53 protein-coding genes and 6 tRNA genes (2 of these 59 only partly in view) are annotated in these 56,184 nt (G+C 55.8%); 31 read left to right on the top strand and 28 right to left on the bottom strand.

All coding sequences use genetic code 11. The features are described from left to right. On the bottom strand, positions 1–475 hold the 5' end (the start) of the coding sequence (gene celB, locus ACQG1Y_RS16415; RefSeq protein WP_017383505.1) for a PTS cellobiose transporter subunit IIC. It extends 845 nt beyond the left edge of the window; 475 of the gene's 1,320 nt are visible here — the first part of the coding sequence; it begins with the start codon at positions 473–475; its stop codon lies beyond the left edge, outside the window. 145 nt (positions 476–620) lie between these two features. Between celB and ACQG1Y_RS16410 the strand changes: the two genes are divergently transcribed. Further along, positions 621–1,445 (top strand): homeodomain-like domain protein, encoded by an 825-nt coding sequence (locus ACQG1Y_RS16410; protein ID WP_017383504.1) that lies wholly within the window; start codon positions 621–623, stop codon positions 1,443–1,445. Here the strand turns inward: ACQG1Y_RS16410 and arsC are convergent. Both arsC and bepA read right to left on the bottom strand, forming a co-directional pair. After that, a complete protein-coding gene (gene arsC / locus ACQG1Y_RS16405) occupies positions 1,442–1,798 on the bottom strand; it encodes an arsenate reductase (glutaredoxin) (protein ID WP_368740550.1) in 357 nt (118 codons plus the stop codon). The two genes, ACQG1Y_RS16410 and arsC, sit on opposite strands and share 4 nt — an antisense overlap. A gap of 13 nt (positions 1,799–1,811) precedes the next feature. Further along, entirely contained in the window at positions 1,812–3,275 is a 1,464-nt protein-coding gene (bepA, locus tag ACQG1Y_RS16400) for a beta-barrel assembly-enhancing protease (RefSeq protein WP_015572197.1), read from the bottom strand. Positions 3,276–3,495: 220 nt separating this feature from the next. Between bepA and ACQG1Y_RS16395 the strand changes: the two genes are divergently transcribed. Continuing rightward, positions 3,496–4,560 (top strand): AI-2E family transporter, encoded by a 1,065-nt coding sequence (locus ACQG1Y_RS16395; RefSeq protein ID WP_003860546.1) that lies wholly within the window; start codon positions 3,496–3,498, stop codon positions 4,558–4,560. Positions 4,561–4,699: 139 nt separating this feature from the next. Here ACQG1Y_RS16395 and bcp read toward each other — a convergent pair whose 3' ends face one another. Further along, a complete protein-coding gene (bcp, locus tag ACQG1Y_RS16390; RefSeq protein WP_015572198.1) occupies positions 4,700–5,170 on the bottom strand; it encodes a thioredoxin-dependent thiol peroxidase in 471 nt (156 codons plus the stop codon). Then, the gene (locus ACQG1Y_RS16385; RefSeq protein WP_000213743.1) at positions 5,170–5,739 is read right to left on the bottom strand and encodes a glycine cleavage system transcriptional repressor; all 570 of its coding nucleotides are present in this window, start codon (positions 5,737–5,739) and stop codon (positions 5,170–5,172) included. Before ACQG1Y_RS16385 ends, bcp begins: the two co-directional genes overlap by 1 nt. A 145-nt stretch (positions 5,740–5,884) precedes the next feature. Here ACQG1Y_RS16385 and dapA point away from each other — a divergent pair, with 145 nt between their 5' ends. The 6 genes from dapA to ypfH all read left to right on the top strand — a co-directional run bounded on the left by dapA (position 5,885) and on the right by ypfH (position 12,342). Beyond that, the gene (gene dapA / locus ACQG1Y_RS16380; RefSeq protein WP_368740551.1) at positions 5,885–6,763 is read left to right on the top strand and encodes a 4-hydroxy-tetrahydrodipicolinate synthase; all 879 of its coding nucleotides are present in this window, start codon (positions 5,885–5,887) and stop codon (positions 6,761–6,763) included. Between the two features lie 16 nt (positions 6,764–6,779). Next, a complete protein-coding gene (bamC, locus tag ACQG1Y_RS16375) occupies positions 6,780–7,814 on the top strand; it encodes an outer membrane protein assembly factor BamC (RefSeq protein ID WP_368740552.1) in 1,035 nt (344 codons plus the stop codon). Positions 7,815–7,923: 109 nt separating this feature from the next. After that, positions 7,924–8,637: a phosphoribosylaminoimidazolesuccinocarboxamide synthase gene (purC, locus tag ACQG1Y_RS16370; protein ID WP_001171626.1), complete on the top strand. Its 714-nt coding sequence runs from the start codon at positions 7,924–7,926 to the stop codon at positions 8,635–8,637. A gap of 120 nt (positions 8,638–8,757) precedes the next feature. Next, positions 8,758–9,627 (top strand): KPN_02809 family neutral zinc metallopeptidase, encoded by an 870-nt coding sequence (ypfJ, locus tag ACQG1Y_RS16365; RefSeq protein WP_001303362.1) that lies wholly within the window; start codon positions 8,758–8,760, stop codon positions 9,625–9,627. Beyond that, positions 9,627–11,573, top strand: a complete 1,947-nt coding sequence (locus tag ACQG1Y_RS16360; protein ID WP_160176818.1) for a tRNA(Met) cytidine acetyltransferase TmcA — start codon at positions 9,627–9,629, stop codon at positions 11,571–11,573. Before ypfJ ends, ACQG1Y_RS16360 begins: the two co-directional genes overlap by 1 nt. Before the next feature lie 73 nt (positions 11,574–11,646). After that, a complete protein-coding gene (gene ypfH, locus ACQG1Y_RS16355; protein WP_045141741.1) occupies positions 11,647–12,342 on the top strand; it encodes an esterase in 696 nt (231 codons plus the stop codon). Between the two features lie 39 nt (positions 12,343–12,381). Here the strand turns inward: ypfH and ACQG1Y_RS16350 are convergent, their stop codons facing one another. Genes ACQG1Y_RS16350 through ACQG1Y_RS16340 form a run of 3 tightly spaced genes read right to left on the bottom strand, consistent with a single transcriptional unit; the run spans position 12,382 to position 14,091 of the window. Continuing rightward, a complete protein-coding gene (locus tag ACQG1Y_RS16350) occupies positions 12,382–12,579 on the bottom strand; it encodes a YpfN family protein (protein WP_334280406.1) in 198 nt (65 codons plus the stop codon). A gap of 24 nt (positions 12,580–12,603) precedes the next feature. Then, positions 12,604–13,731 carry a succinyl-diaminopimelate desuccinylase gene (gene dapE, locus ACQG1Y_RS16345; protein WP_017383496.1) on the bottom strand — a complete coding sequence of 376 codons (1,128 nt, stop codon included), beginning with the start codon at positions 13,729–13,731 and terminating at the stop codon, positions 12,604–12,606. 3 nt (positions 13,732–13,734) lie between these two features. Further along, the gene (locus tag ACQG1Y_RS16340) at positions 13,735–14,091 is read right to left on the bottom strand and encodes an ArsC family reductase (RefSeq protein WP_015572203.1); all 357 of its coding nucleotides are present in this window, start codon (positions 14,089–14,091) and stop codon (positions 13,735–13,737) included. A gap of 387 nt (positions 14,092–14,478) precedes the next feature. Between ACQG1Y_RS16340 and ypfM the strand changes: the two genes are divergently transcribed. Then, the gene (gene ypfM / locus ACQG1Y_RS16335; RefSeq protein ID WP_015572204.1) at positions 14,479–14,538 is read left to right on the top strand and encodes a protein YpfM; all 60 of its coding nucleotides are present in this window, start codon (positions 14,479–14,481) and stop codon (positions 14,536–14,538) included. Positions 14,539–14,647: 109 nt separating this feature from the next. Here ypfM and acrD read toward each other — a convergent pair whose 3' ends face one another. Beyond that, the gene (gene acrD / locus ACQG1Y_RS16330) at positions 14,648–17,761 is read right to left on the bottom strand and encodes a multidrug efflux RND transporter permease AcrD (protein ID WP_039270216.1); all 3,114 of its coding nucleotides are present in this window, start codon (positions 17,759–17,761) and stop codon (positions 14,648–14,650) included. Between the two features lie 141 nt (positions 17,762–17,902). Beyond that, positions 17,903–19,597 carry a nitrate/nitrite two-component system sensor histidine kinase NarQ gene (narQ, locus tag ACQG1Y_RS16325; RefSeq protein WP_058689130.1) on the bottom strand — a complete coding sequence of 565 codons (1,695 nt, stop codon included), beginning with the start codon at positions 19,595–19,597 and terminating at the stop codon, positions 17,903–17,905. 152 nt (positions 19,598–19,749) lie between these two features. Between narQ and aegA the strand changes: the two genes are divergently transcribed. From aegA to ACQG1Y_RS16310, 3 genes are all read left to right on the top strand, one after another. Continuing rightward, a complete protein-coding gene (gene aegA / locus ACQG1Y_RS16320; RefSeq protein ID WP_368740553.1) occupies positions 19,750–21,726 on the top strand; it encodes a formate-dependent uric acid utilization protein AegA in 1,977 nt (658 codons plus the stop codon). 67 nt (positions 21,727–21,793) lie between these two features. Continuing rightward, on the top strand, positions 21,794–22,387 hold the full coding sequence (gene nudK / locus ACQG1Y_RS16315) for a GDP-mannose pyrophosphatase NudK (RefSeq protein ID WP_368740554.1): 594 nt from the start codon (positions 21,794–21,796) through the stop codon (positions 22,385–22,387). A gap of 106 nt (positions 22,388–22,493) precedes the next feature. Further along, a complete protein-coding gene (locus ACQG1Y_RS16310) occupies positions 22,494–23,537 on the top strand; it encodes a DUF1176 domain-containing protein (protein ID WP_368740555.1) in 1,044 nt (347 codons plus the stop codon). 93 nt (positions 23,538–23,630) lie between these two features. Here the strand turns inward: ACQG1Y_RS16310 and tkt are convergent, their stop codons facing one another. After that, positions 23,631–25,619, bottom strand: coding sequence for a transketolase (gene tkt / locus ACQG1Y_RS16305; protein ID WP_023295116.1), 1,989 nt, complete (start codon positions 25,617–25,619; stop codon positions 23,631–23,633). Between the two features lie 19 nt (positions 25,620–25,638). Then, the gene (gene tal / locus ACQG1Y_RS16300) at positions 25,639–26,589 is read right to left on the bottom strand and encodes a transaldolase (RefSeq protein ID WP_126765503.1); all 951 of its coding nucleotides are present in this window, start codon (positions 26,587–26,589) and stop codon (positions 25,639–25,641) included. 286 nt (positions 26,590–26,875) lie between these two features. Between tal and maeB the strand changes: the two genes are divergently transcribed. Further along, a complete protein-coding gene (gene maeB / locus ACQG1Y_RS16295) occupies positions 26,876–29,155 on the top strand; it encodes an NADP-dependent oxaloacetate-decarboxylating malate dehydrogenase (protein ID WP_023295115.1) in 2,280 nt (759 codons plus the stop codon). Between the two features lie 84 nt (positions 29,156–29,239). On the opposite strand, the gene hemF is transcribed toward maeB, so the two are convergent. After that, the gene (gene hemF / locus ACQG1Y_RS16290) at positions 29,240–30,139 is read right to left on the bottom strand and encodes an oxygen-dependent coproporphyrinogen oxidase (protein ID WP_219378496.1); all 900 of its coding nucleotides are present in this window, start codon (positions 30,137–30,139) and stop codon (positions 29,240–29,242) included. After that, the gene (gene amiA, locus ACQG1Y_RS16285) at positions 30,139–31,014 is read right to left on the bottom strand and encodes an N-acetylmuramoyl-L-alanine amidase AmiA (protein WP_015572219.1); all 876 of its coding nucleotides are present in this window, start codon (positions 31,012–31,014) and stop codon (positions 30,139–30,141) included. Before amiA ends, hemF begins: the two co-directional genes overlap by 1 nt. Positions 31,015–31,226: 212 nt before the next feature. Here amiA and ACQG1Y_RS16280 point away from each other — a divergent pair, with 212 nt between their 5' ends. From ACQG1Y_RS16280 to pdxK, 10 genes are all read left to right on the top strand, one after another. Further along, entirely contained in the window at positions 31,227–31,652 is a 426-nt protein-coding gene (locus tag ACQG1Y_RS16280) for a GNAT family acetyltransferase (protein ID WP_003861292.1), read from the top strand. Then, on the top strand, positions 31,639–32,088 hold the full coding sequence (locus tag ACQG1Y_RS16275; protein WP_368740556.1) for a DUF2919 domain-containing protein: 450 nt from the start codon (positions 31,639–31,641) through the stop codon (positions 32,086–32,088). Before ACQG1Y_RS16280 ends, ACQG1Y_RS16275 begins: the two co-directional genes overlap by 14 nt. A 63-nt stretch (positions 32,089–32,151) precedes the next feature. Continuing rightward, positions 32,152–32,727, top strand: coding sequence for an RpoE-regulated lipoprotein (locus ACQG1Y_RS16270; RefSeq protein WP_015572220.1), 576 nt, complete (start codon positions 32,152–32,154; stop codon positions 32,725–32,727). Between the two features lie 92 nt (positions 32,728–32,819). Beyond that, positions 32,820–33,719 carry a Dyp-type peroxidase gene (locus ACQG1Y_RS16265; protein WP_017383480.1) on the top strand — a complete coding sequence of 300 codons (900 nt, stop codon included), beginning with the start codon at positions 32,820–32,822 and terminating at the stop codon, positions 33,717–33,719. Between the two features lie 176 nt (positions 33,720–33,895). Then, entirely contained in the window at positions 33,896–34,909 is a 1,014-nt protein-coding gene (locus ACQG1Y_RS16260; protein WP_032649009.1) for a sulfate ABC transporter substrate-binding protein, read from the top strand. After that, a complete protein-coding gene (cysT, locus tag ACQG1Y_RS16255) occupies positions 34,909–35,742 on the top strand; it encodes a sulfate/thiosulfate ABC transporter permease CysT (protein ID WP_017383478.1) in 834 nt (277 codons plus the stop codon). Before ACQG1Y_RS16260 ends, cysT begins: the two co-directional genes overlap by 1 nt. Further along, positions 35,742–36,617 (top strand): sulfate/thiosulfate ABC transporter permease CysW, encoded by an 876-nt coding sequence (cysW, locus tag ACQG1Y_RS16250; protein ID WP_003861305.1) that lies wholly within the window; start codon positions 35,742–35,744, stop codon positions 36,615–36,617. Before cysT ends, cysW begins: the two co-directional genes overlap by 1 nt. Next, the gene (gene cysA, locus ACQG1Y_RS16245; RefSeq protein WP_017383477.1) at positions 36,607–37,701 is read left to right on the top strand and encodes a sulfate/thiosulfate ABC transporter ATP-binding protein CysA; all 1,095 of its coding nucleotides are present in this window, start codon (positions 36,607–36,609) and stop codon (positions 37,699–37,701) included. Before cysW ends, cysA begins: the two co-directional genes overlap by 11 nt. A 118-nt stretch (positions 37,702–37,819) precedes the next feature. After that, complete coding sequence (gene cysM / locus ACQG1Y_RS16240; RefSeq protein ID WP_368740557.1) at positions 37,820–38,731, top strand: cysteine synthase CysM; 912 nt, start codon at positions 37,820–37,822, stop codon at positions 38,729–38,731. 5 nt (positions 38,732–38,736) lie between these two features. Continuing rightward, a complete protein-coding gene (gene pdxK, locus ACQG1Y_RS16235) occupies positions 38,737–39,573 on the top strand; it encodes a pyridoxine/pyridoxal/pyridoxamine kinase (protein ID WP_015572224.1) in 837 nt (278 codons plus the stop codon). A 44-nt stretch (positions 39,574–39,617) separates the two neighbouring features. Here the strand turns inward: pdxK and crr are convergent, their stop codons facing one another. From crr to cysZ, 5 genes are all read right to left on the bottom strand, one after another. Further along, on the bottom strand, positions 39,618–40,127 hold the full coding sequence (gene crr, locus ACQG1Y_RS16230; protein WP_003861316.1) for a PTS glucose transporter subunit IIA: 510 nt from the start codon (positions 40,125–40,127) through the stop codon (positions 39,618–39,620). Between the two features lie 40 nt (positions 40,128–40,167). Beyond that, the gene (ptsI, locus tag ACQG1Y_RS16225) at positions 40,168–41,895 is read right to left on the bottom strand and encodes a phosphoenolpyruvate-protein phosphotransferase PtsI (RefSeq protein WP_426736817.1); all 1,728 of its coding nucleotides are present in this window, start codon (positions 41,893–41,895) and stop codon (positions 40,168–40,170) included. Between the two features lie 45 nt (positions 41,896–41,940). Continuing rightward, entirely contained in the window at positions 41,941–42,198 is a 258-nt protein-coding gene (gene ptsH, locus ACQG1Y_RS16220; protein ID WP_000487600.1) for a phosphocarrier protein Hpr, read from the bottom strand. Between the two features lie 317 nt (positions 42,199–42,515). Then, positions 42,516–43,487, bottom strand: coding sequence for a cysteine synthase A (gene cysK, locus ACQG1Y_RS16215; RefSeq protein WP_006811453.1), 972 nt, complete (start codon positions 43,485–43,487; stop codon positions 42,516–42,518). Positions 43,488–43,650: 163 nt separating this feature from the next. After that, on the bottom strand, positions 43,651–44,412 hold the full coding sequence (cysZ, locus tag ACQG1Y_RS16210; protein WP_006811452.1) for a sulfate transporter CysZ: 762 nt from the start codon (positions 44,410–44,412) through the stop codon (positions 43,651–43,653). 229 nt (positions 44,413–44,641) lie between these two features. Between cysZ and zipA the strand changes: the two genes are divergently transcribed. From zipA to ACQG1Y_RS16195, 3 genes are all read left to right on the top strand, one after another. Beyond that, positions 44,642–45,631, top strand: a complete 990-nt coding sequence (zipA, locus tag ACQG1Y_RS16205) for a cell division protein ZipA (protein ID WP_193360978.1) — start codon at positions 44,642–44,644, stop codon at positions 45,629–45,631. Positions 45,632–45,699: 68 nt separating this feature from the next. After that, positions 45,700–47,715: an NAD-dependent DNA ligase LigA gene (gene ligA / locus ACQG1Y_RS16200; RefSeq protein ID WP_017383473.1), complete on the top strand. Its 2,016-nt coding sequence runs from the start codon at positions 45,700–45,702 to the stop codon at positions 47,713–47,715. Position 47,716: 1 nt separating this feature from the next. After that, positions 47,717–47,932, top strand: coding sequence for a DUF3820 family protein (locus ACQG1Y_RS16195; protein WP_003861328.1), 216 nt, complete (start codon positions 47,717–47,719; stop codon positions 47,930–47,932). On the opposite strand, the gene ACQG1Y_RS16190 is transcribed toward ACQG1Y_RS16195, so the two are convergent. Then, on the bottom strand, positions 47,929–48,924 hold the full coding sequence (locus tag ACQG1Y_RS16190) for a bile acid:sodium symporter family protein (protein ID WP_015572227.1): 996 nt from the start codon (positions 48,922–48,924) through the stop codon (positions 47,929–47,931). The two genes, ACQG1Y_RS16195 and ACQG1Y_RS16190, sit on opposite strands and share 4 nt — an antisense overlap. A gap of 89 nt (positions 48,925–49,013) precedes the next feature. Here ACQG1Y_RS16190 and ACQG1Y_RS16185 point away from each other — a divergent pair, with 89 nt between their 5' ends. After that, positions 49,014–49,955: a LysR family transcriptional regulator gene (locus tag ACQG1Y_RS16185; RefSeq protein WP_058689120.1), complete on the top strand. Its 942-nt coding sequence runs from the start codon at positions 49,014–49,016 to the stop codon at positions 49,953–49,955. On the opposite strand, the gene ACQG1Y_RS16180 is transcribed toward ACQG1Y_RS16185, so the two are convergent. From ACQG1Y_RS16180 to ACQG1Y_RS16160, 5 genes are all read right to left on the bottom strand, one after another. Further along, positions 49,946–50,287, bottom strand: coding sequence for a FlxA-like family protein (locus tag ACQG1Y_RS16180; protein WP_017383471.1), 342 nt, complete (start codon positions 50,285–50,287; stop codon positions 49,946–49,948). The two genes, ACQG1Y_RS16185 and ACQG1Y_RS16180, sit on opposite strands and share 10 nt — an antisense overlap. A gap of 137 nt (positions 50,288–50,424) precedes the next feature. Next, positions 50,425–50,500: transfer RNA gene (locus ACQG1Y_RS16175), tRNA-Lys, on the bottom strand. Positions 50,501–50,504: 4 nt separating this feature from the next. Next, a tRNA-Val gene (locus ACQG1Y_RS16170) sits at positions 50,505–50,580 on the bottom strand. Between the two features lie 29 nt (positions 50,581–50,609). After that, positions 50,610–50,685 (bottom strand) — tRNA-Val (locus ACQG1Y_RS16165). Positions 50,686–50,726: 41 nt separating this feature from the next. After that, positions 50,727–50,802 (bottom strand) — tRNA-Val (locus ACQG1Y_RS16160). 258 nt (positions 50,803–51,060) lie between these two features. On the opposite strand from ACQG1Y_RS16160, the gene gltX reads away from it, so the two are divergent. Continuing rightward, positions 51,061–52,476 (top strand): glutamate--tRNA ligase, encoded by a 1,416-nt coding sequence (gene gltX, locus ACQG1Y_RS16155; protein WP_058689119.1) that lies wholly within the window; start codon positions 51,061–51,063, stop codon positions 52,474–52,476. Positions 52,477–52,527: 51 nt separating this feature from the next. Here gltX and ACQG1Y_RS16150 read toward each other — a convergent pair whose 3' ends face one another. Both ACQG1Y_RS16150 and ACQG1Y_RS16145 read right to left on the bottom strand, forming a co-directional pair. After that, the gene (locus tag ACQG1Y_RS16150) at positions 52,528–52,914 is read right to left on the bottom strand and encodes a YfeC-like transcriptional regulator (RefSeq protein WP_017383469.1); all 387 of its coding nucleotides are present in this window, start codon (positions 52,912–52,914) and stop codon (positions 52,528–52,530) included. Position 52,915: 1 nt separating this feature from the next. Beyond that, positions 52,916–53,278, bottom strand: coding sequence for a YfeC-like transcriptional regulator (locus ACQG1Y_RS16145; protein ID WP_015572232.1), 363 nt, complete (start codon positions 53,276–53,278; stop codon positions 52,916–52,918). Between the two features lie 217 nt (positions 53,279–53,495). On the opposite strand from ACQG1Y_RS16145, the gene ACQG1Y_RS16140 reads away from it, so the two are divergent. From ACQG1Y_RS16140 to ACQG1Y_RS16130, 3 genes are all read left to right on the top strand, one after another. Then, positions 53,496–53,571, top strand: a tRNA-Ala gene (locus ACQG1Y_RS16140). 41 nt (positions 53,572–53,612) lie between these two features. Further along, positions 53,613–53,688, top strand: a tRNA-Ala gene (locus ACQG1Y_RS16135). 212 nt (positions 53,689–53,900) lie between these two features. Then, positions 53,901–56,090 carry a sensor domain-containing phosphodiesterase gene (locus ACQG1Y_RS16130; RefSeq protein WP_126805062.1) on the top strand — a complete coding sequence of 730 codons (2,190 nt, stop codon included), beginning with the start codon at positions 53,901–53,903 and terminating at the stop codon, positions 56,088–56,090. Between the two features lie 45 nt (positions 56,091–56,135). On the opposite strand, the gene nupC is transcribed toward ACQG1Y_RS16130, so the two are convergent. Further along, positions 56,136–56,184: the 3' end of a nucleoside permease NupC gene (gene nupC / locus ACQG1Y_RS16125; protein ID WP_006811440.1), read on the bottom strand. The gene runs 1,139 nt beyond the window's last position; 49 of the gene's 1,188 nt are visible here — the last part of the coding sequence; its start codon lies off the right edge, out of view — the gene reads right to left on this strand; its stop codon occupies positions 56,136–56,138.

The following is a 56,184-nucleotide window of genomic DNA, read 5'->3' as shown; positions in this document are numbered from 1 at the left end:
GCCAGCAGAACAGTTCCGTCCACAGCAGGGAACCGATCATCGCCACGAACAGCCCTTTGCTGCCAATCCACTCCACCGGCATCACGGTAATGCCGCCGTTTTCCGCCACTTTGATAAAAGGCGTCAGGATCAGAAACGCGACCAGCGCCAGGATGCCGCAGGAGATGCGGTCCTCTCCATAATGCTCAGCCAGGCGGTAGGCCACCAGGAAGCTGATAAACAGCGACATGGTTGAGAACACCGCGTTAAACGGGATCTCTATAATTGCACTCCAGCTCTCACCAAAGGCCTGAGACATAAACTGCTGATAGGCCTGATTCGGGAAGGAGGAGATCACCAGCAGAATGGAGCCGACGATAATAAACGGCATGAATGACACGTAGGCGCCGCGAATGGCCCCAAGATGACGCTGCTGGGCCGTTTTCGCCGCCAGCGGCATCAGTTTTGCTTCAAGAAATCCCAGAACATTGTTCATTGTGAACTCCGTACAAGATTGAGGGGTGTTGTTTATGTTATGTCTGTGGATTATCAGTGAAGCGTGGCGAGCGAAAGGTGAAATCGGTCACAAAGCATTCGCTGCTCTGATATAAATCTCATAAGATTAGTTAAGGAGAGGCGCGATGGAAATCAAACTGCATGCCAACGCCACCACTACGCCGCGTATCCGTCGTTATCTTCAGCAGTCAGATAAAAGCGACAGAGAGCTTGCCGTTGAGCTGGGGATCTCGGTCACCACCGTCAGGCGCTGGCGCAACCGCGACCAGGTTTCGGATAACCACACAACGCCAAAAGTGATACACAAAGCGCTGAGACAAGAGCAGGCGGCACTGATAAATGCCCTGCGGGATATCACAGGGGCACCGCTGGATGAACTGCTGCTGCTGGTGAATGACGGACTCGGGATCGCCGTTTCCCGCGCGACCCTGAACCGCTACCTCAAACCAGCCTCGCTAAAACAAAAGGGGGCGTCGTTGCAGGGCAAAAAGGCGCTGAAGGCCGGGATCATGCCGCAGAAGCTACTCCTGCATCATCAGCCGCTGTCGCTACATATGGACGACGGTGGCGAGCAACACCTGCTCTGGGCGCGTGAACCCGTCAGCGGCTGGTGTTACGCCCGGCTTTATGCTGGCGTATCGCCGCAGTTGCTGACCCGCTGGACGAACGAGGTGCTGGCTGCCTGTCCGGCTGATATTCAATCTGTTGAGACTTTTGGGCTGGAAGTGAACTTGCCGGAGCATAACGTCACCGTAAAAGTGCATTCACAGTATTATCTCGCTCTTCAGGTCACCGTGCCGTTACGCGAAATCATTCCGCGGGTGAACAGTGAACCGATGGGAGAGCTGTTGATCCAATTGTGTGAGTTTTACAACCGGGGAAAAGCGCAGAAAAAGCTGGGAGAGCGTACGCCGCAGGCGTTTCTGGAAGCGCTGCGGCGTAACGATTAGACGATCTCGAGCACGTCTTCCGGCGGACGGCCGATACGCGCCTTGCCGTTCGCCACCACAATCGGGCGCTCAATCAGCTTTGGATTGTCGACCATCGCCTGAATCAGCCGATCTTCAGTGAGACTGGTATCGTTCAGATTGAGCGATTTATACAGTTCTTCTTTCTGACGCATCAGGTCGCGTGCGCTGCCCATGTTCAGCATCTTCAGCAGCTGGCGGATAGTCTGCGCGTCCGGCGGCGTCTCCAGGTACAGCACCACTTCCGGTTCGATGCCGTTAGTCTTCAGCAGGCTGAGGGTGTCTCGGCTCTTGGAGCAGCGAGGGTTATGGTAAATTTTTACCGCGTCTGTCATGACTTCTCCTTTATTACATCTTCTCGTACGGCTTAAAGCGTTGTTGCAGGCCGCGCAGCTGGTCGATTCGCGCATCGTAGCGGGCCTGTTGCAGGCTGCCAAGCTTCACCTGCGAGCTGGCGCTGCTCAGCAGGGAAATGGCCTGATCGAGACGACCCGCCAGCGCCAGACCTTCCGCACGCGCGGCCAGCTCCTGATCGCGGTTACCCAGTTGCCCCTGGGCCTGGGCGAGCAGCTCCCAGCCGTTCTGGTCATCTTTATTGTTAAAGGTGTAGCGGTTCAGAATGGTCACCGCCTCGCCGGGCTGGCCGCCCTGTAGGTAGGCGTTCGCCAGGTTAAGCTGCAATACTGGATTATTACGAAGATCTTTCGCCCCTTTCAGGCGATTAATCGCATCGGTCGCTTTTTTCTGCCCCAGATCGATATCGGTGGCGAGGTCGAGATACCACGGATTGTCAGGCGCCGCCGCCAGCAGCGGCTGTAGCGCTTTTCGCGCTTCATCGTATTTGCTGGCCTCCATCGCCTGGAGCGCCTGACCATACTGCGCCGCGTTTTTCTCGCGCACGTTGCCTTTCGCCAGCGCGTCCAGTAGATCGCTGGTGAGCTGATTACGTCCGGAGTTGTACATGCCAAGCGTTCTCACTTTGGCCATGTAGAAATCCTGCGAAGACTGCACCACGACCGGACGCATCTGGTTGGCTCGGTTACGCGCATCCGAGAGGCGGCTTTCCGGCAGCGGGTGGGTCAACAGAATTTCAGGCGGGCGCGACGAGTAGCGTGCCTGGTCGAGCAGTTTTTCCAGGAAGCTCGGCATGGCCTGCGGGTCAAAGCCGGAACGCTGTAAAACCTGAATGCCGATGCGGTCTGCTTCCTGCTCATTCTGCTGGGTAAAGCTGATCATCCCCTGACGCGTCCCCGCCAGCGTCCCGGTAAGCGCCGCCATCCCGGCCTGCGGGCTGGCCATCGCCAGCAGAATAGAGCCCAGCGCGCCCACCCAGGTTAGCGGGGCGTTACGCTTCTGATCTTCCATCGCACGCGCCAGATGGCGCTGGGTGACGTGCGAAATTTCGTGCGCCATGACGGACGCCAGCTGGCTTTCGTTATCGGAATAACGGAACAACGCCGAATGCAGCACCACGTTCCCGCCAAAGAAAGCGAAGGCGTTGATTTCGTCGTTATTGATTAAATAGAAGTGGAAGGGCGTTTTTACCGAGTCGGCGTGCGCCACCAGACGCATCCCCAGGCCGTTAATGTATTGCACCAGCAAAGGGTCGTTAATCAGCGGAGCACTGCCGCGCAACTGGCGTACGTAATAATCACCCATCTGCATCTCCTGCCCGATGGAGAGCGTGCTTCCTGCCGTGGTGCCCATGTCCGGCAATGAATCGGACGAGTCAGCGAAAGCGGGCAACACCTGACCCACCGTCACGGCGGCAATCAGTGTCGCAACCAGTGTTTTTCTCAACTGCCTGAACATAACCACTGTCCTGTATGTTGGATGTGCTAATTTGACCGATGAACCCGCATAACGTTCATCTCCGCTGCTCTGCGAGTGTAGCCGTGTTAAGAGATGAAGAAAATCCCATTCATCAGGGTTTTGCGAAACCTGACAGTGAAACAAAAAGGAAAGTCTTTTTTGTGACAGTTAGATACAATTCACCCTCTCACTCCCGCCATTCGATTCAGGGAAGGGTTGTATGCTCGAAATGTTAATGCAGTGGTATCGGCGTCGGTTTAGCGACCCGGAAGCCATTGCTTTGCTGGTCATTCTGGTTGCCGGATTCGGTATCCTGTTCTTCTTTAGTGGCCTGCTGGCGCCGCTACTGGTGGCGATTGTGCTGGCGTATCTGCTGGAGTGGCCCACCGCGCGTCTGGAACATATCGGCTGTTCCCGCCGCTGGGCGACCAGCATTGTTCTGGTGCTGTTTGTCGGCATTCTGCTGCTGATGTCCTTCGTGGTGATGCCCATCGCCTGGCAACAGGGGATCTACCTGATCCGCGATATGCCCGGCATGCTGAATAAACTGTCTGATTTTGCCGCCACGCTGCCGCGCCGCTATCCTGCGCTGATGGACGCCGGGATCATCGATGCGATGGCCGAAAACATGCGCGCCCGCATCATGACCATGGGTGACTCGGTGGTGAAATACTCTCTGGCCTCGCTGGTAGGCCTGCTGACGCTGGCGGTTTACCTTGTTCTCGTGCCGCTAATGGTGTTCTTCCTGGTCAAAGATAAAGAGCAGATGCTGAACGCGGTGCGCCGCGTGCTGCCGCGCAATCGCGGTCTCGCCGGTCAGGTCTGGCAGGAGATGAACCAGCAGATCACCAACTACATTCGCGGCAAAGTGCTGGAGATGATTGTGGTGGGCGTGGCGACCTGGATTGGCTTCGTGATCTTCGGACTGAACTACTCGCTGCTGCTGGCGGTGCTGGTCGGATTCTCGGTTCTGATCCCGTATATCGGCGCGTTTGTGGTGACCATTCCGGTAGTCGGTGTGGCGCTGTTCCAGTTTGGTCTGGGTACGGAGTTCTGGAGCTGTTTCGCCGTATACCTGATTATTCAGGGACTGGACGGGAACCTGCTGGTACCGGTGCTGTTCTCCGAAGCAGTTAACCTGCATCCGCTGGTGATTATCCTGTCAGTGGTGATTTTCGGCGGGCTGTGGGGATTCTGGGGGGTATTCTTCGCCATTCCGCTGGCGACGCTGATTAAAGCCGTGGTCCACGCGTGGCCGGATGTGCCAGCGGTGGAAGAGAAGTAGATTTAGTGCGGGCTGATGCCCTCACCCCAACCCTCTCCCGCGGGGAGAGGGGGCAAACACTAAAAACGGTAGCGCATGCTACCGTTTTGCATTTACCTTGTAGGCCGGGTAAGCGCAGCGCCACCCGGCACTAAAATGATCACGCGTTCTCTTTCAGCCACTTCAACACCACGTCGTGGTGGTTGCTGGTTTTGAAATCATCAAACACGTGCTCAACTTTACCGTCAGCGTCAATCAGGAAACTGATGCGGTGAATACCGTCGTACGTTTTGCCCATAAAGGACTTCTCACCCCAGACGCCAAACTGCTCGCAAACCTGGTGGTCTTCATCGGAAAGCAGCGTGAAGTTCAGCAGCTCTTTTTCCGCAAAGCGTGACAGCTTCTCTGGCTTATCGGTGCTGATGCCCAGCACTTCCACACCGACCTTTTTCAACTCATCCATGTTGTCGCGTAGACCGCAGGCCTGTACGGTACAGCCCGGGGTCATGGCTTTCGGGTAGAAATAGACCAGAACACGCTGTCCCTGGAAGTCGGTCAAATTTACTTGCTCGCCGTCTTGATCCGGTAAGCTAAATTTCGGTGCGATATCACCGGCTTTCAGTGGGTTCATTACTCAACTCCATCCTGTTCGTGCTGCGAATAATCGACGACGCTTATACTGCCTTGCGCGTGTAATTCTGTACAGAGGGCTTTGAACGCTTGCTCGATATTTGACGCATCCTGCGAGGCAGGGCTGTGTGCGGTAATTTGAATAAACAGCGTCGGGATTGCGTTTTCATCGCCCGGCTGCGTGCGGGAAACCAGTTCGGCAATGTTCATCTGATGGCTGTCAAACAGAGCCGTAAAACGTTCAATCAGATGAGGTGAATCAGGCACTTCAACCTGTACCCAGACCGTGGCAGGCAGAGCCGGACGCGGGCGCGCGGTGGTGCGCTTCATGACGATCAGCAAATCCAGCTCCGCGCCTTTCAGCGGCAAAGTGGATTCGATAAGGGTAATGGCATTCCATGTTCCGGACAGCAGCATGATAAACGTGAACTCTTCGCCGAGCATCGCCAGGCGGCTGTCTTCGATATTACAGCCGCAGCTGCTCACGTGACGGGTGATGGTGTTCACGATACCCGGTCTGTCGGCACCCAGCGCGGTGATAACCAGGTAATGTTGTGATGAGGTTGTCAAACCTGTTCTTCCTTTGCATGGTTAAGTCTTCCTAAGGAAAGCATAAAAAAAACATGCATACAACCGCCTGAGCGCCTCAGGTCGCTTGCTTTTATTACAGTTCCAAACGTAACATTGAGGCTCTTGTTCGCACAGAGGATGGCTCATGTTCACGGGAAGTATTGTCGCGCTTGTTACACCGATGGATGAAAAAGGTAATGTCTGCCGGTCAAGCATGAAGAAGCTCATTGATTACCATGTCGCCAACGGAACCTCGGCGATCGTTTCGGTAGGGACTACCGGTGAATCTGCAACGCTGAGCCACGAAGAGCACGGCGATGTGGTGATGCTGACCCTGGAACTGGCTGACGGGCGTATCCCGGTTATCGCGGGAACAGGGGCAAACGCAACCGCAGAAGCTATCAGTCTGACCCAACGTTTTAACGACAGCGGCATCGTGGGCTGCCTGACGGTGACCCCTTACTACAACCGTCCTACTCAGGAAGGGTTGTTCCAGCACTTCAAAGCCATCGCTGAACATACTGACTTGCCACAAATTCTGTATAATGTGCCGTCCCGTACCGGCTGCGATATGCTGCCGGAAACCGTTGGTCGTCTCTCGGAAGTAAAAAATATTATCGGTATTAAAGAGGCGACAGGGAACTTAAGCCGCGTTCATCAGATCAAAGAGCTGGTTTCAGACGACTTTATCCTGTTGAGTGGTGATGATGCGACCGCGCTGGACTTTATGCAGCTCGGTGGTCATGGCGTGATCTCCGTAACGGCAAACGTTGCGGCGCGCGATATGGCTGACATGTGCAAACTGGCCGCAGCCGGTCACTTTGATGAAGCGCGTGTCGTTAATCAGCGTTTGATGCCGTTGCACAATAAATTATTTGTCGAACCCAATCCGATCCCAGTGAAATGGGCGTGTAAGGAGTTGGGGCTTGTAGCATCCGATACGCTGCGTTTGCCAATGACACCGATTACCGACCACGGTCGCGACATCGTCAGGGCAGCGCTGAAGCATGCCGGTTTGCTGTAAAGTTTAGGGAGATTTGATGGCTTATTCAGTACAGAAGTCGCGCCTGGCGAAGGTTGCGAGTGTTTCGCTTGTTATGCTGCTCGCTGCCTGTAGTTCAGACTCGCGCTACAAGCGCCAGGTGAGCGGTGATGAATCCTATCTGGATGCGACCCCGCTTGCTGAACTTCATGCACCGGCTGGTATGATCCTGCCGATTCAGAACGGCGATTATAATATCCCCGTGACCAACGGCAGCGGTCTGGTCGGTAAGGCGCTTGATATTCGTCCGCCAGCACAGCCTCTGGCGCTGGTGAGCGGGGCGCGTACCCAGTTCACCGGTGATACGGCGTCTCTGCTGGTGGAAAGCGCACGCGGTGCCACGCTGTGGCCGCAGGTTGTGAGCGTTATTCAGTCGAAAAACTATACGATTGATAAACGCGACGACGCCAGCCAGACCTTAACCACCGACTGGATTGAGTGGAACCGTCTCGATGAAGACCAGCAGTATCGTGGTCGTTATCAAGTCTCCGTTAAGCCGCAGGGTTATCAGCAGGCGGTTACCGTTAAGCTGTTGAATCTTGAGCAGGCAGGTAAACCGGTTGCCGATCCGGCCGCCATGCAGCGCTACAGCACTGAAATGCTGAACGTGATTGCCGCAGGTCTGGATAAAAACGCTACCGATGCCGCAAACGCCGCGCAGAACCGTAACGGTTCAACGTTTGATGTGCAGAGCGGTGCAGACGATACCGGCCTGCCAATGCTGGTGGTGCGTGCGCCGTTTAATCAGACCTGGCAGCGCCTGCCAGCAACGCTTGAAAAAGTGGGCATGAAGGTGACCGACAGCACCCGTTCAACGGGCAGCATCACAGCGACCTATAAGCCGCTGTCTGATAGCGCCTGGCAGGAGCTGGGGGCAAGCGATCCACAGCTGCCTTCCGGTGACTACAAAATCCAGGTTGGCGACCTCGATAACCGCAGCAGCCTGCAATTTATCGATCCGAAAGGACACACGCTGACCCAGGCGCAGAACGATGCGCTGGTCGCTGCCTTCCAGGCCGCATTCAGCAAATAATAGTGAGGGCTGGTTAATCCAGCCCTTTTTATTTTCGTGCTACGCAAACGTGTGCGTGGCATAATATGGCCAGTTTTGAACACAAATCATCACACCAGGAGTAATGAAGATGCAGAAGCAAGCTGAGTTGTATCGTGGCAAAGCGAAAACCGTATACAGCACGGAAAACCCGGATCTGTTGGTGCTCGAATTCCGCAATGATACGTCAGCAGGAGACGGCGCACGCATTGAGCAGTTCGATCGTAAGGGCATGGTGAACAACAAGTTCAACCACTTCATTATGACCAAACTGGCCGAAGCCGGTATCCCGACTCAGATGGAAGCGTTGCTGTCCGATACGGAATGTCTGGTAAAAAAACTGGATATGGTGCCGGTTGAGTGCGTGATCCGTAACCGTGCCGCAGGCTCCCTGGTGAAGCGTCTGGGCATTGAAGAGGGTATCGAACTGAATCCACCGCTGTTCGATCTGTTCCTGAAAAACGACGCCATGCACGACCCGATGGTCAACGAATCCTACTGCGAAACCTTCGGCTGGGTAAGCAAAGAGAACCTGGCGCGCATGCAGGAACTGACCTACAAAGCCAATGACGTGCTGAAAAAGCTGTTTGATGACGCGGGCCTGATCCTGGTCGACTTCAAGCTGGAGTTCGGTCTGTACAAGGGCGAAGTGGTGCTGGGCGACGAATTCTCGCCGGACGGCAGCCGCCTGTGGGACAAAGAGACGCTGGATAAAATGGACAAAGACCGTTTCCGCCAGAGTCTGGGTGGCGTGGTCGAAGCGTACGAAGCGGTTGCTCACCGTTTAGGCGTTAAGCTCGACTAAACTGCGCATTTGCCAAAGGATGTTGGCATCCTTTGGCGTCTTATCCTTGTTTACTATGGTAATCCTTTCATTAACCGCCTACGATCATAGCTATTATAAATGGAATAGTTCGAGGTGTTTATGCGCTGGCAAGGGCGTCGTGAAAGTGACAACGTAGAAGACAGACGCAGCAGTGGTGGCGGTGGTCCGTCTATGGGCGGGCCAGGTTTCCGGTTACCCAGCGGCAAGGGCGGCATTATTCTGCTGGTCGTCGTGCTGGTGGCGGGCTACTACGGCGTCGACCTGACCGGTTTGATGACCGGTGAAACCGGGCAACAGCAGCAGTATTCTCAGCGCTCCATCAGCCCGAATGAAGATGAAGCGGCGAAATTTACTTCCGTTATTCTCGCGACGACCGAAGATACCTGGGGTCAGCAGTTCGAGAAAATGGGGCGGACTTATCAGCCGCCAAAACTGGTGATGTACCGGGGCGCAACCCGCACCGGCTGCGGCACCGGGCAGTCCGTTATGGGGCCGTTCTACTGCCCGGCGGACAGCACCGTCTATATCGATCTCTCCTTCTATGACGACATGAAAAGCAAGCTGGGCGCCGACGGCGATTTTGCCCAGGGCTACGTGATCGCGCATGAAGTTGGCCACCACGTGCAGAAGCTCCTCGGCATTGAGCCTAAAGTGCGTCAGATGCAGCAGAATGCTTCTCAGGCGGAGGTGAATCGTCTGTCCGTACGCATGGAGCTTCAGGCCGACTGCTTCGCTGGCGTCTGGGGACACAGCATGCAGCAGCAGGGCGTGCTGGAAACAGGCGATCTGGAAGAGGCCCTGAATGCCGCACAGGCGATTGGTGACGATCGCTTGCAGCAGCAGAGCCAGGGGCGCGTTGTGCCGGACAGCTTTACCCATGGCACCTCAGAGCAGCGCTACAGCTGGTTTAAGCGTGGCTTCGACAGCGGCAACCCGTCGCAGTGTAATACCTTCGGCAAAGCTATGTGATGTTGGGGTTTGAACAGCTGGTCAACCAGCTTCAGCGTACCGGGCACCGCCGGCTGGTGGTGCTCAGCGGCGATGAAGCGTGGACGTTGAGCCAGGCGACCATTCTGCGCGATACGTTACCAGGAGACTGGCTGTGGCTGGAGGAAAACCCCTCTAAGGCCATCAGCGGCCTGCTGGGACGTGAATACCTTCATGCCGTTTTTGACGCGCGTCGCGGGTTTGACGTCTCGGCCTTCGCCGCCCTCAGCGGGACCCTGCGCGCCGGAAGCCTTCTGATGCTGCTGGTGCCGCCGTTCTCCGTCTGGGCTAACAGGCCCGACGCGGATTCTCTACGCTGGAGCGACAGCGCCGAGCCGATCGCCACCCCGCACTTTGTTCACCACTTTTGCCGGACGCTTGCCGCCGATTCAGATGCCATCGTCTGGCATCAACATCGTCCTCTGTGCCTTCCCGTTACGCCAGATTTACCCGCCTGGCAGCCTGCCAGCGGTGAACCGCAGCGCGAGCAAGCTGAGATCCTCGACGCTCTTCTGACCATGCCTGCGGGCGTGGCCGCCGTGACGGCACCGCGCGGACGCGGAAAGTCCGCCCTGGCGGGCATGTTGCTGAACGGCATTCAGGGGAGTGCAGTCGTGACGGCACCGGCAAAAGGGGCGACGGATGTCATCGTGCGTTTCGCCGGGGAACATTTTCACTTTATGGCCCCGGATGCGCTGCTGGCCTCCACAACAGAAGCTGACTGGCTGATTGTCGATGAGGCGGCCGCCATCCCCGGCCCGCTGCTGGAGAAGCTGGCGTCGCGCTTTCCCCGCGTGTTGCTGACCACCACGGTGCAGGGTTATGAAGGCACGGGCAGGGGATTCCTGCTGAAGTTCTGCGCCCGGTTCAGCGGGCTGCGGCGTTATACCTTATCCACGCCTGTTCGCTGGGCTGCCGGATGTCCCCTTGAGCGGATAGTGGCGAACGCGCTGCTGTTCGACGATGCGCTTATCGATCGCAAACCGGAAGGCGAGGTACGTTTAACGTCGCTGGAGCCCGGGATGTGGGAGAGCGATCCGACGCGCGGGGCAGGCGTGTATGAACTGCTTTGCGCCGCGCACTACCGGACGTCACCCCTCGATTTACGCCGGATGATGGACGCCCCCGGCCAGCACTTTGCTGTTGCTCAGGCGGGCGCGGAGATCGCGGGCGCGCTCTGGCTGGTGGAGGAGGGGGGATTACCCCCTGAACTTAGCCGCGCAGTCTGGGCGGGCTTTCGTCGGCCGCGTGGAAATCTGGTGGCGCAGTCGCTGGCAGCGCACGGCGGCTCGCCGCTCGCGGCGACGCTGAAAGGCCGACGCGTCAGCCGCATTGCGGTTCATCCCCATCGCCAGCGGGAAGGCATCGGCCAGCGGCTGATCCGCAGTGCCAGCGGAGAAGATTATCTCTCGGTCAGCTTTGGCTATACCGACGAGCTGTGGCGTTTCTGGCGGCAGTGCGGGTTTGTGCTGGTGCGAATGGGCAGCCACCGGGAAGCCAGCAGCGGGTGCTATACGGCGATGGCGTTGCTGCCGCTGAGCGAGGCGGGGCATCAGCTCTGCGAACAGGCGCATCAGCGGTTATGTCGTGATATGCGCGTCCTGTCGGCCTGGAATGGCGAAAAGATCCCGGTGACGGATGCATGGGAAGCTACCCTTAATAGTGACGACTGGCTGGAGCTGGCGGGGTTTGCCTTTGCTCACCGGGCGTTTTCAACTTCGGTTGCGGCGCTGACGCGGTTGTTGTTAGCCGTGGACATGCCGCTCCCGGCACTGCGGGGGAAAATGGAAGGGAATACGCACGATTTCGGGCGCAAAGCGTTGCTGGCGAAGCTACGCGAGGAAACCGCTCACGCGCTTGAAAGGCTTGATTACTCCCGTAGCCAGCAGCTGAAAGCCGACATTTTGCAATGGCAATTTTTTCAATGAGTTCTTCAGTAAAGTGGCATGGTCATTACCCCGCAGAGGCGTAAAATCCTGCTTATCAATTAAGGAGATCGCCATGAAACATGACCATTTTGTTGTGCAAAGCCCGGATACCCCTGCTAAACAGCTCCTGCTTCTGTTTCATGGCGTGGGCGACAATGCCGTCAATATGGGACAGATTGGCAGCTGGTTTGCACCCGTTTTCCCACACGCGCTGATCGTCAGCATCGGCGGCGTGGAGCCGTGCGGTCCGGACGGGCGGCAGTGGTTTTCCGTCGAGGGCGTGACGGAGGAGAATCGTCAGGCGCGTATTGATGCCGCTATGCCAGCCTTTATCGATACCGTACGTTACTGGCAGCAGCAGAGCGGCGTAGGCGCCGACGCAACGGCGCTGATTGGCTTCTCTCAGGGCTCAATCATGTCGCTGGAAAGCGTAAAAGCGCAGCCCGGACTGGTGTCCCGCGTGATTGCCTTTAACGGGCGTTTTGCGACGTTACCGCAAAGCGCGACCACGCAGACCACGATCCATCTCATTCATGGGGGGGAAGACCGGGTAATTGAGCTTTCGCATGCGGTGGCTGCCCAGGAGACGCTGATGCGCGAGGGCGGAGATGTGACGCTGGATATCGTAGACGATCTGGGGCATGCCATTGACGATCGCAGCATGCAGTTCGCGCTCGATCATCTGCGTTATACCGTACCGAAACACTACTTTGATGAAGCGCTCAGCGGCGGTAAGCCGAATGACGATGATATCGTCGAGTTTTTGTGAGGTGTCCCCCTCTCTGTAGGGAGAGGGGAAACAGAGCGATCAATTCTTCTGGTCCTTCTTCGGCCAGTCGTCTTCATCGTCCCACTTGTCGTTAAAATCACGGTGCGGCGGAAGATCCGGTTTGTTGGCAAGGAACTTTTTATGGTCAACGCGCTTGAGATCTTTAATCACGTTAAGCAGCACGCCTACCAGAAATACCAACACCAGAATCCACCAGTACTTTGAAAGCCAGTCCATTCGCTAATCCTCTTTAAGCACCCGTCAGGCGACGAGCTGCTCCATAATACGTTGATACATGCGGGCCAGCAGTTGTAAATCGGCAGCGTTCACGCATTCATTGATTTTGTGAATCGTCGCGTTAACCGGACCCAGTTCGACAACCTGTGCGCCCATGCGGGCGATAAAGCGTCCGTCAGACGTGCCGCCCGTTGTCAGCAGCTGTGGCTTAATTTCATTATAGTGCGCAATGGCGTTCACCACCGCATCCACCAGTTTACCGCGCTGCGTCAGGAACGGCTGGCCAGACAGCCACCAGTCGAGGGTATAGCGCAGCTGATATTTCTCGAGCAGCGCAATCACGCGCGCTTTGATCATCTCGTCGGTCAGTTCGGTGCTGAAGCGGAAGTTAAACTGGACGAAGAGATCGCCGGGAATGACGTTGTTGCTGCCGGTGCCGGCCTTGATGTTGGCTATCTGCATGCTGGTTGGCGGGAAAAATTCGTTGCCTTTATCCCATTCAATGCCTACCAGTTCGTTCAGCATCGGCGCGGCGCGGTGTACCGGGTTATCCGCCAGGTGTGGATAGGCAACGTGGCCCTGCACGCCATGAATAGTCAAATTACAGGTCAGGGATCCACGGCGGCCATTTTTCACCACATCGCCCACCACTTCGGTGCTGGACGGTTCGCCCACCAGACAGTAGTCCAGACGTTCATTGCGCGCCATCAGGGCCTCAACGACCTTCACGGTGCCGTTGTGGGCGCTGGCTTCTTCATCGGAGGTAATCAAAAACGCAAGACGGTTTTTATGGTTCGGATGCTGGGCGACGAAACGCTCTGCCGCCACGACCATCGCAGCCAGAGAACCTTTCATGTCCGCAGCGCCGCGTCCGAAAAGCATGCCGTCGCGGATGGTCGGCTCAAAAGGCGGGTTGATCCAGCGGTCTGCGTCGCCTGCGGGAACTACGTCAGTATGTCCGGCAAACGCCAGCGTCTCTCCCTGACCGCGCCATGCCCAGAAGTTCTGCGTATCGCCAAAATCCATGTGCTCCACGGTAAAACCGATGGCACGCAGGCGCTCAATCATTAATGCCTGACAACCTGCGTCGTCCGGGCTAAGGGAAGGACGGCGAATAAGCTGCTGAGTCAGCTCAATGACCGGGCATGACATAGACTACACCTCAACGAATAAATCTGAATAAAGGGTTTCACTGAAACCCAGCAGCATAGGCTGACCTGGCTTGCAGAGCAATGGGCGTTTGATGATTGCCGGCATTTCAAGCATCAGTTTGGCTGCGCTGTCGGCGTCGTTGATCGTGGCCCGGAGAGATTCATCCAGTTTTCGCCAGGTGGTCCCGCGGGTATTCAGTAGCGCTTCCCACCCCAGTTCGTTGATGGCGGAATGGAGAAACGCGGGGTCAAGCCCGTCGGCACGGTAATCGTGGAAGCGATAGTCGATGTTGTGTGCTTCCAGCCAGCGGCGGGCTTTTTTTATCGTGTCGCAATTCTTAATGCCGTACATCACAACCATAGTGAATCCTTTTGTTCTTTTGTGGATTAAATGTTCAATATTTTCGAAGATATATCCTTAAGTGGAATATAACACATTCGGAATTTTTCGGGATTTACAATTCTCCATAATTCAACGAACAGCTGTAAGCTGAATAGTCTTTCATCTTTTAAGCATAGTTGTCCACCCTGTTTAAATTGCCAATAAACTCAGGGGGAAATTAAAAATGCTGTCATTTTTCCGACTATTTCAAAATATTGCTGTAGGTCACATAAAATTTACCCGACAACGCTCATAGTGATCCTAAACCTACCAGTACAGCGGGGCTCAATCACAGCAATCGGTTAAAGTGGCTTCACAATGATGATACGTTTTCGTAGAATGCACATAATAATAAGAGAGGTTGTTATGATTGAACGTGAACTGGGGAACTGGAAAGATTTTATCGAAGGCATGCTTCGTAAATGAATTTCCGGTAAGAAATGCAAGAGCACTTAATTAACTAAAATAACCATAGTGTGAAAGAATCACACAATAAAAAGGCGGCCTGTAAAGCCGCCTTTTTTATTTCAACGTGTTATTCCGGCTTATCCTTCAGCGGGAAACGACGGCGTACCAGCACAAAGAACAGCGGTACGAAATAGATAGCCAGAATCGTCGCCGAAATCATTCCCCCCATAACGCCCGTTCCCACCGCGTGCTGGCTGCTGGAGCCTGCGCCGGAGCTGGTGGCCATCGGCAGGACGCCAAACACAAACGCCAGAGAGGTCATCAGGATCGGACGCAGGCGCTGACGACAGGCGTGCAGCGTGGCGGCCATCAGTTCGTGACCTTTGGCATTCATCTCATTGGCAAATTCGACGATCAGAATGGCGTTTTTCGCCGACAATCCGATTACGGTGAGGAGTCCGACCTGGAAATAGACATCATTTTCCAGGCCGCGCATCCAGGTTGCCAGCAGCGCTCCGATGACCCCGAGAGGCACCACCAGCATCACCGAGAACGGCACTGACCAGCTTTCATACAGCGCCGCCAGACAGAGGAACACCACCAGCAGCGAAAGGGCATACAAGGCAGGCGCCTGAGCGCCGGAAAGCCGTTCCTGGTAGGACATCGCCGTCCACTCCAGGCCAAAGCCGGTCGGTAAATGCTGAACCAGTTTTTCCATTATATCCATTGCGGTACCGGTACTGACGCCCGGCGCGGCTTCACCGACAATCTCCAGCGCCGAATAGCCGTTGTAACGCTCCAGACGCGGTGAACCGGTCTCCCAGCGTGACGTCGCAAACGCCGAGAACGGCACCATGCCGCCGGTGTTATTGCGCACATACCAGCGGTTGATATCGTCCGGCAGCATGCGGTATTTGGCGGCAGACTGAACGTAGACCTTCTTCACGCGGCCGCGATCCATAAAGTCATTCACGTAGCTTGAGCCCCATGCCGTTTGCAGGGTGTCGTTAATGTCGTCGATGGAGACGCCCAGCGCCTGCGCTTTACGCTGGTCAATATCCACCTGTAGCTGAGGGCTGTCATCCAGACCGTTATGACGAACGCGGGTAAGCTGCGGATCTTTCCCGGCCAGCTCCAGCAGCTTGTCGCGAGCAGCCATCAACGCGTCATGCCCGGCACCCGCGTGATCCTGAAGCTCCATATCAAACCCGGCTGAGCTGCCCAGGCCGCTGATGGCGGGCGGGCTGCTGGCGAAAACGCGCGCTTCCTTGATTTTGTTGAACGCTTTGGTTGCACGCTCAATGATGGCAAAGGAGGAGCCGGTATCGCTGTCGCGCTGGTCCCAGTCTTTCAGGCGCACAAACATACGCGCCACGTTCTGCCCGTTACCGCCAGGGCCAGAGCCGACGGTGGAGAAGACGGAGACCACGTTATCTTTCTCCTGAGTATGGAAGTAGTTCTCAACCTTCTGCACCACTTTCAGGGTCTGCTGCTGGGTCGAGCCGCTGGGTAACTGTACGGAGGTGATAAACATGCCGCGATCTTCCAGCGGCAGGAACGAGGTTGGCAGCCGCAGGAACAGGAAGACCATGCCGCCGAGCAGCAGGACATAAACCACCATCCAGCGCACGCTGCGGTGCAGTACTTTACCCACGCCCGCTTCATAGCGCGCCGCATTGCGGTTAAACATGCGGTTAAACCAGCCGAAGAAGCCTTTTTGACCGTGGTGTTCGCCCTTATGCAGCGGTTTCAGCAGCGTCGCGCACAGGGCAGGGGTAAGGATCATCGCCACCAGTACGGAGAGCACCATTGCAGAGACGATGGTGATCGAGAACTGGCGATAAATCGCGCCCGTGGTGCCGCCAAAAAACGCCATCGGGATAAATACCGCCGACAGCACCATGGCGATACCGACCAGCGCGCCCTGAATCTGTCCCATCGATTTGCGCGTGGCCTCGCGGGGCGAAAGCCCTTCCTCGCTCATGATGCGCTCAACGTTTTCCACCACCACGATGGCATCATCCACCAGCAGACCGATGGCCAGCACCATGGCGAACATGGTCAGGGTGTTGATGCTGTAACCGAAGGCATACAGCACCGCAAAGGTACCCAACAGCACCACCGGCACCGCAATCGTGGGGATCAGCGTAGCGCGGAAGTTTTGCAGGAACAGGTACATCACGAGGAACACCAGCGCGATAGCTTCGAGCAGGGTTTTCACCACATCTTCGATGGAGGCTTTTACGAACGAGGTGGTTTCGTAGGCGACTTTGTACTCCAGTCCGTGCGGGAAGAAATGCGACAGCTCATCCAGACGCTCTAGCACCCGCTGCGCGGTCGCCATTTCGTTGGCGCCGGAGGCCAGTTTCACCCCCAGCCCGGACGCGGCATTGCCGTTGAAGCGGCTCAGGTAGTCATATTTTTCCGCCCCCATTTCCACGGTGGCGACATCCCCCAGACGCACTTCCGAACCGTCCTGATTCACGCGTAGCGTGATATTGCGGAACTGTTCAGGTGTCTGGAGCAGCGACTGGGAGTTGATGGTGGCGTTAAGCGCCTGGTTGTCCACGGACGGCGTACCGCCGAGCTGCCCCACGGCAATCTGGGCGTTCTGCGATTCGATAGCGTCGGTGACATCTTTGGCGGTCATCTGCACGCTGTTCAGCTTGTTGGGATCCAGCCAGATACGCATGGAGTACTGCGAGCCGTAGGCGTCGATATCACCCACGCCGTTGATACGGCTGAGCGGGTCCTGAATATTACTGGCGACGTAGTCCGCTATGTCCTGCTTATCCATTGAGCCATCGGTTGAAACAAACGCGATGGTCAAAATATTGGTGTCACCGGTTTTACGCACGGTCACCCCCTGGTTCTGCACCGCCTGAGGCAGTTTACGCAGGGCCGATTGCAGCTGGTTTTGCACCTGCTGCACCGCTTCATCCGGATCCGTGCCCGCCGTAAAGCTCAGGGTTACCGTCGCCTGGCCCGTGGCGCTGCTCTGTGAGGACATGTACATCAGGTTATCGAGACCCGTCATGTTCTGCTCGATAACCTGGGTGACGGTATTTTCCAGCGTCTGTGCCGAGGCGCCAGGGTAGTTCGCCGTGATACGCACGTTGGGGGGCGCGAGGTCAGGGTATTGCTCAACAGGAAGGGACGTAATCGCCAGGACACCCGTCAGACACAACAGGATTGCAAGCACCCAGGCAAAAATGGGGCGATCGATGAAAAAATTCGCCATTAAAGTGTGACCTCGTTTTGCTGCACGTCATTATTGTTTATTGCCCGCCTAACTTTAGCGGTAAGGCCCAGGTCAAACGTGGAGAAATAAAGGAGATAATGTAAATTATCATGCGCTTTTTTCAGCGCGCCTTCTTTCTCGCTATTTTTCAGCCTGGGCCGCAGGCGTCCGGAACGTTACGCTGACCTGTGTGCCGCCCTGTGGCGGCTGAGAAAAGTGTAATGTCCCGCCGAGCCGTCCCGCGCGTTCGCGCATGATATTCAGCCCGTAATGCCCCGGCGGTTCACTGGCGTCGCCGATACCAATGCCGTTGTCGCGGATCGTGACCGTGTGAGTGCCGTCCGCGGTGGTGACGCAGCTGACCACAATCTCGCTCGCGTCGGCATGTTTAATCGCATTCAGCACTGCCTCACGCACAATCTGTAAGAGGTGCACCTGTTTTTGTGCGTCCAGCGCCAGCGATGAGAGACGGCAGTCGAGCACCAGCTTCGCGCGGGTCTGGCTTTGCAACCCGTCGAGAGACTCCTGTAGCGCGGCAGGAAGATTGGCGTGATTGAGCGTCAGGCGGAAGGTGGTGAGCAGCTCGCGTAGCTGATGCCAGGCATTATTCAGCTCGCGGGAAAAGTCCGTAATGATGGTCTGCGCCGGAGCATTGTCGCCCGGCACGGCATGCTTCAGCAGCGTAAGCTGAATACGCAAATAGGAGAGCACCTGCGCCAGCGAATCATGCAGCTCGCGCGCGATGGTGGCGCGCTCCTCCATCAGCAGCAGCTGCTGATAATGTTTCTGCGCCTGATTGAAATAGATCCCCCGGCCCAGCATCGTCGCCACGCTTTCCATGAGCGGCAGCGGAACATCCCCGGTCGCGCTTTGCCAGCGCAGTTCGCCGTACAGGGTGTCCTGCATTAACACCGGTAAATTGTGCATTTTCTCGCCCGGGGACTCCTGTCCTTCGTAAAGCTGCCAGTCGTCACTGGTGCGCAATTGCAGGTAATTCATCTGCGTATAGTCATGCACAATCTGCAAAATATGCCGGAAGCAGTGGCTGTCTATCTGCCCGGTATTCAACGCCTGTGAGCATTTGAACAGCATTTCGAGCTGCTGATGCGCTTCATTCAGGTGGCGGGTTTTTTCAGCAACGGAGCGCTCAAGTGAACGGTACAGGGTGTGTAATTCCGCCGACATATGGTTGAAGGCGCGGGAAAGCTGGCCCAGCTCGTTGGGAAGCGTAGTATCCGGCGCGGGAGTGTCGAATTGCCCCTGTTCGATACGCTCGCTCGCCGCCACCAGATTATTCAGCGGCAGCACAACCTGACGGCGGATGCGCCGCAGGGTCACCACCGCCAGCAGCAGGATGCCCAGGCCACCCGTCAGCGACATGAAAATCACCAGCTGAATTTTATGTTCGGTGTAGTGCTGTAGCGCCAGCACAAAGGCATCTATCCGGCCCACGAAATCCTCTATGTGGTTCTGATACCATCCGGTATCGCCGCTGGCGATGCGCGTGTCCATCTCCTGCCAGCCAAGGTGCAACTGCTGGTAACGCTGTTTGACGTCCTCTGGCACATACCAGCGGTTTAGCTTCTGCAACGCAGGCGCGCTCAGCGTTTTTTGCCAGACCGCGCGGTGCTCTGCCAGCGATGGGCCGGCGCGCTGCATTTCGTAGCCCAGGCGGTAGCTCTGCATACGCAGCGAGCCGGCGATGTTAATCGCCTCGGCGTCGCGCTGGCTGCTGGCGAGTGTGACCAGCGCAATGGCGCTGATCAGAACGGACAAGACAATCATCGAAAAGAAAGCCCGAGCCAGGCTTCCCGATACGGGGCGTTTAACGGTCACTCATCAGCTTCCTGAATTAAATTGATCTGCCACAGGTTCACTGGAAATAGTTCGGCTTCCTGGGCATTTGAACATTGCGTCGCCATGCCGCTGTGGGTAAATACGATAACAATAGAAAGAATAAGGTTATTGAACCAAAAACAGGTGTTGTTATGAATCGTTTTATTATGGCCAATGCTCAGCAGTGTATCGGTTGTCGCGCCTGCGAAGTCGCCTGTGTGATGGCGCACAACGGGGAACAGCACGCGCTGAGCGAGCGCCATTTTCATCCCCGCATTACGGTCCTTACTTCTGGCTTGCGAAAAAGTCCCGTGACCTGCCACCACTGTGAAAATGCGCCCTGCGCGCAAAGCTGCCCGAACGGAGCCATCACGCAACACAACGACAGCGTACAGGTCAATCAACAAAAATGCATTGGCTGTAAAGCCTGCGTGGTGGCCTGTCCGTTTGGCACGATGGACATGCTGATCGCCCCGCTGGAAAACGACAGCGTTAAGGCCTCGGCGCACAAATGCGACCTCTGCCTGGAAAGGCCGCAAGGCCCGGCCTGCGTGGAAAACTGCCCGGCGGAGGTGCTTACGCTCGCCACCCCAGCCGTACTGGATAAGCTGGTTAAGCAGCGCCGACAGCGCAGCGCAAGGCTGGACGCGCTGCCGTGGCACAGCGAGGCGGTTCAGTCAGCCCCTCCGCAAACCAAACGGCAACAGATGCAAAACACCCCGGCGCGCGGTGAGCCGGATAAGCTCAGCCCCGAAGCACGCGCATACCATTTTAACGAGATCTACCTGCCGTTTCGCCCGGAACAGGCGCAGCGTGAGGCATCCCGGTGCCTGAAATGTGGCGAGCATAGCATTTGCGAGTGGACCTGCCCGCTGCATAACCACATTCCCCAGTGGATTGAGCGGATCGGGGCGGGGGATATCGTCGGTGCGGCTGAGCTTTCTCACCAGACTAACTGTTTACCGGAAATTACCGGCCGCGTCTGCCCACAGGATCGATTATGTGAAGGCGCCTGCACCCTGCGGGATGCGTCAGGGGCAGTAACCATCGGTAATATCGAACGGTATATCTCGGATCGGGCGCTGGCGATGGGCTGGACGCCGGACGTCAGCCACGTTAAGCCGGTCGGTAAGCGCGTCGCCATCATCGGCGCCGGTCCGGCAGGGCTGGCCTGCGCCGACGTGCTGGTGCGCAGCGGCGTCGGCGTGACGGTCTACGACCGCCATCCGGAAATCGGCGGATTGCTGACCTTTGGTATTCCGGCCTTCAAGCTGGATAAATCCCTGTTAGCGCGGCGCAGAGAGATATTCAGCGCGATGGGCATCCGCTTCGAGCTGAACTGCGAGGTGGGAAAAGACGTGTCGATGGCCCAACTGCAAAACGACTACGATGCCCTGTTCATCGGCGTAGGGACCTATCGTTCCATGAAAGCGGGTATCCCTCACGAAGACGCGCCGGGTGTGTACGACGCGCTGCCGTTTTTAGTGGCAAACACGCGGAACGTGATGGGCCTTGATCCTGCCGCAGACGAACCGTTTATCGACACACAGGGTTTAAACGTGGTGGTGCTCGGCGGGGGCGATACGGCGATGGACTGCGTGCGCACCGCGCTGCGACATGGCGCGGCGAAAGTCACCTGCGCCTATCGCCGGGACGAGGCCAACATGCCGGGCTCAAAGAAAGAGGTTAAAAACGCGAAAGAAGAGGGCGCGGCGTTTGAATTTAATGTCCAGCCGGTTGAGCTCACGCTGGATACCGACGGGAAGGTGAACGGTATCCGGATGCTGCGCACCCGTCTGGGTGAGCCGGATGCGCAGGGGCGGCGGCTTCCTGTCACGGTGGCGGGCAGTGAGTTTGTTATGCCAGCGGATGCGGTGATCATGGCGTTTGGGTTTAATCCGCACGCCATGCCGTGGCTTCAGGCGCAGGGCGTCGACACCGACGACTGGGGGCGCATCAGGGCCTCCGTGGAGAGCCGTTATCGCTACCAGACCTCGAATCCGCAGATTTTTGCTGGCGGTGATGCGGTACGCGGTGCGGATCTGGTGGTCACCGCGATGGCGGAAGGGCGCCATGCCGCGCAGGGGATCATGGACTGGCTTGGCGTGCCGCCGCGCAACATGCATTAACGCAGACGGGCGACAAAGCGAGCTTCACGGCGTAGTATAAACAGACTCATTTTGCCGTGGAGCCCGTATGTCCCTGAACATTAGCGTTATTAAAGACAAAATCCTTTCTGAAAATTACTTTGTCCTGCGTAACATCACTTACGATCTTACCCGTAAGAACGGGGACGTCATTCGCCATAAACGCGAAGTCTACGACCGGGGCAATGGTGCAACCATTCTGCTGTATAACCGTGAAAAGCAAAGCGTGGTGCTGATCCGCCAGTTTCGCATCGCGACATGGGTCAATGGCAACGCGGACGGACGGCTGATTGAAACCTGTGCAGGTCTGCTGGATGACGATGAGCCGGAAGTGTGTATCCGCAAAGAAGCCATTGAGGAGACGGGCTTTGAAGTGGGGGCGGTGCAGAAAGTCTTTGAGCTGTTTATGTCCCCTGGCGGGGTTACCGAGCTGATCCACTTCTTCATTGCGGAATATACCGATGCCCAGCGCACGCACCGGGGCGGCGGCGTGGACGATGAAGACATTGAAGTGCTGGAAATGCCTTTCGCGCAGGCTGTCGACATGGTGAAACGCGGCGAGATCCGCGACGGTAAAGCGGTGATCCTGTTGCAGTATCTGCAAACCACCGGGCTGATGAATGCGGCGGCGGCAGCGCGATAAGTTGTATTTCAGATAAATCTATCCGATAAATCCGATTGAGCCAGCCCGCCCAGGGCACGAAGATACGCCCCAGATTGACCTATTCGTTTCCGGGGCTGTGCCGTTCATGCGCTACTGCGTTTTTCTTCTCTTCTTCATTTGCGTGCTTCCCGCGCCTCGGGTGTGGGCTGCGCCTGCGCAGCAGTCTTTTTCTGACTGGCAGGTGACCTGCAATAACCAGAACTTCTGCGTAGCGCGCAACACTGGCGAGCATCGCGGTCTGGTCATGACGCTGAGCCGCAGTGCGGGGGCAAAAACGGACGCCAGCCTGCGCATCGATCTCGGCGGGCTTTCAGCGCCTCCGGTGAAAGAGCCTGACATCGCCCCGCGCCTGCTGCTCGACAATGTGCCGCTTAAACTCACGTCGCAACACTGGCAGTTAGCCCCCTGGCATCTTAAAACAGACGATACGGCCACCATCACCATGTTTCTGAAAACCATTCAGGAAGGGCAGGCGCTGACCCTGCGCGGGGGGAAGCAGACAATTTCTCTGGCCGGTCTGAAAGCGGCGCTGCTGTTTATCGATGCCCAGCAAAAACGCGTCGGAAGTGAAACGGCGTGGATTAAAAAAGGGGATAGTCCACCGCTGAGCGTGCCGCCTGCGCCGGCATTAAAAAAGGTGGCGGTGGTGAACCCCACGCCAACGCCGCTGACGCATAACGAACTCAACGATCTGCTGGATTACGGTACCTGGCGCATGAACCACAGCCAGTGCTCTCTCGATCCGAACCGGCGTGAAGTGCGCGTGACCGCGCTGACCGATGACAAAGCGCTGATGATCATCAGCTGTGAGGCGGGGGCGTACAACACCGTCGACCTGGCGTGGCTGGTGTCGCGTAAAAAACCATTTTCGGCCAGGAGCGTGAGATTGCGTCTGCCGTTTACCCCTTCCAGCCAGAGTAGCGACATGGAGCTGATGAATGCCAGCTTCGACGAAAAAACGCGCGAGCTGACCACGCTGGCGCTGGGACGCGGGATTGGCGACTGTGGGATCCAGACCCGCTGGCGTTATAACGGCCAGCGCTTCCGCCTGGTACGCTACGCGGAAGAGCCAAGCTGTGATAACTGGAATGGGCCAGATGCCTGGCCCACGCTGTGGATCACAAGGTAGGGTTTTGCCGGGTGGCGCTGTCGCTTACCCGGCCTACTTTTTAGAACCGTAGACCCGGTAAGGCGTAGCCGCCACCGGGCAACGCAGATCGCACTACAGCACGCTTAGCGCCTTCTCCACCACGTTCTCAACGGTAAAGCCGAAATATGGGAACAGCTTGTCGGCCGGGGCGGATTCACCGTAACCATGCATCCCGACAATTGCCCCTTTCAGGCCCACGTATTTGTACCAGTAGTCGGCAATGCCAGCTTCAACCGCCACGCGCGCCGCGACGTTTGAAGGCAGCACCGATTCGCGGTACGCCTCATCCTGAGCATCAAAGATATCCGTTGAAGGGAGTGAAACCACGCGCACCGCGTGACCCTCGGCGGTCAGTTTCTCCGCCGCTTTTACCGTGATTTCCACCTCGGAACCGGTGGCGATCAGGATCACGTCTGGCTTGCCGCCGCTGTCTTTCAGGATGTACCCGCCGCGGGCGATATTTTTCACCTGCTCCGGCGTGCGCTCGATCTGCGCCAGGTTCTGGCGCGACAGGATCAGCGCCGTGGGTCCGTTATGACGCTCTACGGCCAGCTTCCAGCCCACTGCCGCTTCCACCTGATCGCAAGGACGCCAGGTGCTGAAGTTTGGCGTTAAGCGCAGGCTCGCCAGCTGCTCTACCGCCTGGTGCGTCGGCCCATCTTCACCCAGCCCGATAGAGTCGTGGGTATACACCATGATCTGCCGCGCCTTCATCAGGGCCGCCATACGCGCCGCGTTACGGGCATATTCGACAAACATCAGGAAGGTGGCGGTGTACGGCACGAAGCCGCCATGGTGGGCGATGCCGTTGGCAATGGCGGTCATCCCGAACTCGCGCACGCCGTAGTGGATGTAGTTCCCGGCAATGTCCTCCTTCAGGGATTTAGAGCCGGACCAGATGGTAAGGTTACTTGGCGCCAGATCCGCCGAGCCGCCCAGCAGTTCGGGCAGGATTGGGCCAATCGCGTTCAGGGTGTTTTGTGATGCCTTACGGGTGGCAATTTTCGCCGGGTTGGATTGCAGGTTCTCAATCAGCGCATGAGTTTTCTCTTCCCAGTCTTCCGGCAGGCCGCCGCTCATGCGGCGGGTAAACTCAGCCGCCAGCTCCGGATACGCTTTTTTGTAGGCGGCAAACTTCTCGTTCCAGGCCTGCTGCGCTTTTTCACCTGTTTCGCGAGCATCCCAGGCCTTGTAGATCTCTTTTGGGATCTCAAAGGCCGGGTGTTTCCAGCCCAGTTTCTGGCGGGTCAGCGCCACTTCCTCTTCACCCAGCGCCGCGCCGTGCGCCTCCTCTTTGCCCGCTTTGTTCGGCGAGCCGAAGCCGATGGTGGTGCGGCAGATGATCAGGGACGGTTTGTCCTTCACGCTCTGCGCTTCCTGAATCGCTTTTTTCACCGCCTCAGGATCGTGACCGTCGATCTCGTGCACTACGTGCCAGTGATAGGCTTCAAAGCGTTTCGCCGTATCGTCGGTAAACCAGCCCTCGGTTTCCCCGTCAATGGAGATACCGTTGTGATCGTAGAAGCCAATCAGCTTGCCCAGCCCCAGGGTGCCCGCCAGAGAACAGACCTCGTGAGAGATCCCCTCCATCAGACAGCCGTCGCCCATAAAGACATAGGTATAGTGATCGACAATCTCGTGGTCGGGCTGGTTGAACTGCGCGGCCAGCGTACGTTCGGCAATCGCCAGGCCAACCGCATTCGCCAGCCCCTGGCCCAGCGGGCCGGTAGTGGTTTCAACGCCCGGCGTATAGCCGATCTCCGGGTGGCCCGGCGTTTTGGAGTGCAGCTGGCGGAAGTTTTTTAATTCCTCAAGCGGCAGATCGTAGCCGGAAAGGTGCAGCAGGCTGTAGAGCAGCATCGAGGCGTGCCCGTTGGAAAGAATAAAACGGTCGCGGTCGTACCAGGTCGGATCGGTAGGGTTGTGCTTCAGGAAGTCGTTCCACAGCACTTCGGCGATATCAGCCATACCCATGGGGGCGCCAGGGTGGCCTGAATTGGCTTTTTGTACGGCATCCATGCTGAGGGCGCGAATGGCGTTGGCGAGCTCTTTACGGGACATAGTTCACTCCGTGGCAAGGTTAAAGTTTGGCGGCGAGAAGATCTTCGAGTTTGCGCTGGTCGACGGCGAACTGACGGATGCCGTCCGCCAGTTTTTCCACGGCCATTGGATCCTGATTGTGCTCCCAGCGGAATTCCGCTTCGGTCATGGGTTTTGGTTTTGGCAGAACGGTGGAGGTTGGCACCAGCTTGCGGATCACCGTCTCTTCACTCTCCTGAAGCTTTTTCAGTAGGTCAGGGGAGATGGTCAGCCGGTCGCAGCCCGCGAGCGCGAGGATCTGCTCGGTGCGGCGGAAGCTGGCCCCCATCACGATGGTCTCGTAGCGGTGCTGCTTGTAATAATCGTAGATATTACGCACCGATTTCACGCCGGGATCTTCGTCCACCACATACGGATCCATCGGCTGTTTCGCCTGATACCAGTCGTAGATACGTCCGACAAACGGTGAAATCAGGAACACGCCCGCTTCGGCGCAGGCACGCGCCTGGGCGAAGGAGAACAGCAGCGTCAGGTTACAGTTGATCCCCTCTTTCTCCAGCACTTCCGCCGCGCGGATGCCTTCCCAGGTGGAGGCAAGCTTGATCAGGATGCGTGATTTATCGATCCCCTGCTCCTGGTAGAGTTCCACCAGGCGGCGAGCCTTGCTAATGCTCTTTTCCTGGTCGAATGAGAGGCGGGCATCCACTTCGGTGGAGACGCGTCCCGGTATGCTTTTAAGAATTTCCGCACCGATATTGACCGCCAGCTTGTCACTGGCTTCGGCGACCTGCTGCTCCTGCGTTTTACCGCGCTGTTTGCCGTAGGCAAGGGCGTCATCAATCAGATGACTAAAGTGCGCAAGACTGGCCGCCTTGAGCAGCAGCGAGGGGTTGGTGGTCGCATCTTCCGGCTGGTAGTGACGAATCGATTCGATATCGCCGCTGTCTGCAACCACGGTGGTAAATTGTTTGATGCCGTCTAGCTGGTTCATAATTACTCCTTGGAAATAAAAGAGTTAGTCGAGTGCGTCAGGTCACACTTCTGAGAAAATCATGATGGACTTAACAAAAAAGCATAGCAGACGGGGGAGGCATTGCTGTCTGAGACGGGTAACATGGCTGTTATAAATTGATAACAATTTTTATTCTGCAATGGTGAGAGTTTGGCAGCCTTCAAAGTTTAGGAGCCTGCCTGCGGCGATACTATGCGGCACACCAGGGTGTGCATAGGAACGTCAACATCACCCTTTTTGACCGAAACGTGAAAGGAATAACAAGATGGATGATCAGTTAAAACAAAGCGCTCTCGATTTTCACGAGTTTCCTGTTCCGGGTAAAATCCAGGTATCCCCGACCAAACCGCTGGCGACCCAGCGCGATCTGGCGCTGGCCTACTCGCCAGGCGTAGCTGCCCCGTGCCTTGAAATCGAAAAAGATCCGCTGGCGGCGTACAAATACACCGCCCGTGGCAACCTGGTGGCCGTTATCTCTAACGGTACGGCGGTACTGGGGTTAGGGAACATTGGCGCGCTGGCCGGTAAGCCGGTGATGGAAGGGAAGGGCGTTCTGTTTAAGAAATTTGCCGGTATCGACGTCTTCGATATCGAAGTGGACGAACTGGACCCGGATAAATTCATCAACGTGGTGGCGGCGCTGGAGCCGACCTTCGGCGGCATCAACCTGGAAGACATCAAAGCGCCGGAATGTTTCTATATCGAGCAGAAGCTGCGCGAGCGTATGAACATTCCCGTGTTCCATGACGACCAGCACGGCACGGCGATTATCAGTACCGCCGCCATTCTGAACGGTCTGCGTGTGGTGGAGAAAAACCTCTCCGACGTGCGCATGGTGGTCTCCGGCGCTGGCGCCGCGGCCATCGCCTGTATGAACCTGCTGGTGGCGCTGGGCATGCAGAAACACAACATCGTGGTCTGCGACTCCAAAGGCGTGATTTACAAAGACCGCGAGCCAAACATGGCGGAAACCAAGGCGGCCTATGCGGTGGAAGACGACGGCAAGCGCACGCTAGAAGACGTCATTGAAGGTGCCGACATTTTCCTCGGCTGTTCAGGCCCGAAAGTACTGACCCAGGAGATGGTGCAGAAGATGGCGCGCGCGCCAATGATCCTGGCCCTGGCGAACCCGGAGCCGGAAATTCTGCCGCCGCTGGCGAAGGCAGTGCGTGAAGACGCGATCATCTGTACCGGACGTTCGGACTACCCGAACCAGGTGAACAACGTGCTCTGCTTCCCGTTCATCTTCCGCGGTGCGCTGGACGTCGGCGCTACGGCAATCAACGAAGAGATGAAGCTCGCCGCCGTTCATGCTATCGCAGAGCTGGCGCACGCCGAGCAGAGCGAAGTAGTGGCCTCCGCCTACGGCGATCAGGATCTGAGCTTCGGCCCGGACTACATCATCCCTAAACCATTTGACCCGCGTCTGATCGTGAAGATCGCGCCAGCGGTGGCCAAAGCAGCGATGGACTCTGGCGTGGCGACGCGGCCGATTGAAGATTTCGATGCCTACGTCGATAAACTCACCGAGTTCGTCTACAAAACCAACCTGTTTATGAAGCCGATCTTCTCCCAGGCGCGCGCTGACGCGAAGCGCGTGGTGCTGGCGGAAGGGGAAGAGGCGCGCGTGCTGCATGCCACGCAGGAGCTGATCACCTTAGGGCTGGCGAAACCGATCCTGATTGGTCGTCCGAGCGTGATCGAGATGCGTATCCAGAAGCTGGGCCTGCAAATTAAGCCGGGCGTCGACTTTGAGATCGTCAATAACGAATCCGATCCGCGCTTCAAAGAGTACTGGAACGAATACTATTCGATCATGAAGCGTCGTGGGATCACCCAGGAGCAGGCGCAGCGGGCGGTGATCAGCAACACCACGGTGATCGGCGCGATCATGGTTCACCGCGGTGAGGCGGATGCGCTGATCTGCGGCACCATCGGCGAGTACCATGAGCATTTCAGCGTGGTGCAGGAGATCTTCGGCTATCGCGAGGGTGTCCATACTGCCGGCGCAATGAACGCGCTGCTGCTGCCAAGCGGTAACACCTTTATCGCCGATACCTACGTCAACGACGATCCTTCCCCGGACGAACTGGCGGAAATCACCGTGATGGCGGCGGAAACCGTGCGCCGCTTTGGTATCGAGCCGAAAGTGGCGCTGCTGTCGCATTCTAACTTCGGGTCATCCAAATCCGCGGCGGCGTGCAAAATGCGCCAGACGCTGGACCTGGTGCGCGAGCGTGCGCCGGAACTGATGATCGACGGTGAGATGCACGGCGACGCCGCGCTGGTGGAGAGCATTCGTAATGAACGTATGCCGGACAGCCCGCTGAAAGGCTCCGCGAACGTGCTGATTATGCCGAACGTGGAAGCGGCGCGTATCAGCTATAACCTGCTGCGTGTGTCGAGTTCTGAAGGGGTGACCGTAGGGCCAGTGCTGATGGGGGTGTCAAAACCGGTACATGTATTAACGCCGATTGCCTCCGTGCGTCGTATCGTCAACATGGTGGCGCTGGCGGTGGTTGAGGCACAGACGCAGCCGCTGTAATTTTTACCCTCACCCTAACCCTCTCCCGGAGGGAGAGGGAATTTATACTCCCTCTCCCTTTGGGAGAGGGCAGGGGTGAGGGGGTTACACCCAGTTCCGAACCCGAATAAACTCACGCAAGGCAGCCTCCGGGCTGCCTTCTTTGGGTTCAAAGCTGTATTCCCAGCGCACCAGCGGCGGCATCGACATCAGAATAGACTCCGTGCGCCCACCGGTTTGCAGGCCAAACAGCGTCCCGCGATCCCATACCAGGTTAAACTCCACGTAACGCCCGCGGCGGTACAGCTGGAACTCACGCTCGCGAACGCCGTAGTCGGTGTTTTTGCGGCGTTCGACAATCGGCAGATAGGCATCGGTAAAGCCTTCACCCACTGCGCGCATAAATCTGAACGCGGTATCAAAATCCGGCGTGTTGAGATCGTCAAAGAACAGCCCGCCGATGCCGCGTTGCTCGTCGCGATGCTTCAGATAGAAATAATCATCGCACCACTTTTTGTATTTCGGGTAAACGTCTTCGCCAAACGGCAGGCAGAGGTCGCGCGCGGTGGTGTGCCAGTGCACGGCGTCCTCTTCGAAGCCATAGTAAGGCGTTAAGTCGAAACCGCCGCCAAACCACCAGACCGGATCGGCCCCCGGTTTTTCCGCGATGAAAAAGCGCACGTTGGCGTGGCTGGTTGGCACAAACGGGTTATGCGGATGCACCACCAGCGAGACGCCCATCGCCTCGAAGCTGCGGCCCGCCAGTTCAGGCCGATGCGCCGTGGCGGACGCCGGCATTGCATCACCGTGGACGTGGGAGAAGTTGACCCCGGCCTGTTCAAAAATGCCACCGTTACGCAGCACGCGGCTGCGTCCACCGCCGCCCGCTTCGCGCTGCCAGGCATCTTCCTGGAATTCACCGCCGTCTGCGGCGGCCAGTTTCTGGCAAATCGCGTCCTGTAGCTGCATCAGGAAAGTTTTGACCAGCTGTGCATTCGGTTTCATCAACGTTTCCTGGAGTGCGCTTTTTGATTATCGAACCAGTTGAAATAACTGATGACCCCGGAGGCGATAGCGTTCGCGATCTTCTGACGAAACGCCGTGGTGCCGAGTAAACGCTCCTCTTCCGGGTTGGTAATGAACGAGGTTTCAACCAGCACGGACGGAATGGACGGGGACTTCAGCACCACAAACGCGGCCTGCTCGGTGCTTTTACTGTGCAGACGGTGCACGGGCTTAATCCGTTTAAGGATATGCGAGCCGAGCGTCAGGCTGTTTTTGATGGTATCGGTCTGCACGAGATCAAACAGAACCTGCTGCAACAGATGGTCTTTGTCGGTGGCTTTTTTCCCGGCCACTTCATCCGCCCGGTTTTCGCGATCGGAGAGGTATTTCGCCATGGCGCTACTGGCGCCACGGTTGGAGAGGGCGAACACCGATGCGCCTGCGGCGGAAGGGTTTGTGAAGCCATCCGCGTGAATGGACATAAACAGGTCGGCGCCGTGCTTATGGGCAATTTCCACGCGATCGTACAGCGGGATAAACGTGTCGCCCGTGCGCGTCAGGCGGGCGTCAATGCCGTTGCTGCGTAAAATTGCGCGCACATTTTTTGCAATTGCCAGCACGACGTGTTTTTCTTTCGACCCGTTTCGGCCAATGGCGCCGGTGTCGATCCCGCCGTGGCCCGGATCGAGCATGACCAGACGCTTTGCGCCGGCTTTTTTGGTTTTCGGCTTGCTGTGTCCGTTACTGGTTTTAAGCGAGCTCTCTTCTTTTGCCTGAGCCTGCTTTGCGATGCCTGTTAACGTTAAGGCCGCCAGCCCCGCTTTGAGAACCTGACGACGCGATGTGAGTGCTTTTAATGGTTTGAATGTGCTCATGCGGCCTGAATTGTAAAAATTGGGGTCTTGGTGTTATATCGTATCGCGTTTTGCGTGACGACATTCCTTATTGAGAATTGTTTTACTTTTCATTTCAATACGTGACAAAGTGACATTATGCCAAATTTTGGCGAGTTTTTCCCCGGTTATTGGCTAAATGCCCTGTTCACGCCATAATCACTGTTTTTAAACCCGAAAAGGCGGTTAATACCATGGAGATACGCGTTTTTCGCCAGGAAGATTTCGAAGAGGTGATCACCCTTTGGGAGCGCTGCGATCTGCTGCGTCCGTGGAACGATCCGGAAATGGACATCGAACGGAAGGTGAATCACGACGTCAGTCTGTTTCTGGTCGCTGAGGTCAACGGCGAGGTGGTCGGGACGGTAATGGGCGGGTACGACGGCCACCGCGGGTCGGCCTACTATCTGGGCGTGCACCCGGAATATCGCGCGCGCGGCATCGCCAACGCGCTGCTTAACCGTCTGGAAAAGAAACTGATCGCCCGTGGCTGCCCGAAAATCCAGATTATGGTGCGGGAAGATAACGACGTGGTGCTGGGCATGTATGAACGTCTGGGCTACGAGCACGCGGATGTACTGACGCTGGGTAAGCGCCTGATCGAAGATGAAGAGTACTGAGTTCCACCCTGGCGACTATGATGTTCACGGTCGTCTGCGTCTGCCTTTTTTATTCTGGTGCGTTCTGCTGTTGCAGGCCCGCACCTGGGTGCTGTTCGTGATGGCTGGCGCGTCACGCGGGCAGGGCGATACGCTACTGAATCTCTTTTATCCCGATCACGATGCGTTCTGGCTGGGGTTACTGCTCGGTGTACCGGCGGTGCTGGCGTTCCTGTGCAGCGGTCGGCGGCAGTTCCTCCCGCGCTTCTGGCGCGCACTTCGCTGGCTGTTGATTCTGGCGCAGGTTGTGCTCCTGGTCTGGCAGCCCGTGCTCTGGCTGTACGGCGAGCCGCTTTCCGGTATCGGGATTGCGCTGGTGGTGGCGGATATTGTCGCGCTGCTGTGGCTGGTCACGAACCCCCGTTTACGCGCCTGTTTTACGCAAGAGTCAGATTAAAACGGCACTTTTTGCCGATACTGCACTCCAACAAGCGTTGATTTATTACGTAAGGACGTCTCAATGAAATCGCTGCGTTTACTTTTATGCGCTCTCCCGCTGGCGTTAACCGGCTGTTCCACGCTCTCATCCATCAACTGGTCTGCGGCCTATCCGTGGAACTGGTTTGGCTCCTCAACGGAAGTGACCGAGCAGGGCGTGGGCAAAATCACCGCCTCGACGGCGCTGGATCAGGATGCCATTCAGGAGGCCATCGGCAGTGATTATCGCCTGCGCAGCGGCATGAAAACCGAGAACGGCAACATCGTGCGCTATTTCGAAGCGTTGAAAGACGACAAGGTGGCGATGGTCATCAACGGCGATAAAGGTACGGTCAACCGCATTGCGGTGATGGATGAAGAGATTCCGACCTCAGGTGGCGTGAAGGTAGGTACGCCGTTTGGCGAGCTCTACCAGAAAGCGTTTGGCCACTGCGCCAGCGTGCCGTCGGATGACAGCGTGGCGGTCGAGTGTAAGGCCGACGGCAGCCAGCACATTAGCTATGTATTCAGCGGCACCTGGAACGGTCCGGAAGGGTTAATGCCCTCTGACGACACCCTGAAAAAGTGGAAAGTGAGCAAAATTATCTGGAAGCAGTAATTTGCGCCTGAGCAAGCCGCCTCGCTGAAATCCAGGTATAATAGCCGCCATCAATGCCACGCTGTCGTGGCATCTTTTTTTCAGGAGGAGCGATGTCTCAGGTTCAGAGTGGCATTTTGCCAGAACATTGCCGCGCGGCGATTTGGATTGAAGCCAACGTCAAAGGGGACGTGGATGCCCTGCGCGCGGCCAGCAAAATTTTCGTTGATAAACTGGCCACCTTTCAGGCCAAATTCCCCGAAGCCCATCTGGGTGCGGTGGTTGCCTTTGGCAACACCGTCTGGCGTCAGCTGAGCGGCGGCGAAGGCGCAGAAGAGCTGAAAGACTTTATTCCTTATGGCAAAGGACTTGCGCCCGCCACCCAGTATGACGTCCTGATTCATATCCTCTCCCTGCGCCATGACGTGAATTTCTCCGTCGCTCAGGCAGCGATTGAGGCCTTTGGTGACAGCATCGACGTGCAGGAAGAGATCCACGGTTTCCGCTGGGTGGAAGAGCGCGATTTGAGCGGCTTCGTCGACGGCACCGAAAACCCGGCCGGGGAAGAGACGCGTCGCGAGGTGGCTGTAATCAAGGATGGCGTGGACGCGGGCGGCAGCTACGTGTTCGTCCAGCGCTGGGAGCATAACCTCAGGCAGCTCAACCGCATGAGCGTGCATGACCAGGAGATGATGATTGGCCGCACCAAAGACGCCAATGAAGAGATTGACGGCGATGCGCGTCCGGTCACGTCCCACCTGACCCGCGTTGACCTTAAAGAAGACGGTAAGGGGCTGAAGATTGTTCGCCAGAGCCTGCCGTACGGCACCGCGAGCGGTACGCACGGCCTGTACTTCTGCGCTTACTGTGCACGCCTCTACAACATCGAACAGCAGCTGCTGAGCATGTTTGGCGATACCGACGGCAAGCGTGACGCCATGCTGCGCTTCACCCGTCCGGTGACCGGCGGCTACTACTTTGCGCCGTCCGTTGAGCGCCTGCTGGCGCTGTAAATCGCTCTCCATTCGTAGGCCGGGTAAGCGTTAGCGCCACCCGGCAATTTCTCCCGCACCCCTTATTCCCTTTTCTGCTTCTAAATCACCAAACGGTATATAAAACCGTTACTCCTTTAGACTCCGTTATAAATATTATGACTATAAGATAGTCATCACATTTATAAGGGTGCGCAATGGCCGTTACTGTACTGAAAAAAGGATCGCTGGCACTGGCAGGTTTACTGCTGGTGGCGCAGGCGCAGGCAACCGAGTTGCTGAACAGTTCTTATGATGTTTCGCGCGAGCTGTTTGCCGCCCTTAATCCCGCATTTGAACAGCAGTGGGCGAAAGAGAACAACGGCGACAAGCTGACCATCAAACAGTCGCACGCTGGCTCATCCAAGCAGGCGCTGGCCATTTTGCAGGGGCTGAAAGCGGATGTGGTGACCTACAACCAGGTCACGGATGTGCAGATCCTGCACGACAAAGGCAAGCTGATCCCGGCGGACTGGCAAAGCCGCCTGCCGAACAACAGTTCGCCGTTCTACTCCACCATGGGCTTCCTGGTGCGCAAGGGCAACCCGAAAAACATTCACGACTGGAACGACCTGGTGCGTTCTGACGTCAAGCTGATTTTCCCGAATCCGAAAACCTCCGGCAACGCGCGTTATACCTATCTGGCGGCGTGGGGCGCGGCGGACAAAGCTGACGGTAACGATAAAGCGAAAACCGAACAGTTTATGACCCAGTTCCTGAAAAATGTCGAAGTGTTTGACACCGGCGGCCGGGGCGCAACCACCACTTTCGCCGAGCGCGGGCTGGGCGACGTGCTGATCAGCTTTGAATCCGAAGTGAACAATATTCGTAAACAGTACGAAGCGCAGGGCTTCGAAGTGGTTATCCCGAAAACTAACGTTCTGGCCGAGTTCCCGGTGGCGTGGGTGGATAAAAACGTCAAAGCCAACGGCACTGAGAAAGCGGCAAAAGCCTATCTCAACTATCTGTACAGCCCGCAGGCGCAGACGGTGATTACTGACTATTACTACCGCGTTAATAATCCGGACGTGATGAACAAGCTGAAAGACAAATTCCCGCAGACCGAGCTGTTCCGCGTGGAAGATCATTTCGGCGCCTGGCCTGAGGTGATGAAAACGCATTTTGCCAGCGGCGGTGAGTTAGACAAATTGCTGGCGGCGGGGCGTAAGTAATGTTTGCAGGATCAACAAGACGTGTGCTGCCGGGTTTTACCTTAAGCCTCGGGACCAGCCTGCTGTTCGTCTGTCTGATTTTATTGTTACCGCTCAGCGCTCTGGTGATGCAGCTCGCTGAGATGAGCTGGTCCCAGTACTGGGAAGTGGTCACCAACCCGCAGGTGGTGGCGGCCTACAAGGTCACGCTGCTATCTGCATTCGTGGCCTCGATTTTTAACGGCGTGTTTGGCCTGCTGATGGCATGGATCTTAACCCGCTATCGCTTCCCGGGCCGCACGCTGCTCGACGCCCTGATGGATCTGCCGTTTGCCCTGCCGACGGCGGTGGCCGGTCTGACGCTGGCGTCGCTGTTCTCCGTGAACGGCTTTTACGGCGAATGGCTGGCGAAGTTTGATATTAAAGTGACCTATACCTGGATCGGTATCGCGGTGGCGATGGCCTTCACCAGCATCCCGTTTGTGGTACGTACCGTGCAGCCGGTGCTGGAAGAGTTAGGCCCCGAATACGAAGAGGCTGCGGAGACCCTGGGCGCCACGCGCTGGCAGAGTTTCCGTAAGGTTGTGCTGCCGGAACTTTCTCCGGCCTTGCTGGCGGGGGTGGCGCTTTCCTTTACCCGCAGCCTCGGTGAATTTGGCGCGGTCATTTTTATTGCCGGGAACATCGCGTGGAAAACCGAAGTGACCTCGCTGATGATTTTTGTCCGTTTGCAGGAGTTTGATTATCCGGCCGCGAGCGCGATTGCCTCGGTGATCCTTGCCGCGTCGCTGCTGCTACTGTTTTCGATTAACACTCTGCAAAGTCGCTTTGGTCGACGTGTGGTAGGTCACTGATGGCGGAAGTTACGCAATTGAAGCGCTATGACGCGCCCCGCATCAACTGGGGCAAATGGTTTCTGATTGGTACCGGCGTGCTGGTCTCCGCATTCATTCTCGTCGTGCCGATGGTGTACATCTTCGTGCAGGCCTTCAGCAAAGGGATTATGCCCGCGCTGCAAAACCTGGCCGATCCGGACATGCTCCACGCCATCTGGCTGACGGTGATGATTGCCCTGATCACCGTCCCGGTGAATCTGGTGTTTGGCGTATTGCTGGCCTGGCTGGTAACGCGCTTTAACTTCCCGGGGCGTCAGCTGCTGCTGACCCTGCTGGATATCCCGTTTGCGGTGTCTCCGGTGGTGGCGGGTCTGGTTTATCTGCTCTTCTACGGCTCCAATGGCCCGCTGGGCGGCTGGCTGGATGAGCACGACCTGCAAATCATGTTCGCCTGGCCGGGGATGGTGCTGGTGACCGTCTTTGTCACCTGTCCGTTCGTGGTGCGCGAGCTGGTGCCGGTGATGCTCAGCCAGGGCAGCCATGAAGATGAAGCCGCGGTGCTGCTCGGCGCTTCCGGCTGGCAGATGTTCCGCCGCGTCACGCTGCCGAATATCCGCTGGGCACTGCTTTACGGCGTGGTGCTGACCAACGCCCGTGCGATCGGTGAGTTTGGCGCGGTGTCGGTGGTATCCGGCTCGATTCGCGGCGAAACCCTGTCGCTGCCGTTACAGATTGAATTACTGGAACAGGACTACAACACCGTCGGTTCCTTTACTGCCGCAGCGTTGCTGACGCTGATGGCGATTTTGACCCTGTTTTTGAAGAGTGTGGTGCAGTGGCGTTTAGAGAATCAGGAAAAACGTCAGCATCAGGAGGGAAATCATGAGCATTGAGATTGCCAATATTAAGAAGTCTTTTGGTCGCACCCAGGTGCTGAATGATATCTCGCTGGATATCCCTTCCGGACAAATGGTGGCGCTGCTGGGGCCGTCTGGCTCCGGTAAAACCACGCTGCTGCGTATTATCGCCGGGCTTGAACACCAGACCAGCGGACATATTCGCTTCCACGGTACGGACGTTAGCCGCCTGCACGCCCGCGACCGTAAAGTGGGCTTTGTATTTCAGCATTATGCGCTGTTCCGCCACATGACGGTATTCGACAACATCGCGTTTGGCCTGACCGTGCTGCCGCGTCGTGAACGTCCAGATGCCGCCGCCATCAAAGCGAAAGTGACCAAACTGCTGGAGATGGTGCAGCTTGCGCATCTGGCGGACCGCTTCCCGGCTCAACTTTCCGGCGGGCAGAAGCAGCGCGTGGCGCTGGCGCGTGCGTTAGCCGTTGAACCGCAAATCCTGCTGCTGGACGAACCGTTTGGCGCGCTGGATGCACAGGTGCGAAAAGAGCTGCGCCGCTGGCTGCGTCAGCTGCATGAGGAACTCCAGTTCACCAGCGTTTTCGTGACCCACGATCAGGAAGAGGCGATGGAAGTGGCCGATCGCGTGGTAGTGATGAGTCAGGGCAACATTGAGCAGGTTGACGAGCCAGAGCAGCTCTGGCGTGAACCGGCGACCCGCTTTGTGCTGGAGTTTATGGGGGAAGTAAACCGCCTTCAGGGCACCATTCGCGGCGGTCAGTTCCACGTTGGCGCGCACCGCTGGCCGCTGGGGTATACCTCCGCGCATCAGGGGCCGGTGGATCTGTTCCTGCGTCCGTGGGAAGTGGACGTCAGCCGCCGTACCAGCCTGGATTCACCGCTTCCGGTGCAGGTGCTGGAAGCTAGCCCTAAAGGGCACTACACCCAATTAGTGGTACAACCCCTGGGCTGGTATACCGAGCCGCTGACCGTGGTTATGCGTGACGACGTGCCGCCGCACCGGGGGGAGCGCCTGTTTGTCGGGCTGCAACACGCGCGCATTTATCACGGTAACGAGCGCATTGAAACGCGCGAGGATATTGCTCTGGCGGAGTCAGCCTGATAGGTTATTAGTATGTTTATCGCCCGGTGGCGCTGCGCTGACCGGGCCTACAGTTATCACTGCGTCTTGTAGGCCGGGTAAGCTAAGCGCCACCCGGCTTTTTTATTGAGTAAAAATCGTGAATACACTCGAACACACCATCGGCAACACCCCTCTGGTCAAACTTCGGCGCATGGGGCCTGATAACGGCAGCGAAATCTGGGTCAAACTCGAAGGCAATAACCCGGCGGGGTCGGTGAAAGACCGGGCGGCACTGTCGATGATTGTCCAGGCCGAGAAGCGCGGTGAAATTAAGCCAGGCGACGTGCTCATTGAGGCCACCAGCGGAAATACCGGAATTGCGCTGGCGATGATTGCCGCCCTGAAAGGCTACCGCATGAAGCTGCTGATGCCGGATAACATGAGCCAGGAGCGCCGGGCCGCCATGCGCGCCTATGGAGCCGAGCTGATTCTGGTGAGCAAAGAGCAGGGGATGGAAGGGGCGCGAGATTTAGCGTTAGCGATGTCGGAGCGCGGGGAAGGCAAGCTTCTCGACCAGTTCAACAACCCGGACAACCCGTACGCGCACTACACCACCACCGGCCCGGAAATCTGGCAGCAAACCGACGAGCGCATCACCCACTTTGTCTCCAGCATGGGGACCACGGGCACGATCACCGGTGTGTCACGCTTTCTGCGCGAACAGGAGAAGCCGGTGACGATTGTCGGCCTGCAACCGGAAGAGGGGAGCAGCATTCCGGGCATCCGCCGCTGGCCGGCGGAGTATATGCCGGGCATCTTTAATGCGCAGCTTGTGGACCAGGTGCTGGATATTCATCAGCGCGAGGCGGAAAATACCATGCGTGAGCTGGCCGTGCGTGAAGGTATCTTCTGCGGCGTCAGCTCTGGCGGTGCCGTAGCGGGTGCGATCCGGGTGGCTGAGTCCACGCCGGGGGCGGTGGTCGTAGCGATTATTTGCGATCGCGGCGACCGTTATCTGTCTACCGGCGTCTTTGGTGAAGAGAGTTATTCGCAGGGGGCGGGGATTTAAGCGTCATGGAGATGATTTTATTCCGGGATAACACCCGGGCGCAGCAAACCGATATTGTCGCCGTACAGTCGCAGGTGGTGTACGGCAGCGTGGGAAACAGCATCGCGGTGCCGAATATTCGCACCCACCGGCTGAACGTTACCGCCGTGCCAACGGTGCTGTTCAGCAATACGCCTCACTACGACACCTTCTACGGCGGGGTGATCCCGGACGAGTGGTTCAGCGGCTACCTTAAGGCGCTGGAAGAGCGCGAGATCCTGCGCGAGCTTAAAGCGGTCACCACCGGCTATATGGGCAGCGCCAGCCAGATCGCGCTGCTGGCGCAGTGGCTGAAGGCAATCAAAGTGCAACATCCCGATCTGCTGGTGCTGGTCGACCCGGTAATTGGGGATATCGATAGCGGGATGTACGTGAAGCCGGATATTCCTGAAGCCTACCGTGAGCATCTGCTCCCGCTGGCCCAGGGCATTACGCCCAACGTGTATGAACTTGAAGTGCTGAGCGGCAAACCGTGCCGTACGCCGGAGAGCGCCATTGCCGCCGCGCAGGGGCTGCTGTCCGACTCGCTGAAATGGGTAGCGATCACCAGTGCGCCAGTGTCTGACGATCCGCAGAATATCCACGTTGTGCTGGTGAGCGAAGAAGGTGTTACCGTAAGCGCGCACCCGCGCGTAGAGACGGATCTGAAAGGAACGGGCGATCTGTTCTGTTCGGAGCTGGTCAGCGGCATTGTGGGAGGGAAAACCGTTGCCGATGCCATTCGCATGGCGGGCGATCGGGTGACTGACGTTATGATCTATACGCAGTCGAAAGGCTATGACGAGCTTATCCTGCCGGCATAAACAAAAATGGCGCCCGAAGGCGCCATTTTTCTGTGCGGCAAGAATTACTTCTTGATGCGGATAACCGGGGTTTCACCCACGGTGACGCTGCCAGACAGTTTGATCAGTTCTTTGATTTCGTCCATGTTGGAGATAACAACCGGAGTCAGGGTAGACTTCGCTTTTTCTTCCAGCAGCGGCAGATCGAATTCAATTACCGGGTCGCCAACTTTAACACGCTGGCCTTCTTCTGCGATACGTTTGAAGCCTTCGCCTTTCAGTTCAACGGTGTCGATACCGAAGTGAACGAACAGTTCGATACCGCTATCGGATTCGATAGAGAACGCATGGTTGGTTTCAAAAATTTTACCGATGGTGCCGTCAACTGGAGCAACCATTTTGTTGCCAGTTGGTTTGATAGCAATGCCATCACCAACGATTTTCTCAGCAAAAACTACATCCGGCACGTCTTCGATGTTGACGATCTCGCCGGAGAGCGGAGCAACAATCTCAATAGTTCCGGAGTCTTTCTTGTCATCAGAAACCAGAGATTTTAGTTTATCGAACAAACCCATGATCTTCTCCTAAGCAGTAAATTGGGCCGCATCTCGTGGATTAGCAGATTGTTTTTTCTTCAATGAACTTGTTAACCAGCGTCATTAACTCGTCCGTTGTCGGTTGAGCAAGAGCCTGCTCTGCTAACACCTTCGCATCTTCGAAGTTCGTGTTACGGATAATCTTCTTAATGCGCGGGATGGAAATGGCGCTCATAGAGAATTCGTCCAGACCCATACCCAGCAACAGAAGTGTAGCACGTTCGTCGCCTGCAAGCTCACCACACATGCCAGTCCATTTACCTTCTGCATGAGAAGCATCAATAACTTGCTTGATCAAATTCAGTACGGACGGTGACATTGGCTGGTAGAGATGTGAAATCATATCATTACCACGGTCAACTGCCAGGGTGTACTGCGTTAAATCATTGGTACCGATACTAAAGAAATCAACTTCTTTGGCTAAATGACGCGCAATGGTCGCGGCTGCCGGTGTTTCCACCATCACGCCGATCTCAATGGATTCGTCAAATGCTTTACCTTCGTCGCGCAGTTCCTGTTTGTAGATTTCGATCTCTTTCTTCAGTGCACGCACTTCTTCAACAGAGATGATCATCGGGAACATGATGCGCAGTTTACCGAAAGCGGAGGCACGCAGAATAGCGCGAACCTGGTCACGCAGGATCTCTTTGCGATCCATGGCGATACGCACGGCACGCCAGCCCAGGAACGGGTTCTCTTCTTTCGGGAAGTTCATGTACGGCAGCTCTTTGTCGCCACCGATGTCCATGGTACGGACGATTACAGCCTGCGAGCCGCACGCTTCCGCAACCGCTTTGTACGCTGCAAACTGCTCTTCTTCCGTTGGCAGAGCGTCGCGATCCATGAACAGGAATTCAGTACGATACAGACCTACACCTTCCGCGCCGTTGCGCTCAGCGCCGTCAACGTCACGTACGGTACCGATGTTAGCGCACACTTCAACCTGATGGCCGTCCAGCGTGATAGCTGGCAGATCTTTCAGTTTAGCGAGTTCCGCTTTCTCGGTAGCAACCTGCTCCTGAACGGAACGCAGCTGCTCGATCACATCGTTAGTTGGGTTGACGTAAACCACATTGTTTACGGCATCCAGAATCAGATAGTCGTCGTTTTTAACCTGGGAGGTAACGCTACCGGTACCCACAATGGCTGGCAGCTCCAGAGAACGCGCCATGATTGAGGTGTGGGAGGTACGTCCACCTGCATCAGTAATGAAACCCAGCACCTTGTTCAGGTTCAGCTGTGCGGTTTCAGACGGGGTCAGGTCAGCGGCAACCAGGATGACTTCGTCCTGAATCGCGCTCAGATCGATGATGGCCAGACCCAGGATGTTGCGCAGCAGGCGCTTACCGATGTCACGTACGTCAGCCGCACGTTCTTTCAGGTATTCATTGTCCAGCTCTTCCAGGGCAGATGCCTGACCTTCGATAACTTCATGCGCAGCCGCGTCGGCCGTCATGCCTTTATCTTTAATCAGGGCTATGATTTCCTGCTCCAGCTCCTCATCTTCGAGCAGCATAATGTGCCCTTCGAAGATGGCTTCTTTTTCTTCACCGAAAGTTTCGCCAGCTTTAGTTTTAATCGCTTCCAGTTGCGCAGATGCCTTGGCACGACCGCTCAGAAAACGTTCAACTTCCTGATCAACCTTGTCGGCAGAAATTTTTTTCCGGTCAATGACGATTTCGTCTTCTTTCAGCAGCAATGCTTTGCCGAAAGCGATACCCGGGGATGCTAAAATGCCTGAAATCATAACCCTACCTTACTTGTGACTGATATTGAAAAGAACCCGGTAAACTTACTCGAGTTCAGCCATCAGCTTAACCAGATGCTCAACTGCTTTCTGCTCGTCTTCACCTTCAGCGGAGATGGTAACAACGGTACCCTGAGTCAGGCCCAGAGTTTGCAGCTTGAACAGGCTTTTTGCGCTAGCGCTTTTGCCGTTGGAAGTCACAGTGATTTCAGAAGTGAAGCCTTTCGCTTCTTTAACAAACTGAGCAGCAGGGCGGGTGTGCAGACCGTTCGGAGCGGTAATGGTAACTTCTTGCTGGAACATTGTATTTCCCCAACTTATAGGTTTAGTGTTGTGGAACTAAAGTCTAGCCTGGCGACTTAACTTTAGCCTGTATAGTTAGCGCTGACGTTTCAATCGTCATTAAACATTATGCAGTGAAAGCAAGACTTGAACCAAATCATAAAATCGATTCAGCAACGCTATTTCGTTCACCGATTAATTTCGCGCATCAAAATAATTGCTGGTTTAAATACCAGACCCAACGGGGTGAAGCAATGCCAGGAGGGGTAAAACTTTGAAGCAGGCCACAAAAAAGCACCTGAAAAGGTGCTTTTTTACGCGTTTTTAACATGCTGGCATCACTGTTGCAGTTCTTTCTCTGTGAAGAGATCGGCAAACAGTGCTGTGCTTAAGTAACGCTCACCCGAAGACGGTAGGATAACCACAATGTTCTTATTGGTAAAGGTTTCATCTTCCAGCAGTTTGAGGGCTGCCGCAACCGCCGCACCGGAAGAGATACCCGCCAGAATGCCTTCCTCGTCCATCAGGCGACGCGCCGTGGAGATGGCTTCTTCATTGGTAATGGCGACGACTTTATCGATCAGCTTCAGATCCAGGTTGCCTGGAATAAAGCCAGCGCCGATACCCTGGATTTTGTGTGGGCCAGGTTTGATCTCTTCGCCTGCCAGCGCCTGAGCGATAACCGGTGAGTCGGTTGGCTCAACGGCAACGGTAATCAGATCTTTTTTACCTTTCGTGCCTTTAATATAGCGAGACACACCGGTCAGCGTACCGCCGGTGCCTACGCCGGAGATAAACACATCAACCTGACCGTCGGTATCTTCCCAGATTTCCGGGCCGGTGGTTTTCTCATGAATTTCCGGGTTGGCCGGGTTGCTGAACTGCTGGAGCAGCAGATACTTTGCCGGATCGCTGGCAACAATTTCTTCGGCCTTCTGAATCGCGCCCTTCATGCCTTTTGCGCCTTCGGTCAGGACCAGGTTCGCACCCAGCGCTTTCAGCAGCTTACGACGCTCAATGCTCATGGTTTCAGGCATAGTCAGCGTCAGCTTATAGCCACGCGCCGCCGCAACATAGGCCAGAGCGATACCGGTATTGCCGCTGGTGGGTTCAACCAGCTCAACGCCAGGTTTCAGCACGCCACGCTTTTCAGCATCCCAAATCATATTCGCACCGATACGGCATTTAACGCTGAAGCTTGGGTTACGAGATTCGACCTTCGCCAGAATGCGTCCATTACCGATACGGTTCAGTCGAACCAGGGGCGTATGACCGATAGTCAGCGAGTTGTCTTCATAAATCTTACTCATGGCCTGTCCTTAACTGTATGAAATTGGGATACCGACCCAGCATACCTGTTGAACAGGTATGGGGAAGTAAGGAAATCGCATATCTATATGCTGCAAGGAAATAATGGGGATCAGTATGGAATAAGGGGCGGCATAAGCCACCCCTCTTTTACACATTTTTGCATTACTTCCATAACGCGTGCTTAGCACGGTAGCAGTCCACCCACATCGCCGTCGCGCCGCAAACGGCGACGGGCATGATGAACAAATTCAGGAAAGGGATCATGGTGAACAGGCTGGTCAGCGCGCCAAACTGCATGTTGGCAACCTTCTGAGTGCGCAGGGCAGTGCGCATCTCTTTAAACGGCACTTTGTGGTTATCGAACGGATAATCACAGTACTGGATAGCGAGCATCCAGGCGCTGAACAGGAACCACAGCACGGGCGCGACCGTCTGGCCAATCCCGGGTACAAAATAAAGAATAAGCAGCACAATCGCCCGCGGCAGGTACCAGGCGAACTTCTGCCATTCACGCTTCATGATGCGGGGGAGATCTTTCACGATCCCCAGTACGCCCGTGTCAGGTGGCGTCGCACCGGTCAGGCGCGCTTCCAGCTGTTCGGCCAGCAGACCGTTGAACGGCGCGGCTATCCAGTTTGCTATCGTCGAAAAGAAATAGCCGAAAACCAGCAGCACGGAGATAACCGCAATCGGCCAGAGCAGGTAGTCTAGCCACTGTAACCAGTCCGGCACATAGCTCATCAGGGAAGGGATCCAGCTTTCCAGTCTGGTGAACAGCCACCAGAAGGCCCCGCCCATCAGAATAATGTTGATCAGTAACGGCAAAATAACGAAGCGTCGAATGCCCGGCAGGGAGACCAGTTTCCAGCCCTGAGAAAAGTACCAGACCCCGCTGCGTGGGGCAGAAGAAGATGTTGAAACCATACCAGGCTGTACTCCTTTTTACACAACCAGTGGAATTGCCCGCCTATATTATCCAGTTACGGGCCAATGACCAGTTCGGAAATGTTCGAAAAACCAGCAAAAAGCACGATTTAGTTCATCTTTATGCTGTGAATGCTCTGCATACACTTGCACTTGACGTAAACGGCAAATACTCTTAGTGAGTAAATGTTTGCCGTGGTGGCAAGGTGTTAGAACAACAGAGAATATAATGATGCAGGATTTGCGTCTGATATTAATCATTGTTGGCGCGATCGCCATAATCGCTTTACTGGTACATGGTTTCTGGACCAGCCGTAAAGAGCGTTCCTCTATGTTTCGCGATCGTCCACTGAAGCGCATGAAGTCCAGTCGTGACGACGATGACGTTGAAGACGACATCGACGGTCCTGACGACGACGGCGTGGGTGAAGTTCGTGTTCATCGGGTCAATACTGCGCCCGGCGCAGCGCATGGAGAGCATGAAGCCCCCCGCGCTCCGCAGCACCAGTATCAACCACCGTATGCCTCTGCCCAGCCGCGCCAGCCAGCGCCGCCGCCAGTGGAAGAACCTGTTCGTCATCCGCCGCAGCAGCCTGTGCAACAGCAGCCCGTTGCGCCACAGCCTGTACAGCCGCAACCTGTGCAACAGCCTGCACAGCCAGTGCATCAGCCACAGCCTGTTCAGCAGCCGCAGCCGGTACAACAACCGCAGCCTGAACCGCCTGCGCCACAGCCCGCTCCGCGCGTTGAGCCAGAGCCGGTCGCAGAGCCAGAACCGGTTGTTGAAAAGCCGCAGCGTAAAGAAGCGGTGATCATCATGAACGTGGCTGCTCATCATGGCACCCATCTGAACGGTGACGTGCTGCTTAACAGCATCCAACAGGCAGGCTTCAAGTTCGGCGACATGAATATTTTCCATCGCCACCTGAGTCCTGACGGTAGCGGTCCGGCGCTGTTTAGCCTGGCCAATATGGTCAATCCAGGCACGTTTGACCCGGAAATGACCGGTGATTTCGTCACGCCGGGGGTTACGATCTTTATGCAGGTGCCGTCCTACGGTGACGAGCTGCAAAACTTTAAGCTGATGCTACAGTCCGCTCAGCACATCGCCGACGAAGTGGGCGGTGTGGTGCTCGACGATCAGCGTCGAATGATGACGCCGCAGAAACTGCGCGAGTATCAGGACCGCATCCGCGAAGTTAAGGAAGCGAACGCGTAATCGTCGCGTTAACTTCACCTCCTCCTCAACCCCCGCCTGTCGGGGGTTTTTCTCATTGATGGTGCGATATGGACTCAATCGAACAACAACTTACTGAACTGCGAACCACGCTTCGCCATCATGAATATCTCTATCATGTTATGGACGCACCGGAAGTGCCGGATGCGGAATATGACCGCCTGATGCGTGAACTGCGCGAGCTGGAAGCGCAGCACCCCGAACTGATTACGCCCGATTCCCCAACGCAGCGCGTCGGCGCGGAACCGCTGGGCGCTTTCAGCCAGGTGCGCCATGAAGTGCCGATGCTGTCGCTGGATAACGTGTTTGATGAAGAGAGTTTTCTGGCTTTCAACAAGCGTGTGCAGGATCGCCTGAAGAGCATCGACAATCTGAGCTGGTGCTGCGAGCTAAAGCTGGATGGTCTGGCCGTTAGCATTCTTTATGAGAACGGCGTGATGGTGCGTGCCGCAACGCGCGGCGACGGCACTACCGGGGAAGACATCACCACTAATGTGCGCACTATTCGTGCGATCCCGCTGAAACTGCGTGGCGATAACATTCCCGCCCGGCTGGAAGTGCGCGGGGAAGTGTTCCTTCCGCAGGCGGGCTTCGAGAAGATCAACGAAGAAGCGCGTCGTACGGGTGGGAAAGTGTTTGCAAACCCGCGTAACGCGGCGGCAGGTTCGCTGCGTCAGCTCGATCCGCGAATCACCGCGAAGCGACCGCTTACTTTCTTCTGCTACGGCGTCGGGATCCTGGAAGGCGGTGACCTGCCAGATACCCACCTGGGTCGTTTAATGCAGTTCAAAGAGTGGGGGTTACCGGTTAGCAACCGTGTGCAGCTCTGCGACTCTCCGGAGGCGGTGCTGGCGTTCTATCACAAGGTTGAAGAGGATCGTCCCACGCTCGGGTTTGATATTGATGGCGTGGTGATCAAGGTTAACTCGCTGGCGTTGCAGGAACAGTTAGGATTTGTGGCCCGTGCGCCGCGCTGGGCGGTAGCCTTTAAGTTCCCGGCGCAGGAGCAGATGACCTTCGTTCGCGACGTGGAGTTTCAGGTAGGGCGTACGGGGGCGATTACGCCTGTGGCGCGTCTGGAGCCTGTGCAGGTGGCTGGCGTGCTGGTAAGTAACGCCACGCTGCATAACGCCGATGAAATTGCCCGCCTGGGCCTGCGCATTGGTGACAAAGTGGTGATTCGCCGCGCGGGCGACGTGATCCCACAGGTGGTTAACGTTGTTGAGTCTGAACGTCCTGCCGATACCCGTGCCATCGAGTTTCCAGCCCACTGTCCGGTATGTGGTTCGGACGTTGAGCGCGTGGAAGGTGAAGCGGTAACGCGCTGTACGGGCGGGTTAATCTGCGGCGCGCAGCGTAAAGAGTCCCTGAAGCACTTTGTCTCCCGCCGGGCGATGGACGTCGACGGAATGGGTGACAAGATTATCGACCAGTTAGTTGAGAAAGAGTACGTCCATACGCCAGCGGACCTCTTTACCCTGACGGCAGGTAAGCTGACCGGTCTTGATCGTATGGGGCCAAAATCTGCCCAGAACATCGTTAACGCGCTCGAGGCGGCCAAAAACACCACCTTTGCCCGTTTCCTTTACGCGCTTGGCATTCGTGAAGTCGGAGAGGCGACAGCGGCAGGGCTGGCGGCGTATTTCGGCACGCTGGACGCGCTGGAGAAAGCCACCATCGACGAGCTACAGAAAGTCCCTGATGTCGGCATTGTGGTCGCCACCCACGTTTTCAACTTCTTCGCCGAAGAGAGCAACCGTGAAGTGATCGGTAAATTACTGGAACAGGGCATTCACTGGCCTGCACCGGTAGTGGTTAATGCCGAAGAGATCGACAGCCCGTTTGCCGGTAAAACGGTGGTGCTGACCGGCAGCCTGAGCCAGCTTTCGCGCGATGACGCGAAAGCGCGCCTGGTGGCACTGGGGGCAAAAGTGGCGGGCAGCGTATCGAAGAAAACCGACCTGGTGATTGCCGGGGAAGCGGCCGGTTCGAAGCTGGCAAAAGCGCAGGAGCTTGGCATCGAGGTAATCGACGAAGCGGAAATGATGCGCCTGTTAGGAGAGTGACGTGGAAAAAGAGCAGCTCGTTGAGATCGCCAATACGGAGATGCCGTTCGGTAAATATAAGGGTCGCAGGCTGATTGATTTACCGGAAGAGTATCTGCTGTGGTTTGCCCGTAAGGATGAGTTCCCCGCCGGGCGTCTGGGCGAGCTGATGGCTATCACGTTACTGATCAAAACAGAGGGGCTGACCCAGCTGGTTCAGCCCCTGAAACGTCCTTAAACTTTCGCGGCGCGGGTCTCTTCCTGCGCCAGCTTTTCTGTCTGCGCCTTGTAACGCCGCGCCAGTACCGCACACACCATCAGCTGGATCTGATGGAAAATCATCAGCGGCAACACCATCATCCCAATGACGGACGTCGGGAACAGAATATTGGCCATCGGGATCCCGTTGGCCAGGCTCTTTTTCGATCCGCAAAATACAATGGTGATTTCATCGGCCTTGTTGAAGCCGCATTTGCGGGCCACAAAGACGTTAACCGCGATGACAATGGCCAGCAAAACGATGCTTACCACCACAATAAACAGCAGCGATCCAGCGCCCACCCTGTGCCAGATGCCGTTCACCACGGCTTCGCTGAAGGCCGTGTAAACCACCAGCAGAATTGAGCTTTGGTCCGTTTTCCCGATCCATTTTTTATGTTTTGCCACAAACGCCCCAATCCAGGGACGGGATAAGTGTCCGAGCACAAACGGCAGCAGCAGTTGCAGACAAATTTTACCCACCTGCTCCAGATTACCTTCCGCCCCGTGCATATTCATCAGCAGACCGACCAGCAGCGGTGAAACAAAGATCCCCAGCAGGCTGGAAGCGGAAGCAGAACAAACCGCCGCCGCGACGTTACCGCCCGCCAGCGAGGTAAAGGCAATAGCGGACTGCACGGTGGCCGGCAAAATGCACAGATAAAGGAAACCGGTATACAGCGCCGGATCGACATTCACCGGCGCCCACCAGGCGAACAGCACGCCCAAAACCGGGAAGAGGATAAAGGTGCTGCACATTACCCACAGGTGCAGTCGCCAGTGGCTACCGCCTGCAATAATGGCTTCCCGTGAGAGTTTGGCGCCATGCATAAAGAACAGCAGGGCAATGGCTGCCGTGGTCAGTCCTTCAATAACCGGAACGAAACTGCCCCGCGCCGGGAAGAACGAGGCCAGCAAGACGACACCAATCAGGGTCAGCGTAAACGGATCAAGGATACGAAAAAGTTTCATAATCACTCCTGAAAACAGATGCCGCTATTGTGCTTTCTTCCCTTTGAGAAATAAAATTGATTTATTGCATCCATTCATGAATTAAACAGATGAATTATTCGTTACGTCAGCTTCGCGTTTTCGTCACCGTCGCGCAGGCCCGCAGCTTTAGCCGGGCAGGGGAGATCATTGGCCTCAGCCAGTCGGCGGTGAGCCATAGCGTTAAGGAGCTTGAAACGCAAACGGGAGTGAAGCTGCTCGACCGTACGACGCGAGAAGTGGTACTCACCGAAGCGGGACAGCAACTGGCAATGCGTCTGGAGAGGCTGCTGGATGAACTGAACAGTACGCTCAGGGATGTCGGCCGGATCGGACAACAGCTTTCCGGCACCGTGAGAGTGGCGGCGAGCCAGACGATTTCAGCGCATCTTATTCCCCAGTGTATCGCTGAAAGTAATCACCGCTATCCGGATATCGATTTTGTTTTGCACGACAGGCCGCAGCAGTGGGTACTGGAGAGTATCCGTCAGGGGGATGTAGATTTTGGCATCGTTATTGATCCCGGAGCGGTAAGCGACCTGGAATGTGAAGTGGTGCTCTCGGAGCCCTTTTTATTGCTCTGCCGCGATGATGATCCGCTGGCATCGCTGCCACAGGTGGCCTGGCTGGCCTTGCAGGGGGCGAACCTGGTGTTACAGGATTATGCATCAGGCAGCCGTCCGCTGATAGATGCCGCACTGGCCGCGCAGGGCGTTAAGGCAACCATTGTGCAGGAGATCGGGCATCCTGCCACGCTCTTCCCGATGGTCGAAGCGGGGATTGGCATCAGCGTTCTGCCGGCGCTGGCGCTGCCACTGCCGCAGGGGAGTCGTTTAACGGTGAAGCGTTTCGTACCCTGTGTCGAACGCCAGCTGATGCTGGTACGCCGTAAAAACAGGTCACTTTCCGGCGCGGCGCATGCCTGCTGGGATGTGGTGCGTATGCAGGCCGAACGTTTGATGGAGGCCCGCACACGCGATCCACTTTTTAACGAAACCAATAATCAGATGTAGATATTAATCTGATGCTCCGCGGAGGGCTTATTGATGCCTTCCGCGACTGCCTGACCTTTTTCCTGTTTTGGCATCGCCTCTTCTGCCTGCTGACGCTGCAATTGCGCCAGTTGTGCCTGCAACATAGCCAGCTGAGATTCGAGTAATTCCTGCTGCTTTTGCTTCTCTTCTGCTGTGGCATCACCCATGGCCACTTCTTTGAGCTGCTGAGTGACTTTCGTTATCTGTTTGGTCAGACGGGTGATTTGAGAAGCAATGTCGTTTCCGCCGGAGCTGTTATCTACGCTGCCGATTTCCATCGCCGACAGAGAAACGGGCTTCAGAGTTGTCATATTGAGATCCTTTTCGCCATAAAATAGAGGTATCGGCAAAGAAGGCGTGAGCTTGAGTAAAACAAGCGATCTGGCTGCAATGGGGATGTGCTATATCGCAGATAGCAAAAAAGCGCCTTTAGGGCGCTTTTTTACATTGGTGGGTCGTGCAGGATTCGAACCTGCGACCAATTGATTAAAAGTCAACTGCTCTACCAACTGAGCTAACGACCCGAAATGGTGGGCGATGACGGGCTCGAACCGCCGACCCCCTCCGTGTAAAGGAGATGCTCTACCAACTGAGCTAATCGCCCATTTCGGAACTGCTGCGATAAGGTGAGAATGGTGGGCGATGACGGGCTCGAACCGCCGACCCCCTCCGTGTAAAGGAGATGCTCTACCAACTGAGCTAATCGCCCAATCTCAATGCTTATCTACACTGCGAGTCTACCGAAGTATATGGTGGGTGATGACGGGCTCGAACCGCCGACCCCCTCCGTGTAAAGGAGATGCTCTACCAACTGAGCTAATCACCCCCGCTGTGTGGAGTCGCATTATAGGGAGAGTTGAAAATGAGTCAACGCATTTTCTAAAGTTTTTATTCGTTCGTCGTAAAATTAGTCAAAACGATCGCAAAACGGACTGTGGCGCATGATTTATAAACAAAAACAGCAATCTCGAACCGGATAAAGTGATCGACATTGAGGAATCGGCCCACAGTGATAGAATATTGCCCATTGTTTTCTTCCCGGAATTTGCCGATTACCGGCATCTTTATAACGTAAGGCCATTTCATGAAAATCAAAACTCGCTTCGCGCCGAGCCCGACAGGCTATCTGCATGTCGGTGGTGCACGTACCGCTCTCTACTCCTGGCTTTTCGCACGTCACAACAACGGTGAGTTTGTGCTGCGTATTGAAGACACCGATCTGGAGCGCTCAACGCCGGAAGCAATTGAAGCCATTATGGATGGGATGAACTGGCTGAATCTGGCGTGGGACGAAGGCCCATACTTCCAGACCAAACGTTTTGACCGCTATAACGCCGTAATTGACGAGATGCTGGTGGCAGGCACGGCCTATAAGTGCTACTGCTCCAGGGAGCGTCTGGATGCGCTGCGTGAAGAGCAAATGGCAAAAGGCGAAAAACCGCGTTATGACGGTCGTTGCCGCCATGACCACAGCGAGCATGCTGCGGATGAGCCTTGCGTAGTGCGTTTTGCTAACCCACTGGATGGCTCTGTTATCTTTGATGACCAGATCCGTGGTCCGATCGAATTCAGCAACCAGGAGCTGGATGACCTTATCATTCGTCGTACTGACGGATCGCCAACCTATAACTTCTGCGTAGTTGTGGACGACTGGGATATGGAAATCACTCACGTGATCCGTGGTGAAGACCATATCAATAACACCCCGCGTCAGATCAACATTCTGAAAGCGCTGAACGCGCCTGTACCGGTGTATGCGCACGTATCAATGATCAACGGTGACGACGGTAAAAAGCTGTCCAAACGTCATGGCGCGGTGAGCGTGATGCAGTACCGTGATGACGGCTATCTGCCGGAAGCGCTGCTGAACTACCTGGTGCGTCTGGGCTGGGCTCATGGTGACCAGGAGATCTTCAGCCGCGAAGAGATGATCGAGCTGTTCTCTCTAAACTCGGTCAGCAAATCAGCCAGCGCGTTCAACACTGACAAACTGCTGTGGCTGAACCATCACTACATCAATACCATGCAGCCAGAATATGTGGCGACTTATCTGCAATGGCACATTGAACAGGCAAACATCGATACCCGTACGGGCCCTGAACTGGCGGATCTGGTGAAGCTGCTTGGCGAGCGTTGCAAAACGCTGAAAGAAATTGCTGAAAGCTGCCGTTACTTCTATGAAGAGTTTGACGCGTTCGACGCCGACGCGGCCAAGAAACACCTGCGTCCGGTTGCGCGTCAGCCGCTGGAAGTGGTGCGTGATAAACTCGAAGCCATTACCGAATGGACTGCGGAAAATGTTCACCACGCGATTCAGGCTACCGCTGATGAGCTGGAAATTGGCATGGGTAAAGTCGGTATGCCGCTGCGCGTTGCGGTGACGGGGGCAGGCCAGTCTCCGGCGCTGGACGTGACCGTTCATGCCATCGGCAAATCACGTAGCGTTGCGCGTATCAACAAAGCGCTGGGCTTTATTGCTGAGCGTGAAAGCCAGCAGTAATACTCGTGTAATACAAAAAACGGCAGGGTAACCTGCCGTTTTTTATGCCTGTTATTCAGCAATACCAAGACGCGTGAGAAAACCCTGCAACCCTTCACGAGCGAGCAACTTGTGCAAACGTTCCTGTTCGACAGTCGTCATGTTTTCCAGCGAGTCGATAATTTGTGGAAGCAGGCTGGATGAGGTTGCCACGCCGTAGTGGGAAGGGCTTTCCGCCACATGGTAAACAGCCCGACGGTTACGAATGGCGGGAAGACTAATGATGTGCTCCTTAACGTGCGCATCAATACATATCACCCTCGCTCTTCCGCCTTTTACACCGTTGATACCCTCCGTTTTCCATCCTTTCTGTCGTATCCAGCGATTAACGGTTTGTCGGGCTACGCCCAGACTGTCCGCCAGCTCTTCCGTGGTCATTTTGCTGCGTAATCTTTTCATATCAGCGTTGGTCGCGAATCCCTAAACGTTGTAACAAGCCGGTAATCCCTTCCCGCAGTAACAGCGATGTCATCTGCTTTTGCTCTTCCGGCGTCATTTCATTCGCCAGCGTCAGGAGCAGGGCATGAAGCGAGCCCTCGTGGTACGCCTTATCTGGCAGTTCCGGCGTCTCTGTTGCCCTGCGCGCGCTGCGAATAAAGTCGCGCACTTTTTCATTGACGTGTACCAGACGCGCCTTGCCACCCTGAACGCCTGGCTTTGGCGATGTAATCCAACCCTCTTTGCGTACCCATTTATTGATGGTCTGTCGGCTATAGCCAGTCAGCAGGGCTAACTCTTCTGGCGTCATTCGTTCCTTGATCATACAATTTCCTGAATATCTGTGGGGTTAATTAGTGGTTCATTTTATAGCACCGTTTTACGTGAAAACGTGACAAGCTTAACTCCTGGCTGCGAGCAGGCTCTCAAAGTGATTCATTTGCATGATTTTTCGGCGATTGAAAGGCGGAGGCTGAATTTGCCGTTGACACTCTGCGGCGGAATTCATATTATGCCGCCCGTCAACATGACAGCTTTACGACGGGGCTATAGCTCAGCTGGGAGAGCGCCTGCATGGCATGCAGGAGGTCAGCGGTTCGATCCCGCTTAGCTCCACCAAACTCTGAACCCAACAGAGTGCGGTAGGTAAAGTAACATGTGGGGCTATAGCTCAGCTGGGAGAGCGCTTGCATGGCATGCAAGAGGTCAGCGGTTCGATCCCGCTTAGCTCCACCAAAATTTAAACCCTCGTCGCAAGACGGGGGTTTTTTTATATCTTGTAAAATATTTTAGACTGTTTTTGTTGCAATTAACGTCGTTTTCTACACCTCACCTCAATCCAAATCAATAAACAAGTCTATAAATAGACCTGAACTTGATTCGTGTTATTAATAAACCTATTATCCATGCGGTCAATGAGACGATGGTAAAATAGATTATCCGGATTAATGAATAGAAAAATTTACAATAATGTAAAGATATTTATGATTGCCCTGGCGCTAAGCCTGATTGCGATTCCTTTTTCTCGTTATATCTCTCCACGGGCCATTGTTAGCGAAAATGATGTTTATCTGGCGTGGTTGCCCTTAAGTGCCATGCTCGCCATCGTGTTGTTATTTGGACGACGGGCAATCATTCCTTTGCTGTTAAGTTTTAGTATTACTAATATTTATAATCTTGATTTAGCACCACTACAATCTGCCGTATTATTATGTTGTCAGACGTTTACCGTCTTCGCCGCCTGTGGCGTCATCCGTCTGGTGCTGGGCAAGCGCTGGCGACACAGCATACCGAATAAGTACATTGGCATACGTATTTTCTGGCTCGGATTTATGGTGCCTGTGGGCATCAAATTATCGATGTATCTGGCGGGATATTTATTTGATTTCCCGGTGACAATCTCCTCCTATTTCGGCGAAGGCTCTGCAATTTATAACGTTATCGATATTCAGAGTCTGATTTGTGCCGCCCTGATTTTCACCATGATGTTCTATTATCCGTTAAGAATGATTATTAATCCTCGCTATGCCCGAACATTCTGGCGGCGAAGCGTGAAGCCCCTCTTTTGTCACAAAAAAGCGTTATTTATCGTTGTGTGGCTGATGCTGTTGATCACGATGATCGCTATTTTATGCGCGCCTTTTGAGTCGCAGTTTATTGCGGGTTATTTGATGCCAATCGTTTTCATTCTTTTCACCCTGGGGATTGGTCGTCTGAGCTATGCGCTCATCTCTTTATTCTGGGCGGCCTCGGCGCTCATGCTGTTGACCTATAATTATAATTTTCTTAATGGTGTTGAATCGGGCCACTCGCTCTCCTTTATCCTGTCGGTGCTTATCTCTTTCGCCATCTGCCTGCTTTACATGTCGCGGATCTATCAGAAAAGTGAATGGCTGAAACAGGGGTGGCAGGAGAGGGCGCTTACCGATCCGCTCACCGGTCTGCCTAACATTCGTGCGCTGGAAGTGTTTTTACAGCACCATCCCGAGGCCAAAGTCTGCTGCCTGCGCCTGGATAATCTCGAATTCCTGAGCCGTCACTACGGCATCCTCATGCGTGTACATTGTAAAAAGATGATAACCGCGTCGCTGCAACCGTTATTGCAAAAAGACGAGAAGCTCTTCCAGTTGCCGGGCAGTGAGCTGGTAGTGGTCTTGCTGGGTCCGGGCACGGCTGAACGTCTGCAATATATGGTTGATCATCTGAACAGCCGTAAGATTATCTGGAACAAGACTGAGCTCGACATCGAGTTTGGCGCCTCCTGGGGTGAAGTGCCGGATGGAGAAAGCCTGCATCACACGCTGGGTCAGCTGAGCTGGCTCTCCGAGCAGTCCTGTGCCGGGCACAACGTCCTGGCGTTAACCAACAGTCTGGATGATGTCTCCGGTCAGACGACGGACAGAGTGCTGATGCTGGCCCGCATAAAACGCGCCCTTGATATCGGTGGGCTTCACCTTTACGCCCAGCCAATCCATAACGCGCGTGGGGAAGGGTACTTTGAAATCCTCTCAAGGCTTGAAAGCGAGGGGGAGATCATCACGCCTGATCGCTTTATTCCGCTGATTGCTCAGTTTAACCTGAGCCACCGATTTGACCTGAACGTGGTGGAAAAATTGCTGATGTGGATGCGCAGCCATCCGTCCGAACGGGCCGGAACGCAGTTCTCCGTTAATCTGATGCCGCTGACGCTGATGCAAAATGAGATAGCGGCTGAGATCATCGCGCTTTTTGAACGCTACGCTATTGCGCCGCAAGATATCGTCATTGAGATCACCGAGGAACAGGCTTTCTCTGACTCGGGAAGCAGCATCAACAATATCCAGCAGCTGCGGGATTACGGCTTCCGCATTGCTATTGATGACTTTGGTACCGGCTATGCCAACTTTGAGCGCCTCAAGCGGCTGGAGGCCGATATCATTAAGATCGATGGCTGCTTCGTGAAAGATATCTGCACCGACAGCATGGATGCGATGATCGTGCAGTCCATTTGCAACATGGCCAAAACGAAATCGCTTTGTGTGGTGGCTGAATATGTGGAATCGGCTGAACAACGCGAGATGTTGCTGCGATTCGGCGTGGACTATTTGCAGGGCTATTTGATTGGTAAACCAGTGCCCCTGACGGCGCTGGAGGCATAAAAAAACCGGGAGCGATGGCTCCCGGTTTTTATTGCACGGTATGAATTACAGAACCAGTGCTGCGATAGAGGCAGACAGGACGCTCACCAGTGTT

The organism is Enterobacter cloacae complex sp. 397G4, from assembly GCF_050031515.1.
Classification (GTDB): domain Bacteria; phylum Pseudomonadota; class Gammaproteobacteria; order Enterobacterales; family Enterobacteriaceae; genus Enterobacter; species Enterobacter hormaechei_C.
This window is presented reverse-complemented; position numbering and strand designations above follow the sequence as displayed.

Excerpts from the sequence above, each read along its gene's own strand:
- aegA (WP_368740553.1), top strand. The coding sequence starts at position 19,750 with ATGAATCGTTTTATTATGGCCAATGCTCAGCAGTGTATCGGTTGTCGC.
- purC (WP_001171626.1), top strand. The coding sequence starts at position 7,924 with ATGCAGAAGCAAGCTGAGTTGTATCGTGGCAAAGCGAAAACCGTATAC.
- pdxK (WP_015572224.1), top strand. The coding sequence starts at position 38,737 with ATGGAGATGATTTTATTCCGGGATAACACCCGGGCGCAGCAAACCGAT.
- ypfJ (WP_001303362.1), top strand. The coding sequence starts at position 8,758 with ATGCGCTGGCAAGGGCGTCGTGAAAGTGACAACGTAGAAGACAGACGC.
- ACQG1Y_RS16180 (WP_017383471.1), bottom strand. The coding sequence starts at position 50,287 with ATGACAACTCTGAAGCCCGTTTCTCTGTCGGCGATGGAAATCGGCAGC.
- ACQG1Y_RS16265 (WP_017383480.1), top strand. The coding sequence starts at position 32,820 with ATGTCTCAGGTTCAGAGTGGCATTTTGCCAGAACATTGCCGCGCGGCG.
- ACQG1Y_RS16130 (WP_126805062.1), top strand. The coding sequence starts at position 53,901 with ATGAATAGAAAAATTTACAATAATGTAAAGATATTTATGATTGCCCTG.
- ptsH (WP_000487600.1), bottom strand. The coding sequence starts at position 42,198 with ATGTTCCAGCAAGAAGTTACCATTACCGCTCCGAACGGTCTGCACACC.
- ptsI (WP_426736817.1), bottom strand. The coding sequence starts at position 41,895 with ATGATTTCAGGCATTTTAGCATCCCCGGGTATCGCTTTCGGCAAAGCA.
- bcp (WP_015572198.1), bottom strand. The coding sequence starts at position 5,170 with ATGAACCCACTGAAAGCCGGTGATATCGCACCGAAATTTAGCTTACCG.
- dapE (WP_017383496.1), bottom strand. The coding sequence starts at position 13,731 with ATGTCATGCCCGGTCATTGAGCTGACTCAGCAGCTTATTCGCCGTCCT.
- arsC (WP_368740550.1), bottom strand. The coding sequence starts at position 1,798 with ATGACAGACGCGGTAAAAATTTACCATAACCCTCGCTGCTCCAAGAGC.
- ACQG1Y_RS16190 (WP_015572227.1), bottom strand. The coding sequence starts at position 48,924 with ATGAAACTTTTTCGTATCCTTGATCCGTTTACGCTGACCCTGATTGGT.
- ACQG1Y_RS16410 (WP_017383504.1), top strand. The coding sequence starts at position 621 with ATGGAAATCAAACTGCATGCCAACGCCACCACTACGCCGCGTATCCGT.
- tkt (WP_023295116.1), bottom strand. The coding sequence starts at position 25,619 with ATGTCCCGTAAAGAGCTCGCCAACGCCATTCGCGCCCTCAGCATGGAT.
- hemF (WP_219378496.1), bottom strand. The coding sequence starts at position 30,139 with ATGAAACCGAATGCACAGCTGGTCAAAACTTTCCTGATGCAGCTACAG.
- bepA (WP_015572197.1), bottom strand. The coding sequence starts at position 3,275 with ATGTTCAGGCAGTTGAGAAAAACACTGGTTGCGACACTGATTGCCGCC.
- dapA (WP_368740551.1), top strand. The coding sequence starts at position 5,885 with ATGTTCACGGGAAGTATTGTCGCGCTTGTTACACCGATGGATGAAAAA.
- ACQG1Y_RS16395 (WP_003860546.1), top strand. The coding sequence starts at position 3,496 with ATGCTCGAAATGTTAATGCAGTGGTATCGGCGTCGGTTTAGCGACCCG.
- acrD (WP_039270216.1), bottom strand. The coding sequence starts at position 17,761 with ATGGCGAATTTTTTCATCGATCGCCCCATTTTTGCCTGGGTGCTTGCA.
- ACQG1Y_RS16340 (WP_015572203.1), bottom strand. The coding sequence starts at position 14,091 with ATGGTTGTGATGTACGGCATTAAGAATTGCGACACGATAAAAAAAGCC.
- ACQG1Y_RS16350 (WP_334280406.1), bottom strand. The coding sequence starts at position 12,579 with ATGGACTGGCTTTCAAAGTACTGGTGGATTCTGGTGTTGGTATTTCTG.
- ACQG1Y_RS16270 (WP_015572220.1), top strand. The coding sequence starts at position 32,152 with ATGAAATCGCTGCGTTTACTTTTATGCGCTCTCCCGCTGGCGTTAACC.
- ACQG1Y_RS16360 (WP_160176818.1), top strand. The coding sequence starts at position 9,627 with ATGTTGGGGTTTGAACAGCTGGTCAACCAGCTTCAGCGTACCGGGCAC.
- ACQG1Y_RS16280 (WP_003861292.1), top strand. The coding sequence starts at position 31,227 with ATGGAGATACGCGTTTTTCGCCAGGAAGATTTCGAAGAGGTGATCACC.
- ACQG1Y_RS16310 (WP_368740555.1), top strand. The coding sequence starts at position 22,494 with ATGCGCTACTGCGTTTTTCTTCTCTTCTTCATTTGCGTGCTTCCCGCG.
- cysK (WP_006811453.1), bottom strand. The coding sequence starts at position 43,487 with ATGAGTAAGATTTATGAAGACAACTCGCTGACTATCGGTCATACGCCC.
- ACQG1Y_RS16145 (WP_015572232.1), bottom strand. The coding sequence starts at position 53,278 with ATGATCAAGGAACGAATGACGCCAGAAGAGTTAGCCCTGCTGACTGGC.
- ypfH (WP_045141741.1), top strand. The coding sequence starts at position 11,647 with ATGAAACATGACCATTTTGTTGTGCAAAGCCCGGATACCCCTGCTAAA.
- cysT (WP_017383478.1), top strand. The coding sequence starts at position 34,909 with ATGTTTGCAGGATCAACAAGACGTGTGCTGCCGGGTTTTACCTTAAGC.
- ACQG1Y_RS16150 (WP_017383469.1), bottom strand. The coding sequence starts at position 52,914 with ATGAAAAGATTACGCAGCAAAATGACCACGGAAGAGCTGGCGGACAGT.
- maeB (WP_023295115.1), top strand. The coding sequence starts at position 26,876 with ATGGATGATCAGTTAAAACAAAGCGCTCTCGATTTTCACGAGTTTCCT.
- ACQG1Y_RS16260 (WP_032649009.1), top strand. The coding sequence starts at position 33,896 with ATGGCCGTTACTGTACTGAAAAAAGGATCGCTGGCACTGGCAGGTTTA.
- nudK (WP_368740554.1), top strand. The coding sequence starts at position 21,794 with ATGTCCCTGAACATTAGCGTTATTAAAGACAAAATCCTTTCTGAAAAT.
- amiA (WP_015572219.1), bottom strand. The coding sequence starts at position 31,014 with ATGAGCACATTCAAACCATTAAAAGCACTCACATCGCGTCGTCAGGTT.
- bamC (WP_368740552.1), top strand. The coding sequence starts at position 6,780 with ATGGCTTATTCAGTACAGAAGTCGCGCCTGGCGAAGGTTGCGAGTGTT.
- ACQG1Y_RS16185 (WP_058689120.1), top strand. The coding sequence starts at position 49,014 with ATGAATTATTCGTTACGTCAGCTTCGCGTTTTCGTCACCGTCGCGCAG.
- cysW (WP_003861305.1), top strand. The coding sequence starts at position 35,742 with ATGGCGGAAGTTACGCAATTGAAGCGCTATGACGCGCCCCGCATCAAC.
- ligA (WP_017383473.1), top strand. The coding sequence starts at position 45,700 with ATGGACTCAATCGAACAACAACTTACTGAACTGCGAACCACGCTTCGC.
- crr (WP_003861316.1), bottom strand. The coding sequence starts at position 40,127 with ATGGGTTTGTTCGATAAACTAAAATCTCTGGTTTCTGATGACAAGAAA.
- zipA (WP_193360978.1), top strand. The coding sequence starts at position 44,642 with ATGATGCAGGATTTGCGTCTGATATTAATCATTGTTGGCGCGATCGCC.
- ACQG1Y_RS16275 (WP_368740556.1), top strand. The coding sequence starts at position 31,639 with ATGAAGAGTACTGAGTTCCACCCTGGCGACTATGATGTTCACGGTCGT.
- cysA (WP_017383477.1), top strand. The coding sequence starts at position 36,607 with ATGAGCATTGAGATTGCCAATATTAAGAAGTCTTTTGGTCGCACCCAG.
- tal (WP_126765503.1), bottom strand. The coding sequence starts at position 26,589 with ATGAACCAGCTAGACGGCATCAAACAATTTACCACCGTGGTTGCAGAC.
- cysZ (WP_006811452.1), bottom strand. The coding sequence starts at position 44,412 with ATGGTTTCAACATCTTCTTCTGCCCCACGCAGCGGGGTCTGGTACTTT.
- gltX (WP_058689119.1), top strand. The coding sequence starts at position 51,061 with ATGAAAATCAAAACTCGCTTCGCGCCGAGCCCGACAGGCTATCTGCAT.